57 protein-coding genes (1 of these 57 cut by a window edge) are annotated in these 57,232 nt (G+C 65.4%); 32 read left to right on the top strand and 25 right to left on the bottom strand.

The window, feature by feature from the left end; translation table 11 throughout:
• The first annotated feature begins 94 nt into the window (after window positions 1-94).
• From EV191_RS17870 to EV191_RS17880, 3 genes are all read left to right on the top strand, one after another.
• Window positions 95-592 carry an AfsR/SARP family transcriptional regulator gene (locus EV191_RS17870; RefSeq protein ID WP_165912995.1) on the top strand — a complete coding sequence of 166 codons (498 nt, stop codon included), beginning with the start codon at window positions 95-97 and terminating at the stop codon, window positions 590-592.
• 26 nt (window positions 593-618) lie between these two features.
• Complete coding sequence (locus EV191_RS17875) at window positions 619-1,182, top strand: hypothetical protein (protein WP_132878244.1); 564 nt, start codon at window positions 619-621, stop codon at window positions 1,180-1,182.
• A gap of 228 nt (window positions 1,183-1,410) precedes the next feature.
• Window positions 1,411-2,682 (top strand): MFS transporter, encoded by a 1,272-nt coding sequence (locus EV191_RS17880; RefSeq protein WP_243659038.1) that lies wholly within the window; start codon window positions 1,411-1,413, stop codon window positions 2,680-2,682.
• Here EV191_RS17880 and EV191_RS17885 read toward each other — a convergent pair.
• Window positions 2,679-4,280, bottom strand: a complete 1,602-nt coding sequence (locus tag EV191_RS17885) for a PucR family transcriptional regulator (RefSeq protein WP_165912996.1) — start codon at window positions 4,278-4,280, stop codon at window positions 2,679-2,681. The genes EV191_RS17880 and EV191_RS17885 overlap by 4 nt on opposite strands.
• Window positions 4,281-4,388: 108 nt before the next feature.
• Here EV191_RS17885 and EV191_RS17890 point away from each other — a divergent pair, with 108 nt between their 5' ends.
• The gene (locus EV191_RS17890; protein WP_132878246.1) at window positions 4,389-4,793 is read left to right on the top strand and encodes a helix-turn-helix transcriptional regulator; all 405 of its coding nucleotides are present in this window, start codon (window positions 4,389-4,391) and stop codon (window positions 4,791-4,793) included.
• Window positions 4,794-4,820: 27 nt separating this feature from the next.
• Here EV191_RS17890 and EV191_RS17895 read toward each other — a convergent pair whose 3' ends face one another.
• The 15 genes from EV191_RS17895 to EV191_RS17965 all read right to left on the bottom strand — a co-directional run bounded on the left by EV191_RS17895 (window position 4,821) and on the right by EV191_RS17965 (window position 22,439).
• Window positions 4,821-5,453 (bottom strand): response regulator, encoded by a 633-nt coding sequence (locus EV191_RS17895; RefSeq protein ID WP_132878247.1) that lies wholly within the window; start codon window positions 5,451-5,453, stop codon window positions 4,821-4,823.
• On the bottom strand, window positions 5,450-6,700 hold the full coding sequence (locus EV191_RS17900; protein WP_132878248.1) for a sensor histidine kinase: 1,251 nt from the start codon (window positions 6,698-6,700) through the stop codon (window positions 5,450-5,452). The genes EV191_RS17895 and EV191_RS17900 overlap by 4 nt, the downstream gene beginning before the upstream one ends.
• Before the next feature lie 61 nt (window positions 6,701-6,761).
• Window positions 6,762-7,502, bottom strand: coding sequence for an ABC transporter permease (locus EV191_RS17905; RefSeq protein ID WP_132878249.1), 741 nt, complete (start codon window positions 7,500-7,502; stop codon window positions 6,762-6,764).
• A gap of 10 nt (window positions 7,503-7,512) precedes the next feature.
• A complete protein-coding gene (locus EV191_RS17910) occupies window positions 7,513-8,421 on the bottom strand; it encodes an ABC transporter ATP-binding protein (RefSeq protein ID WP_132878250.1) in 909 nt (302 codons plus the stop codon).
• Window positions 8,422-8,590: 169 nt separating this feature from the next.
• Window positions 8,591-10,099: an FAD-dependent tricarballylate dehydrogenase TcuA gene (gene tcuA / locus EV191_RS17915; protein ID WP_132878251.1), complete on the bottom strand. Its 1,509-nt coding sequence runs from the start codon at window positions 10,097-10,099 to the stop codon at window positions 8,591-8,593.
• A gap of 80 nt (window positions 10,100-10,179) precedes the next feature.
• A complete protein-coding gene (locus tag EV191_RS17920) occupies window positions 10,180-11,133 on the bottom strand; it encodes an LLM class F420-dependent oxidoreductase (RefSeq protein WP_132878252.1) in 954 nt (317 codons plus the stop codon).
• A 25-nt stretch (window positions 11,134-11,158) separates the two neighbouring features.
• Entirely contained in the window at window positions 11,159-12,625 is a 1,467-nt protein-coding gene (locus EV191_RS17925; protein ID WP_132878253.1) for an aldehyde dehydrogenase family protein, read from the bottom strand.
• On the bottom strand, window positions 12,622-13,770 hold the full coding sequence (locus EV191_RS17930; protein WP_243659039.1) for a zinc-dependent alcohol dehydrogenase family protein: 1,149 nt from the start codon (window positions 13,768-13,770) through the stop codon (window positions 12,622-12,624). Before EV191_RS17930 ends, EV191_RS17925 begins: the two co-directional genes overlap by 4 nt.
• A 135-nt stretch (window positions 13,771-13,905) precedes the next feature.
• A complete protein-coding gene (locus EV191_RS17935; protein WP_132878254.1) occupies window positions 13,906-15,516 on the bottom strand; it encodes an SLC13 family permease in 1,611 nt (536 codons plus the stop codon).
• Between the two features lie 84 nt (window positions 15,517-15,600).
• A complete protein-coding gene (locus tag EV191_RS17940) occupies window positions 15,601-16,398 on the bottom strand; it encodes an N-acyl homoserine lactonase family protein (protein WP_165912997.1) in 798 nt (265 codons plus the stop codon).
• A 222-nt stretch (window positions 16,399-16,620) separates the two neighbouring features.
• Complete coding sequence (locus EV191_RS17945; protein ID WP_132878256.1) at window positions 16,621-18,030, bottom strand: APC family permease; 1,410 nt, start codon at window positions 18,028-18,030, stop codon at window positions 16,621-16,623.
• A complete protein-coding gene (locus EV191_RS17950) occupies window positions 18,027-18,824 on the bottom strand; it encodes a carbon-nitrogen hydrolase family protein (protein ID WP_132878257.1) in 798 nt (265 codons plus the stop codon). The genes EV191_RS17945 and EV191_RS17950 overlap by 4 nt, the downstream gene beginning before the upstream one ends.
• A gap of 235 nt (window positions 18,825-19,059) precedes the next feature.
• Complete coding sequence (locus EV191_RS17955) at window positions 19,060-19,710, bottom strand: GntR family transcriptional regulator (RefSeq protein ID WP_207894572.1); 651 nt, start codon at window positions 19,708-19,710, stop codon at window positions 19,060-19,062.
• Between the two features lie 133 nt (window positions 19,711-19,843).
• Window positions 19,844-20,479, bottom strand: coding sequence for an FMN-binding negative transcriptional regulator (locus tag EV191_RS17960; RefSeq protein WP_132878258.1), 636 nt, complete (start codon window positions 20,477-20,479; stop codon window positions 19,844-19,846).
• A 1-nt stretch (window position 20,480) separates the two neighbouring features.
• Window positions 20,481-22,439: a primary-amine oxidase gene (locus EV191_RS17965; RefSeq protein ID WP_132878259.1), complete on the bottom strand. Its 1,959-nt coding sequence runs from the start codon at window positions 22,437-22,439 to the stop codon at window positions 20,481-20,483.
• A gap of 209 nt (window positions 22,440-22,648) precedes the next feature.
• Here EV191_RS17965 and EV191_RS17970 point away from each other — a divergent pair, with 209 nt between their 5' ends.
• The 9 genes from EV191_RS17970 to EV191_RS18010 are packed head-to-tail and all read left to right on the top strand — an operon-like array spanning window position 22,649 to window position 31,365.
• Entirely contained in the window at window positions 22,649-23,758 is a 1,110-nt protein-coding gene (locus EV191_RS17970; protein WP_132878260.1) for an ABC transporter substrate-binding protein, read from the top strand.
• 50 nt (window positions 23,759-23,808) lie between these two features.
• On the top strand, window positions 23,809-24,255 hold the full coding sequence (locus EV191_RS17975; RefSeq protein ID WP_165912998.1) for a periplasmic substrate-binding domain-containing protein: 447 nt from the start codon (window positions 23,809-23,811) through the stop codon (window positions 24,253-24,255).
• A gap of 24 nt (window positions 24,256-24,279) precedes the next feature.
• On the top strand, window positions 24,280-25,254 hold the full coding sequence (locus EV191_RS17980; protein WP_132878262.1) for an ABC transporter permease: 975 nt from the start codon (window positions 24,280-24,282) through the stop codon (window positions 25,252-25,254).
• The gene (locus tag EV191_RS17985) at window positions 25,251-26,081 is read left to right on the top strand and encodes an ABC transporter permease (protein WP_132878263.1); all 831 of its coding nucleotides are present in this window, start codon (window positions 25,251-25,253) and stop codon (window positions 26,079-26,081) included. The genes EV191_RS17980 and EV191_RS17985 overlap by 4 nt, the downstream gene beginning before the upstream one ends.
• The gene (locus tag EV191_RS17990) at window positions 26,078-27,040 is read left to right on the top strand and encodes an ABC transporter ATP-binding protein (RefSeq protein ID WP_132878264.1); all 963 of its coding nucleotides are present in this window, start codon (window positions 26,078-26,080) and stop codon (window positions 27,038-27,040) included. Before EV191_RS17985 ends, EV191_RS17990 begins: the two co-directional genes overlap by 4 nt.
• Window positions 27,037-27,786, top strand: coding sequence for an ABC transporter ATP-binding protein (locus tag EV191_RS17995; RefSeq protein ID WP_132878265.1), 750 nt, complete (start codon window positions 27,037-27,039; stop codon window positions 27,784-27,786). Before EV191_RS17990 ends, EV191_RS17995 begins: the two co-directional genes overlap by 4 nt.
• Window positions 27,783-28,787, top strand: coding sequence for a P1 family peptidase (locus EV191_RS18000; protein WP_243659040.1), 1,005 nt, complete (start codon window positions 27,783-27,785; stop codon window positions 28,785-28,787). The genes EV191_RS17995 and EV191_RS18000 overlap by 4 nt, the downstream gene beginning before the upstream one ends.
• Window positions 28,784-29,881 carry a C45 family autoproteolytic acyltransferase/hydrolase gene (locus tag EV191_RS18005; RefSeq protein WP_132878266.1) on the top strand — a complete coding sequence of 366 codons (1,098 nt, stop codon included), beginning with the start codon at window positions 28,784-28,786 and terminating at the stop codon, window positions 29,879-29,881. Before EV191_RS18000 ends, EV191_RS18005 begins: the two co-directional genes overlap by 4 nt.
• Window positions 29,878-31,365: an aldehyde dehydrogenase family protein gene (locus EV191_RS18010; RefSeq protein WP_132878267.1), complete on the top strand. Its 1,488-nt coding sequence runs from the start codon at window positions 29,878-29,880 to the stop codon at window positions 31,363-31,365. Before EV191_RS18005 ends, EV191_RS18010 begins: the two co-directional genes overlap by 4 nt.
• On the opposite strand, the gene EV191_RS18015 is transcribed toward EV191_RS18010, so the two are convergent.
• The 3 genes from EV191_RS18015 to EV191_RS18025 all read right to left on the bottom strand — a co-directional run bounded on the left by EV191_RS18015 (window position 31,352) and on the right by EV191_RS18025 (window position 34,537).
• Window positions 31,352-32,344, bottom strand: a complete 993-nt coding sequence (locus EV191_RS18015; RefSeq protein ID WP_243659041.1) for a LacI family DNA-binding transcriptional regulator — start codon at window positions 32,342-32,344, stop codon at window positions 31,352-31,354. The two genes, EV191_RS18010 and EV191_RS18015, sit on opposite strands and share 14 nt — an antisense overlap.
• A gap of 98 nt (window positions 32,345-32,442) precedes the next feature.
• Entirely contained in the window at window positions 32,443-33,741 is a 1,299-nt protein-coding gene (locus EV191_RS18020; protein ID WP_132878268.1) for an Nramp family divalent metal transporter, read from the bottom strand.
• Between the two features lie 88 nt (window positions 33,742-33,829).
• The gene (locus EV191_RS18025) at window positions 33,830-34,537 is read right to left on the bottom strand and encodes a GntR family transcriptional regulator (protein ID WP_132878269.1); all 708 of its coding nucleotides are present in this window, start codon (window positions 34,535-34,537) and stop codon (window positions 33,830-33,832) included.
• A 217-nt stretch (window positions 34,538-34,754) separates the two neighbouring features.
• Here EV191_RS18025 and EV191_RS18030 point away from each other — a divergent pair, with 217 nt between their 5' ends.
• Window positions 34,755-36,098 carry an FAD-dependent oxidoreductase gene (locus tag EV191_RS18030; RefSeq protein ID WP_132878270.1) on the top strand — a complete coding sequence of 448 codons (1,344 nt, stop codon included), beginning with the start codon at window positions 34,755-34,757 and terminating at the stop codon, window positions 36,096-36,098.
• 94 nt (window positions 36,099-36,192) lie between these two features.
• Window positions 36,193-37,785: an acetyl-CoA acetyltransferase gene (locus EV191_RS18035; RefSeq protein ID WP_132878271.1), complete on the top strand. Its 1,593-nt coding sequence runs from the start codon at window positions 36,193-36,195 to the stop codon at window positions 37,783-37,785.
• Window positions 37,786-37,834: 49 nt separating this feature from the next.
• On the opposite strand, the gene EV191_RS18040 is transcribed toward EV191_RS18035, so the two are convergent.
• From EV191_RS18040 to EV191_RS18050, 3 genes are read right to left on the bottom strand one after another with little or no spacing between them, the layout of a single operon-like run.
• Entirely contained in the window at window positions 37,835-38,521 is a 687-nt protein-coding gene (locus EV191_RS18040; protein ID WP_132878272.1) for a PIG-L deacetylase family protein, read from the bottom strand.
• A 2-nt stretch (window positions 38,522-38,523) separates the two neighbouring features.
• Window positions 38,524-39,012 (bottom strand): MarR family winged helix-turn-helix transcriptional regulator, encoded by a 489-nt coding sequence (locus tag EV191_RS18045; RefSeq protein ID WP_132878273.1) that lies wholly within the window; start codon window positions 39,010-39,012, stop codon window positions 38,524-38,526.
• Window positions 39,013-39,041: 29 nt separating this feature from the next.
• The gene (locus tag EV191_RS18050) at window positions 39,042-39,611 is read right to left on the bottom strand and encodes a sigma-70 family RNA polymerase sigma factor (RefSeq protein ID WP_132878274.1); all 570 of its coding nucleotides are present in this window, start codon (window positions 39,609-39,611) and stop codon (window positions 39,042-39,044) included.
• A gap of 61 nt (window positions 39,612-39,672) precedes the next feature.
• Here EV191_RS18050 and EV191_RS18055 point away from each other — a divergent pair, with 61 nt between their 5' ends.
• From EV191_RS18055 to EV191_RS18080, 7 genes are all read left to right on the top strand, one after another.
• Window positions 39,673-40,422 (top strand): zf-HC2 domain-containing protein, encoded by a 750-nt coding sequence (locus tag EV191_RS18055; RefSeq protein ID WP_132878275.1) that lies wholly within the window; start codon window positions 39,673-39,675, stop codon window positions 40,420-40,422.
• Window positions 40,423-40,425: 3 nt separating this feature from the next.
• Window positions 40,426-40,572: a hypothetical protein gene (locus tag EV191_RS30120; protein ID WP_165912999.1), complete on the top strand. Its 147-nt coding sequence runs from the start codon at window positions 40,426-40,428 to the stop codon at window positions 40,570-40,572.
• Window positions 40,573-40,697: 125 nt separating this feature from the next.
• Window positions 40,698-41,324 carry a TetR/AcrR family transcriptional regulator gene (locus EV191_RS18060; RefSeq protein WP_132878276.1) on the top strand — a complete coding sequence of 209 codons (627 nt, stop codon included), beginning with the start codon at window positions 40,698-40,700 and terminating at the stop codon, window positions 41,322-41,324.
• A 116-nt stretch (window positions 41,325-41,440) separates the two neighbouring features.
• Entirely contained in the window at window positions 41,441-42,235 is a 795-nt protein-coding gene (locus tag EV191_RS18065) for an ABC transporter ATP-binding protein (protein WP_243659042.1), read from the top strand.
• Window positions 42,232-42,945: a fluoroquinolone export ABC transporter permease subunit gene (locus tag EV191_RS18070; RefSeq protein ID WP_132878277.1), complete on the top strand. Its 714-nt coding sequence runs from the start codon at window positions 42,232-42,234 to the stop codon at window positions 42,943-42,945. The genes EV191_RS18065 and EV191_RS18070 overlap by 4 nt, the downstream gene beginning before the upstream one ends.
• A complete protein-coding gene (locus EV191_RS18075; protein WP_132878278.1) occupies window positions 42,945-43,676 on the top strand; it encodes an ABC transporter permease in 732 nt (243 codons plus the stop codon). The genes EV191_RS18070 and EV191_RS18075 overlap by 1 nt, the downstream gene beginning before the upstream one ends.
• 109 nt (window positions 43,677-43,785) lie before the next feature.
• Window positions 43,786-44,211, top strand: coding sequence for a pyridoxamine 5'-phosphate oxidase family protein (locus EV191_RS18080; RefSeq protein WP_243659043.1), 426 nt, complete (start codon window positions 43,786-43,788; stop codon window positions 44,209-44,211).
• Window positions 44,212-44,229: 18 nt separating this feature from the next.
• Here the strand turns inward: EV191_RS18080 and EV191_RS18085 are convergent, their stop codons facing one another.
• Both EV191_RS18085 and EV191_RS18090 read right to left on the bottom strand, forming a co-directional pair.
• The gene (locus EV191_RS18085; RefSeq protein WP_132878279.1) at window positions 44,230-45,021 is read right to left on the bottom strand and encodes a class I SAM-dependent methyltransferase; all 792 of its coding nucleotides are present in this window, start codon (window positions 45,019-45,021) and stop codon (window positions 44,230-44,232) included.
• Window positions 45,022-45,070: 49 nt separating this feature from the next.
• Window positions 45,071-45,739 (bottom strand): class I SAM-dependent methyltransferase, encoded by a 669-nt coding sequence (locus EV191_RS18090; RefSeq protein WP_132878280.1) that lies wholly within the window; start codon window positions 45,737-45,739, stop codon window positions 45,071-45,073.
• A 66-nt stretch (window positions 45,740-45,805) separates the two neighbouring features.
• Here EV191_RS18090 and EV191_RS18095 point away from each other — a divergent pair, with 66 nt between their 5' ends.
• Complete coding sequence (locus EV191_RS18095) at window positions 45,806-46,504, top strand: DNA alkylation repair protein (RefSeq protein WP_132878281.1); 699 nt, start codon at window positions 45,806-45,808, stop codon at window positions 46,502-46,504.
• 61 nt (window positions 46,505-46,565) lie between these two features.
• The gene (locus EV191_RS18100; RefSeq protein ID WP_341539622.1) at window positions 46,566-47,582 is read left to right on the top strand and encodes an NAD(P)/FAD-dependent oxidoreductase; all 1,017 of its coding nucleotides are present in this window, start codon (window positions 46,566-46,568) and stop codon (window positions 47,580-47,582) included.
• On the opposite strand, the gene EV191_RS18105 is transcribed toward EV191_RS18100, so the two are convergent.
• Complete coding sequence (locus EV191_RS18105) at window positions 47,573-49,147, bottom strand: class I adenylate-forming enzyme family protein (protein WP_165913000.1); 1,575 nt, start codon at window positions 49,145-49,147, stop codon at window positions 47,573-47,575. The two genes, EV191_RS18100 and EV191_RS18105, sit on opposite strands and share 10 nt — an antisense overlap.
• Window positions 49,148-49,285: 138 nt before the next feature.
• On the opposite strand from EV191_RS18105, the gene EV191_RS30125 reads away from it, so the two are divergent.
• From EV191_RS30125 to EV191_RS18140, 8 genes are all read left to right on the top strand, one after another.
• Window positions 49,286-50,026 carry a TetR/AcrR family transcriptional regulator gene (locus EV191_RS30125; RefSeq protein ID WP_207894573.1) on the top strand — a complete coding sequence of 247 codons (741 nt, stop codon included), beginning with the start codon at window positions 49,286-49,288 and terminating at the stop codon, window positions 50,024-50,026.
• A 237-nt stretch (window positions 50,027-50,263) separates the two neighbouring features.
• On the top strand, window positions 50,264-51,454 hold the full coding sequence (locus EV191_RS18110; protein ID WP_132878283.1) for an acyl-CoA dehydrogenase family protein: 1,191 nt from the start codon (window positions 50,264-50,266) through the stop codon (window positions 51,452-51,454).
• Window positions 51,451-52,680 (top strand): acyl-CoA dehydrogenase family protein, encoded by a 1,230-nt coding sequence (locus EV191_RS18115; protein ID WP_132878284.1) that lies wholly within the window; start codon window positions 51,451-51,453, stop codon window positions 52,678-52,680. The genes EV191_RS18110 and EV191_RS18115 overlap by 4 nt, the downstream gene beginning before the upstream one ends.
• Window positions 52,681-52,737: 57 nt before the next feature.
• Window positions 52,738-54,123, top strand: a complete 1,386-nt coding sequence (locus EV191_RS18120; RefSeq protein ID WP_132878285.1) for a 4-hydroxyphenylacetate 3-hydroxylase N-terminal domain-containing protein — start codon at window positions 52,738-52,740, stop codon at window positions 54,121-54,123.
• A gap of 43 nt (window positions 54,124-54,166) precedes the next feature.
• Window positions 54,167-55,102 carry an AMP-binding protein gene (locus EV191_RS18125; protein ID WP_132878286.1) on the top strand — a complete coding sequence of 312 codons (936 nt, stop codon included), beginning with the start codon at window positions 54,167-54,169 and terminating at the stop codon, window positions 55,100-55,102.
• Window positions 55,083-55,763 (top strand): class I adenylate-forming enzyme family protein, encoded by a 681-nt coding sequence (locus EV191_RS30835; protein ID WP_132878287.1) that lies wholly within the window; start codon window positions 55,083-55,085, stop codon window positions 55,761-55,763. The genes EV191_RS18125 and EV191_RS30835 overlap by 20 nt, the downstream gene beginning before the upstream one ends.
• Window positions 55,764-55,781: 18 nt before the next feature.
• Window positions 55,782-56,624 (top strand): enoyl-CoA hydratase/isomerase family protein, encoded by an 843-nt coding sequence (locus tag EV191_RS18135; RefSeq protein ID WP_207894574.1) that lies wholly within the window; start codon window positions 55,782-55,784, stop codon window positions 56,622-56,624.
• A gap of 21 nt (window positions 56,625-56,645) precedes the next feature.
• A protein-coding gene (locus tag EV191_RS18140) for an enoyl-CoA hydratase (protein WP_132878288.1) crosses the window boundary here: on the top strand, window positions 56,646-57,232 show its 5' portion. The gene runs 214 nt beyond the window's last position; the window shows 587 of its 801 coding nt (coding positions 1-587); its start codon is at window positions 56,646-56,648; its stop codon lies beyond the right edge, outside the window.

The raw sequence follows: 57,232 nt of genomic DNA on the forward strand, positions 1-57,232 counted from the left end.
ACCCCCCGGATCATGGATTCGACTGGGGGACTCAGTCATGCCAAGCCCGGCGACCGCAGCTCCTGGACCAAGAGCCACGAACAAGGTAACGGGGGTGGCGCGAGCCGCGCCCGGTGGACGCGCGGTACTGGTCCGGGACGCGGCGGGGTACCGACTGGACGCGGAGGTAGTGCGGCTCGACGCTACCGAACTGCGGGAGCGGTTGGCCGCCGCCCGGTCGATCGACGAACCCGGAGACCGCGCCGCCGAGCTCGCCCCGACGCGCGCGCTCTGGCGCGGCCAGCCGTATGGCGAGTTTGGTGACGAACCGTGGGCGATCGCGGAAGTCAGCGCGCTCGTCGAAGTTCGGCTGCAGGCGGTGGAAATGGAGGCCGCCGCTCGGCTGGACGCTGGTGACGCCCCGCCCGCGTTGGCGATCGTAGCGCCGTTCCTGCCGGAGTACCCGATGCGCGAATCGCTGGTTGCCGTCGCGATGCACGCGGCATACGCGGCGCGGCGTATGCCCGAAGCGCTGCGGCTCTATGAACGGCTCCGCACGCAGCTTGCCGAGGAGCTTGGCGTCGACCCTGGCGAGGAAACCCAGCGGCTGTAAACCGGATCCTTCGTCAGGATCCCGCGTTGGCCCCAGCCGCGCGCTCGGCTGCTGGCGCGGCGAAATCGGGGCAGCCGAAATCGGCACAAGGAAATCTGCCGAGGCACGGCTCATCACTGGTCGGGCGTGCCGATGAGATCGACGAGACGCTGGGCCTTCTTGCCGACAACCGGCTGCTGACGGTCCTTGGGATCGGCGGAGTGGGCAAGACGCGATTGGCGACCGCTGTCGCGGACCGGCTTCTTGAGCCCGGCGAGGTTGCCTCGGTGTGGTTTGTCGATCTCACGGTGCTCGGCAACGGGGCAGGCGCGGGACCTGGCCAGGCGGCGATAACCCAGTTGGTCTCCAACGTGCTTGGGCTCGCGAGCAGGGGCGAGGAAGCCGATCCGATCGACCAGATAGCCACGGCCGTGCAGGGCCGAGACATCTTGTTGCCGCCCCCGCCAAACGTGGCCGGCGTAGCGCCCACTCCCATGCTGGCCGGAGCACGGGCTGAATCCTGGCTCGAGCACGTGACCAATGGGGCGACATTGCGCCTTCACCCGCACCTTCGGTGCGTCAGCGCTTCAGCTCGGTTAGCTGATACGTGATCCATGGCGTCGAAGGTTATGGCCCGTCGACCCAACTATCTCTCAACGTAACCGCCGGCTCGGGGACTACCAGCGGAAATGTTCCGCGACGCCTTTCCGCGGCGAGCGAGGTGGTCGTCTTGTGCGATTCACCGAACTCGGCTGTGGCCACTCGGACGATCGCACGAACTTGGGTGCGTTTGACTGACGAGACAATTCGTCATTGGCCGATCGCGGAAGGAGCGCCCGGTGCGACTGACTAGCAGTTCCGATGAAGCTCGAGGTACCCCATCGGAACAAGGAAGACTTTCGGTACGCGCAACCGAGTTCCGGACCATCGCGCTACTCGCCGGTGTCTACATCATCGATTACATCGACCGGGTGATGATCGCCGTCGCGTTGCCGTTGATCGGCGCTGAGTTCGGGCTCAACCGTACCGAGCAGGGCCTGATCGTGTCGGCCTTCGCGATCGCCTACCTGGTCAGCCAGCTGCCGAGTGGCCTACTGGCCGATCGAGTCGGCGCGCGCCCGCTTCTGCTGATCTCGTTGGTCGCTTGGTCGGTGTTTACCGCGGCCACGGGTCTCGCGCCGGGCCTGGTGGTGCTCCTCGTGCTGCGGGTGCTGTTCGGTATCGCGCAGGCGCTGTTTCCGCCCGCTTCGTTCAAAGCGATCGCTGAGCGCACTCGGCGCACGGCACGCAGCAGGGCGACGGGAATGTTGCTCGCCTCGAACTTCGCGGGTGCCGGGTTGGGGCCGCTCATCGTCTCGCCCCTGGTAGTGGCCGCCGGCTGGCGGCATACCTTCTGGATCGTCGCGGTCGGTGGCCTGATCATCGGCTTCGCGCTGTGGAAGCTCCTCCCCGCGCCACTGCCCAGGGAGGTAGCTGAGCCTGAGGAGCAGCAGACGGCCGATACCTCGACCGTTCCACTCAGCCATGTGCTGCGAAACGGGCTGGTGGTGCGCTGCACGCTGATGTTCGCCTGCTTCAACATGCTCTCGTACGGGATGATGACCTGGGTGCCCTCGTATCTCGTCGACGCGAAAGGCATGTCCATGGTCGCGGCAGGGGTATCCGCGGCGATCCCACAGTTGATCACCGCGGTCGCCGTGGTCATCGGAGGGTGGCTGATGAGTCGCTGGTTCGACCAGAAGCCGCAGCTACTCGTCGTCCCCGCGGTGACGATCGCGGCCGTGTTGCTCATCCCGATGCTGCTCGCCGAGGCGACCACGACGTTCACCGTCTTGCAAAGCCTCGCGATGTTCAGCGCCGGGCTGGCCATCATCGGCATCGTTGGCCTGCCAATGCGGGTGCTTCCGCGCGATCTTGTTGGTTCGGCGATGGGCTTGGTCAATACCGGCGGGCAGTTCGCCGGTGTGGTCGCGCCACTGGTGATGGGCTGGCTCGCGGATCGCTTCGGGTTTGGCTCGGCATTCGGGTTCCTGGCCGCGACTACCTTGACCGCGGCACTGATCTCGCTGACTACCCGTGTCCAACACGGCCAACTGGGCAAGTCGGTCTAGCTGTCGTTGAATGGCCGCTGTGCCGGGCCGATCGGTGCGGGCATAGTCAACCGCAGCCGGTACACCCGGAGATCGATCATGATGGCGAGGCGGACATCGGGATCACTCAGGTCCGTATCCGCGATATCGCTCAGCCTGGCCAACCGGTAGCGGAAGGTATTCGAGTGCACGTGCAGGCTCGCGGCGGCCTTGCCGATATCCCCGAAGCAGGTCAGATAGGCATCGAGGGTCGAAACCAGTTGGCTGCCGTGTTCGGCGTCGTGGCGGAGCAGTAGGGCTACGACGCCGTCGTCGGGCAACTCCGGACCACCAGTGCTCTCGGCGAGCCGGAGCAGCATCAGGTCGGTGCGCACCGACCGAAAGGAGGCGGTGGCCCGGTTGCCGCCAGCGATGATGCGCAGCACGTCGTCCGCGTCCGCGCGCGATACCGCGATCTTCGCGGGATCCTCGACGACGCGGCCGACCCCGGCGCGTAACGGTGTTTGTGAACCGGAACGCTGCACGAACTCATCGACGGCGCGGAGCGCGACCCGCTCATCGGCGACCGAGAGCAAGGCGTAGACAACGTCGTCGAGCAGCGTCACCGCCGTGGCCTGGTGTACGAGCCGCAGGTGCAGGCCGAGCGCATCGGAAACCCGGCTGAGTTCGGCCATGCGATCCGCCGCACCGATCGTCGAGCTCAGTTCGATGGCGATGACGCACACCGGCGATTCGGCAATCCCTAGCTGTCGCGCGGTTTCCGCTACGTCACCGTCCCTGGTGAGCAGGGCGGTGAGCTGTTCCGCGTGCAGCCGGGAACCGGTCGTGGTCGCGACGCGTTCGTGGAGTAGGCGCAGTGCGACGATATCGGCGCAGGCGCGAAAGGCGCGGAGCCATTCCTCGGGTGGCGATTCCCGCACGACGGCCCAGACATAGCCCAGCGTCGTGGTACCGGCGCGCACCGCGATTACCGCCCGTGGCCAGTGATCAGGGAAGACCGCAGGTACGAAAACCGGGTCGCTACTGGCCGCCAGCTGGCCGAAGACCCCGAATTCGGCCAGCCGCCCCTGGTAGCGCTCGGGCACCTGCCGGCCGAGGACGGTGCGCACCCTGCCCTCGTCGGTGTCTTCCTGGCCGCTGGAGAACGCGAGTACGCGAGAGGCCGGGTCCTCGATTGTGATCGGCGCGTTCACCAGCGCGCCGATCTCGTTCGCGAGCTGGAACAGATCGCCAGGTGCGCCGTCGTGTCCAGCCCGGAGATCCGCCGTGTCCAGCAACCGTTGCAGCAGGGACAGGAGTTGTTCCCAAGCGACCCCACGCCCCACTTCGACCACGGTCACGTCCGCGGACTCGGCCGCGGATCGCACGGTTGGGTCCGTCGCGACAGGTGCCTTGAGCAGCAGTGCGGTCGCCCCGGCCGAACCAAGTTCGGCGAGCGCGGCGCTCGCCGCGTGGGCGTCGGCAATGCCGATCCCGAGGACGATTCCGGCTGGCGGGATATCGATGGTCGCCGTGGGATCGTGGATGTGGAGATTGTCGACTGGTCGCTCAGCCGTGCCCACGACGACCTGGAGCAGCGTGCTGCCGAGGTTCTGCACGATCGCGGCGAGCTGCGGCACGGGGCTCCCTTCACCTCCGGTGTGTGCCTTGACCATAGGGGTGGGAAACCGGCACATCGTGTCGACTATCGTCGCTGAAGCATGTGATTCAGAACACCAGGAGTGCGTGTGTCGGAAGGGGCAGGGTCGGGTGAGCGCCATTCGACCGGTCGGCGACTGGATGCCGTGTTACCACTGGTCGAGCGGCAACACGCGCTCATCGAGCACCTTCGTGCCCGCGCACCACGGACTACCACGGCCGCGGAACTGGCCAGGCAACTTGGCGTCACCTCCCGAACGGTTGAGCGTGACGTGGCCCGCCTGGTCGACGCCGGGCTTCCGATCAGCGTGCGGCGGGGTCCCGGTGGGGGATACACCTTCGCCGCGCCGACCCGGCTGCCGCCCGTCGCCCTCACGCCCGCCGAGGCCGGAGCGCTGATCTCCGCCGTGGTGGCCGTCGGCCCGTACATCTCGGCCGCCGCGCGCTCGGCCATGGACAAACTGCTCACCGCGATCGGGCCAGACGGCTCCTGACACGTCGTATCGCGGGGCGGATCGCGCTCACCGATCCCGCGCGGGTAGGTAACCCTCGGCGAACGCGGTGGCTACGGCTGCTGCCCGGTCGTTGACCCCGAGCTTCGCGTACACCTGCAGCAAGTACGTTTTCACCGTCGACTCACTGATGAACAGCTGTCGTGCCGCCTCGCGGTTCGTCATACCGCCAGCGATCAACTCCAGCACTTCGAGTTCGCGTTGCGACAGCGGTTCGGCCGCTGGCTGGCGCACCTGTCCCATGAGTCTGGTCGCGACGGTCGGCGCGAGCACCGCTTCGCCGCGGGCGGCTGCCTCGACTGCCCGGAAGAGTTCGTCCCTCGGCGCGTCCTTCAGCACGTAACCGGTTGCCCCCGCCTGAATCGCGGCGAGCACGTCACTGTCCGAATCGTACGTCGTCAACACGAGCACTCTGGCCGGGACGCCACGGTCGGCCAGCTCCGTGATCGCCGTGACGCCATCGGTGCGCGGCATCCGCAGGTCCATCAGGATCACGTCCGGCTCGAGACGTTGCGCCACGGCAACGGCTTCCGCGCCGTCAGCCGCCTCGCCGAGCACGTCGAACCGCTGGTCGGCGCTGAACATCCCGCGTAACCCGTCCCGCACCACCGGGTGATCGTCCACGATCAGTAGTGAGATCACTGTCCACCTCCGACCGGAATCGCTGGCACTGAAGCAGAGATCGCGGTGCCACCACCCGGTTCTGCTTCGATATCGAGCTGACCCGCGAGCCGGCGCACGCGCTTGCGCATACCGATAAGCCCGAACCCGCCATATAGCGAGTCGTTGGCTCGCTTGGCATCGGGATCGAAACCAACCCCGTCGTCGCGCACGTCCAACAACACCCGATCCGTGAGGTACGACAGCGTCAGCCCAACGCGGTTGGCGTTCGCGTGCTTGGCGACGTTGGCGAGTGCTTCCTGCGCCGTGCGCAGCAGTGTCACCTCGACATCCGCGTGCATCGGCCGAGGATCTCCCGTGGTACTCAGCGTGGCATCGATATGGTTCACCTCCGCCCACCGCCGGACCACGTCGCCGATCGCGTCAGGTAGTCGGGACTCGGCGAGCGGTTCCGGGCCCATCGCGCGGACCGTTCGACGAGCCTCGACAAGGCTTTCCCTGGCCAGATTCATCGCGTTGGACGTATGCCGGTGGGCCGTCCTCGGCTCATCGTGTGCCTGCTCGGCCGCCTGCAGCTGGGTGACGATACCGGCCAGTCCCTGGGCAAGGGTGTCGTGGATCTCGTGGGCCATTCGCTGTCGTTCGTCCAGTACGCCCGCCGTGCGGGCCTGGGCGATCAGCTTTGCGTGCAAGCCCGCGTTTTCCGTGAGTGCGGCTTCGAGTCGCTGGTTGGCCTCGTGTAGCTCGGCGAGCGTACGGTGCTGCTCCCGGTTACGTCGATCGGTCATGTCCATGATCGAGAAGCACGCACCGCTCAGTATTGTCGAGACGAGCGCAACCAGCCCCCACTGCCACCAGTCGCCGCCGCCGATCCTCGACAGCCCGCCGAGATAGGACACCGCCATGATCATGGACGTGACGGTCGACCCGAGATATCGCCACTGGTTCCTGAGGTATTCGTAGGCATGCGTATAGCCAATGAAACCGAAGATGCCGTACCAGGGCGCGAGTGCCACCAGGCCGGCGAGTAGTCCGATCAGTCCCGTGTAGTACAGCGTCTGCCCGATGCCGCGCTCGCGCCAGCGCCGGTTCGTGTCGAAAAGGATCAGCCAGCCTGCCGCTGCCAGGGCGAGCGTGAGCATGGCCGGTACGGGCACCGCGATATCCCGCTGTAGCACGGCGAAGACCGTGCTGATGGCCAGTAGGGGATAGGGCAGGAGGATGGTGCCCCACCAGTACTCCTGCCCTTCCTCCTGCTCGACGCTCATCTCTGGCTCCCGTCGCCACCCGCCCACGCCGCGATCTCCCAGCGAGGTCTTCCTACGCCACTCATTCCCACCGGAAGTACCGCGCGGCCAGTCCGGCAGCGAGCACCGTCCACGCCAGCAGTACCGTCAGATGCAGCAATTGTGGCAGCTGGCCCGTGGTGGTGTCCTGCAACGACTGCACGGCGGCGCCGAGTGGGGTGAGATCGCTGATCGTCCGGAGCACGTCGTTCATCGACGCGCGCGGTATCCACAGGCCAGCGAAGAACATACTCGGGAACAGCAGGACGGTCCCGATGGCTCCGGCGCCCTTGCCGCTCGGCGCCCACGCGGCCACGAGCAGTCCAATCGCGAGCATCGCCAACGCGGAAAGCAGGTACGCGCCGAGGAATCCGGGCAGCTGTTCCGGCAGGGCGACGTCGAAGGCGACGCGGGCGATGGCGAGTACCGCCAACATCGTGACCGTGGACAGCAGGGCACACATCAACAGTTGCGCACCAAGCAGAATGCGGGGTTTAACCGGCGTGATTCGCATCCGCCGCAGGACACCCTTCTCGCGGTAGGTGGCGAACTGCTGTGGCAGACCGGTGAACGCGAACAATGCGATGCTCAACGCGACGATGATGGGCGTGTACACATCGATGACCCGCGAGTCCGCGAGGTTGGCTACAGGTTCCCGAAAGGACGGGATGACACCGAGGATCACAAGCAGGAGCGGGGGTATCCCGAGCGTGAAGAACACGCTCATCGGCTCACGGAAGAACAGCTTCGTCTCGACCGCGGCCAGTCGGTACAGGGCGGACATTGTGGTCTCCTCAGGATTCGATGGAACGGCCGGTGAGCGCGACGAACGCGTCGTCCAGCGAGGTTTGCTCGACACGCAGGTCCTCAGCGACGACGTGATGCTGGCTGAGCACTGTGGTCACCGCGAGCAACAGGTTGCCCACGCCGGTGACCACGAGCTGTTCTCCGGCCGACATCGCGGTGGTGACCTCGGGGGCCACCGTGAGGGCGGCGGGGTCGAGCGGTGCCGATGGCCGAAAGCGGATTCGTTGTTCCCCATCGACCCGTGCGACCAGCCCAGCGGGGGTGTCCAGTGCGACGACCCTGCCGGAATCGATGACGGCGAGGCGGTCGCAGAGACGTTCGGCCTCAGCCATGAAATGCGTGACCATCAGGATCGTGACGCCGCGATCCCGGATGCGCTCGATGAGATCCCAGGTATCGCGCCTGGCTTGCGGATCGAGACCCGTGGTGAGTTCGTCGAGCACCGCGACGCGCGGCGCGCCGAGCAAGGCGAGCGCGATCGACAGGCGCTGCTGCTGCCCACCGGATAGCCGGCGGAACTGGGCGTCTGCCTTGTCCGTGAGGCGCAGAACCTCGATCAGTTCCCGCCAGTCGGCCGGATCGCGGTAGAAGGAGCTGTACAGCTCCAGGGCCTCGCGGACCGTGAGCTTGTCCGGTAGGGCGCTAGTCTGCAGCTGTGCGCCCAGTAGCTGGCGCAGTTCATCGTCGTCCCGTCGCGGATCGATATCGCAGACCCGAACGCTGCCGGCGTCCGGGACGCGTAGTCCCTCGATGCATTCGACGGTCGTGGTTTTCCCTGCACCGTTCGGCCCCAGAATGCCGAAGATCTCGCCCTGGTCAACGGTAAAGCTGACCCCGTTCAGTACGGTGTGGTCGCCGTAATGCTTGACCAATCCGGCTACCTCAATAATCGCCATAACCGCAGCCTGCCGGGTGGGCGAGCACCACGGGACTGGTTAATCAGGCATGGCTCGTGGACGACCGGAGGAGGCGGCCATCAACCGATCGGTGGAGGGCCGCCTCCTGTCGAGCTCCGCGACATCGCAGGGCAGGTGCGGGCAATCGGTTCCCGAACGCGTCGCTCAGTCAGTTGGCGGCTGATTCGGCCGCCGCGGCTGCACCGGCGGCCCGGCCGAATACGGCCCCTGCGGTCAGGCCGGTGCCGCCAGGGTAGTTACCGGAGAACAACCCGCCGACCAGCTCACCTGCCGCGTACAGGCCAGGGATGCGCTCTCCCTCGGTGTCCAGCACCTGCGCGTTGTCCACGGCGACGCGTAGACCACCGAAGGTGAAGGTGATCCCACAGCTGACGGCGTAGCCGTAGAACGGTGGCGTGGCCAGCGCCATCGCCCAGTTCGACTTCGGCGGATCGACCTTGGCCACTCGATTGTCCTTGACCGCCGGCTCGAACGGGCGATCCTCGATCGAGCCGTTGAACTCCCGGACCGTCCGAACCAGACCGTCCGGATCGATCCCGAGTTTCGCGGCCAAGTCCTCCAGCGTGTCGGCTTCGGCCATGGTGATCGGCGAGCTGTCGTACTCCTCGGTGCGCAGCAGCGGGCGAGTTGTCGCGTCGAACAGTTGGAAAGCGATTCCTTCTGGCTGGCGCAGGATTTCCCGACCGTATTTGGCGTAGGTGTAGTTGCGGTAGTCCGCGCCTTCGTCGATGAACCGGTTTCCCCGGTTGTTGACCACGATGCCGATCGGATAGCTCTGCCTGGTCAGCTGGTTGGTCAGTTCCCGGTTGCCGCCACTTGGCGAGGCGTTGGCGTCCCATTGCACGCTGTGGCAGGAAGCCCAGTCACCGAACCGGTCCGCGCCCACCGCCAGTGCCGCGTCCAGCACCTCGCCGGTGTTGGCCGGGCTGCCGCGCACCAGCGCCCGCTCCCACCCTTCGCCGAGGTGATCTTTACGGCGCTGTGGATCGGCCTCGAAGCCACCGGCGGCGAGTACCACCGTGCCGGCGCGAATCTGGTGCCGGTTGCCCTCGGCGTCCGTGCACAGTACGCCGGTGACCCTGCCAGTATCGTCCCGCAGTAGCCCGGTAACCGCCGTACCGTATCTGATCTCCACGCCCGAGCCGAGCGCGTGTGCGGTGTGCTGGGCAATCAGGCCTTTGCCGCCATCCACCGTGCCGACCGCGAGGCCGCCGAAGAACACATCGCGACCATCTCGTTGGTATGACTGGCGTTCGTACATCAGCCGCCATGTGATGCCGTGCTCGGCGAGCCACGCCACCAGATCGGCACTGTCCGACACCAGCCGGTCGGTCATCGCATCGTCATTGTGGCCCTCGGTGAGTCGCCGCATATCCGCGATGAACGTCTCAGCTGGATAGGCGCTCAGTTCCGTGGTGTCCAGTCGAGCCACGGTGGTCTCGTTCAGGTAGGGGCGAAGACCGTGCACGCCATCGTGGGTGACCCGGAACGCCCCCGCGGTATAGAACGAGTTCCCACCAGTTTCCGCTGCCGGGGTTTTTTCGACCATGAGTACACTCGCGCCACGGTCTCGTGCCGCGTGTGCCGCGCAGAAGGCGGCGTTGCCCGCGCCGACGATCAGTACATCAACGACGCGGTCGGTCTGGTCGTTGGCCATATTCTCTGTTTCTCCTCAACTGCGCTCTCGGGTGATCCGAAAGCGCTATTGGCTTCTGGGCGTGAATGGCCGTGGAATGCTCAGCTGGTCGTGGTCGCCGGCGCGGCCAGCTCCAGCAATTCGAGCGCTACGTCGAGACAGCGTTGCGGATCGGCGTCCACGGTGGCGAACCGCTCGTCCATGTTCAGATCAAGGAACAGCTCGTCGTAGCCGGCCTCGGCGTAGGCGCGTACATCTTCGACGATCTGCCGTGGCGATCCAGTCAGCAGCTGGCGCTCGCCGTCGGGGCCGAACGCGGGGGTCAGTTTGGTGCTGCCCCTACCGATGAGCTGGATCTCGGCAGGGTCCCTGCCGGCGCTCTCGGCCAACCCGGCGAGCTTGTCCAATAGCGGAGCGATACCCGACAATGCAAGATTTCCGGTGATGTATCCCTGTCCGAACTGGACTGTCCGGCGCAGCGCCGCCGCGGAGTGGCCACCGATCAACAGGGGAGGGTGCGGGTGCTGTACCGGGCGTGGTGCCATCGACGAGCGGGGCACGTCGAAGTAGGTTCCCCGATGCTCGAACTCATCCTGACTCCATGCCGCGGTCACACATTCGAGGAACTCGTCGAACCGTTTGCCGCGGCTCTGCCAGGAGGCACCGGTGGCCAGATACTCGTCGCGTGACCAGCCGAGCCCGAGGCCAATGCTGATCCGACCCCGCGAGACCACATCGAGCGTGGCGAGTTGTTTGGCGAACAGCACCGGGTTGGTGAACGGTGCGTTGTATACCGCACAGCCCAATCGGATTCGTTCGGTGGCGCCCGCAACGTAGGCCAAACTGACCGTCGGGTCGGCCACGCTGCGGAACTGCTCCGGCCAGTGTGCTCCAGGGTTCCCGTAGTACTCATCCTGCGGATCGTGCGCGTAGAGCAGACGCTGGATCGTCCACAGTGAATGGTAGCCGAGCTGCTCTGCCGTGCGGGCTACCCGTGTTTGGATATCCGGGGTCGCCCATGAGCCGCATACCGGTAGGCCGAAGCCGAGCCGCATGACCGTTTCCTTCCTCGCGCCGGAACTAGCCCGGGTCCGCTGGATTGAGCGTGACCAGTCGTTCCTCGGTCACTTCGCGAATCGCGTACGCCGGTCCCTCGTGGCCATGGCCGCTTTCTTTGACCCCGCCGAACGGCATCGAGTCCGCCCGTGAACTGGACGGCTCGTTGAGATGTACCGTGCCGAAGCGCAGACTTCGCGCGGCACGCAGTGCTTGGTCGATGTCCTGGGTGAAGATTCCGGCGGCGAGTCCGAAGGGTGTGTCGTTGGCGCCGTCGATCGCTTCGGTCAGTTCGTCAAACGGCAGGATGGTCAGAACCGGTCCGAACACTTCCTGATCGACGACGCGCATACCGGACTGGGCTTCGACGAGCACGGTCGGCTCGACTACGGATTGGTTCCGGCCACCGCCACAGCGCACCTGAGCACCGCCGTGCCGGGCTTCGGCCAGCCAATCCGATACTCGGGTCGCGGCGGATTCCGAGATCATCGGTCCCACCCGGACGGACGGATCGCGCGGATCACCGGAGGGCATGGCCGTAGCCGCGGTGACCATCCGCTCGGTGACCTCGTCAACGATCGAGCGGGCCACGTAGAGCCGCTGGACCGAAGTGCACACCTGACCGGCCTTACGGAATCCGGCATTGGCGATGCGCGGCACCGCTCGATCGAGGTCCGCATCGGCGCAGACGATCGTGCTCGCGATCGACCCGAGCTCCAGCTGTGTCCGGCGTAGCCCCGCGCCACGCTGGATCGCCCGACCCACCTTGGTGGACCCGGTGAACGAGTAGAACGCGATGTCCGGTTCGGCGAGAAGCAGTTCGCCGACTCGCGCGTCGACCCCGTGCAGCAGGGCGAGCAGGGACGGTGGGAGTCCGGCATCCAGCAGCGTCGCGCACAGCAGCGCCGCGGTCAGTGGTGTCTGCCCGGATGGCTTGAGCACCACCGCGTTGCCGCCTGCCAACGCGGGCCCGATCTTGTGCAAGACGGTGTTCAGCGGCGAGTTGAACGGGGTAATCGCGCACACCACGCCGAGGGGTACGCGGACCGTGAACCCGAGTCGGTGGTGTTGGCCGGGGCTGCTGGCGAAACTCGCGGTCCGCCCGGTAAGGCGTGTCGCTTCCTCCGCGCACAGGCCGAGCGTGACGACGGCCCTGTCAATCTCTCCGTCTACATCGGATCGTGTGAAGCCGACCTCGTCGATCATCAACGTGGCGAACGCTTCCCTGCGTTCCTCAAGGAGTTCGGCAGTTCTGCGCAGTACGGTGGCGCGATCCGCTGGGGTCAACAACTCTGCCCGGGCGGCGCGGTCCAAAACTCGAACGGCTTCGGTCACCGTTTCCGCTGGTGCTTCCGGCAGTTCGGCGATCAGCTCGTCGGTGTACTTGTTGCGGACGTCGAATCCTTCGCCAGCGAGCCGCCACTGGCCGTCAACCAGATTGCCCAGCGGCGGCAGTCCACTTTCGTACCGGGTGTGCGCGGTCACGGTCATTTCCCGCCCTCCTCGAATGTTACGACCTCGCGCACCGCTTCGCCGGTACGTAGGCGGTCGAACCCCTCGTTGATCTGATCAAGCGCGATCGTGCGGGAGCGCAACCGCTCGATTGGTAGCCGGCCGGCCAGGTGCAACGCGACGAGCCGGGGGATATCCCTGGCTGGCACACAACTGCCCATATAGCTGCCGCGTACCACCCGCTCATCCGAAGCGTGCGCGGCAAGCGGCACCGCGAAGGTCGCGGTGGAATCGGGTAGCGCCGCGGTAATCACCTCGCCGCCCCTGCGCGTCGCGGCGTAACAAGCCGACATGGACGCCGGCACGCCGGCCATCTCGAAGGCGTAGTGCGCGCCGCCGCCAGTGGCATCGCGGATCGCCTCGACCAAGCCGGGGTCGTTTGCGTCGAAGGCATGCGTGGCGCCGAGTTCGCGCGCGAGCCGCAGCTTTGCCGGCGTGACGTCGACGGCGACGATCGTCGAAGCACCGGCGACGACGGCACCGAGCAGCGCACTCAGCCCCACGCCACCGAGACCGGATACCGCGACCGTCGCGCCGGCCGGTACATCAGCGGAATTGACCACCGCGCCGAACCCGGTGACCACGGCGCACCCGAGCACGGCCGCGTCGATCAGCGAGATCTCCTCGCTGATCTTGACCAACGAGGTTTCCGAGGTCACCGCGTACTCCGCGAAAGCCGAGATACCACTCGCGTGGTTGAGCGCCGCTCCGTGCTCGCTGAGCCGGCGCGCGCCGCTCTGCAACGTGCCGTTGGCACGTGCCTGCCAGGACGACTCGCACAGGTTCGGCCGGCCCGATACGCAGTACCCGCAGTGTCCGCAGCTGGCCACGAAGACCAGCACCACGTGATCACCGGGGCTGAACTTGGTCACTCCTGGGCCGACTTCTTCGACGACGCCCGCTGCCTCATGTCCGGCCACGGTGGGGACGGCCCGCGCCCGCTTGCCGGCGATGGCGGACAGATCGGAGTGGCACAGGCCGGCGGCGGCGATCTTGACAAGCACTTCGCCCTCGCCGGGGGCGTCGAGCTCAACCGTGGTCACATCCAGCGGTCTGGAATCGGCATAGGGCACGGCGCGGCCCTGTTCGCGCAGTACCGCCGCACGCATGCTGCGGGTCGTCATTGGCTGGGTCACCTCGTTCTCTCGTGCCCGTGTGGCGCGGACACGTCGGACTTCGGGTTGGCGGTCGCCAGGTGTCTTGTGCCGCGTCTCAGCGACTATTGTAGCCCATTGTATACAACGGCATGCATGCACGGCTCATAGGCTGAAAACGAACGGTGCCCAGACCGTGACGAACACGGTGATCAGGCCGATACCGATGAGACTCAGCCAGAAGCCCGTTTTCAACAGGCCAGACGCGGTCACTACACGGGTTGAGTACATGATCGCGTTTGGCGGGGTCGCCACCGGAAGCATGAAGGCACAGTTCACCGCGAGCGCGGCGGTGAGCATGAGGATCACGGCGTCCTGTCCGATGGACATCGCGCCTGCGCCGACGAGCGGTACGAAAACCAGGGCCGTCGCGGTCGTCGAGGTGAATTCCGTGAAGTACACCAGAATGGCCGCCGTGACGAGGACGATGACCAGGAAGGGTGCCGCGCCGAGCAAGCTGAACTTGTCGCCAACCCATTCGGACAGTCCGGTCGAGGTGAACGCGGCGGCGAGCGCGAGGCCGCCGCCGAACAGCAGCAGGATGTCCCACGGGAGCCGGGAGGTGTCGCGCCACTCCAACACTCGGGTCTTCTCCGCGTCCCCCGCGGGTACCAGGAAGAGCAGTACCGCCGCGAGGATCGCGATCATACCGTCCGAGATTCCCTCGACGAACGGATCAATGAGCCACGGCCTGGTCATCCACAGTAGAGCAGTGAGTAGTCCGATCGCCGCGATGCGCTTCTCCGGCTTGGTCATCGGGCCCATCGCCTTGAGCTCCTGGTTGATGACGGTCGCGCCAGCAGGCAAGGTGCGCATCTTTGTGCGGAAAGCGATTCGGGTCAGGTAAACCCAGAGCAGCAGCATGAAGCAGAGCACGAAGGGAATACCGAACAACGCGTACTGCGCGAACGAGACGGTTTGCCCCACGAGTGCTTCGGCCTGGGCGACCATGACTGGAATCGTGGTGCCGCCGATCAGCGTGCCCACTCCCGCGATCGTCGCGGAGTAGCCGATTCCGTAGATCAACGACTTCTCGAACTTGGCCACGTCCTCCTCGGAGGCCCGGCTGGATTCGCGCTGCATATCGCGAACCTGCGCGACGATCGCCGTCCCCATCGGAATCATCATCATCGCGGTAGCGGTATTGGTGATCCAGATGGACACCACGCCGGTGGCGAGGATGAAACCAAGGATGATTCGCTGGACCGATGTGCCGAGTACGCGGACGATCGACAGGGCGATGCGGCGGTGCAGGCCCCATTTCTCCAGTGCGATGGCGATCAGGAAGCCGCCCATGAAGAGAAAGATGATGTTGTCGCCATAGCTGGAGAAGGCTTCGCCTGTTTCCAGTGCACCCACGGTTGGGAAGATCAGGATGGGAATCAATGCCGTGACTGGCAGTGGTACGCATTCACCGATCCACCAGGTGCCCATCCACAGCGTCGCGCCGAGTACCGCGACCGCGGGCGTTTCGAGTCCGTCAACTCGCACTACCAGCATGGTGAGTACGAACAGTGCTGGGCCGAGTAGCAACGTCACCAGTTGGGAGGTGCGGTACGTTCTTGGCCGGCCCGAATCGGCTGAACCAGTTCCTGGTTGGTCCGTTGTGGACGATTCCTGGCCGGGTGCTCCTTGCGTTGCCGAGATCGGCGGGCCGCTGGTGTCCCGTGCACTGTCCCGGCTGAACCTGTCGAACCTTCGAGGAAGATGCTTCATGCCTACTCCGTGGGGAACACCTATGCCACGGCTACCGTGGCTCGTGGCATAGGTGTTAGCTGTTGCAGGGTTGGGGAGATGCCGCTACTGGCGGCTTGGTTCTGGAGCCACATCCAGGCGCGAGATCAGCTCATCGCCGTCCAATGTGGGATAACGGTGGCTTACGCTGGGATCGTGTCCCGGTATTACGTGGTCAGGGCTCGCCGCTAGATCGTCCACCGTCCGGGCAGCCGCACAGTAATCGTCCACGTGCACGACGATGGAAAACGGTACCCCGCCCGCGTCCCCACCGGAGTTGTTGTGGTGGAAGTGTCGCGAGTCGGAGGCGAGCACCACAGGGCCACGATGGGTGGGCACCCGTACGACCTGCGTCCCCGGGGTGTGCCCGCCAACCGGGTGCACCGTGAGGCCCGGGGCGATTTCCGTTGTGCCATCGGTGAACTGAACGCGTCCTTCGTGGACGAAGGACACCATGTCCCGCAGCTGTGCCGTGTCGTATGGGCGTCGCAGGTAGCGATGTTCCATGGGCGGCCCCGTCGCATAGCGCAGCTCAGCTGGGTGCAGGTGAATTTGCGCATTCGGGAAGGCGGTCAGGTTTCCCGCGTGATCCCAGTGCAGATGGCTGATCACCACGTCATCGACGTCCTTGGGATCGATGCCGAGGACGCGCAACGAGTCCATTGGGGACCGGTCCCAGGTGATGCCTCGAGCCGTGGCGGTCGGCTCATCGCAGCCGCCGTCGACCAGGACTACCTGCTCCTCGGATACGGCGACCCAGGTGTAGCAGAACAGGCGATAGTCGAGATCTTCGGCTGGTTGAAACCCGCTCGTCGGGATGTAGGTGCGCGGCGCGGTCCAGGATTGTCCGATGCCATAGCGCAACGCGTAAAGCGCGTAGTTGGCGGCGGGTGGCGCAATGCGTGAGATACAGGCCTCCTTGCACAGTTTCAGCTCACCGGCCGTCGACCCGGAGCATTCGGTATCCTAATGCATACAAAGGCATGCGACAACATACTGCGGAAGTCACACGTACAGTCACCGTACGATTCCTCAAGATTGCGCGCACGGGGCGCGGCTATTGACTCGAACCCCGTCGGTTTCTCGTCAGCTTGTCGGGCCTTGTCTTTTACCGGCGACCAGGAGCCAGCCGAAGCCGAAGGCGATGACCGGAACCATGCCGATCAACCACGCCACCGGGACCGAGCTGCCGACCACAAGTGGGAAGTTCGAGACAACCAACCACAGCGCGACAAGCAGTACGAGAACGGCCGCGACGGGCGCGACTCGGCTCGACCACACCGATGCACCGGCGATCTTGTTGCGGAAGAAGAAAACTACCGCTGCCAGGCTGGTCAACAGCATCAACAGCACGATGCCCAGGGTGGCGACCCCGGCCATCGCGGAGAAGATCTCGGTAAGTGGGTCCAGCCCGAGCATCGCGAACACCGCCACCAGAACCGCTGCCGTTGCGCTCTGCACCAGCGAGGATGTCGCGGGGGAGCTGTGTCGCGGATGCACCGAGCCCAGTACGGCGGGCAGGGTGGCACGCCTGGCGAGCGCGAACTGGTAGCGGGCGATGACATTGTGGAAGGAGAGCACGCATGCGATCAGACTGGTGATCAAGAGTACCTGCATGACATCGCCGGCCACCGCACCCAGATAGCGTTGCGCGGTGTTCAGCATCAGGTCATCTGGCGAGTTCGTGGCCGCGGCCGTGATTCCGTCCACTCCCCAGCCTTCTACCATGGCCCAGCTGGACAGTGCGTAGAACAAGCCAATCAACGTGACCGCGATATAGGTAGCCCGTGGCACGGTCCGGTCCGGATCGCGAGCCTCCTGCCGGAACACGGCAGTCGCCTCGAACCCGATGAACCCGGTGATGGAGAACAGCACCGCGATACCGAGTGGGCCGCTGAAGATCTCCGCGGGGGTGAACGACGCGCCGGAGATCCCGCTCGCACCACCGGTGACGAAGATCGCGCCATCCATCACGAGCACGATCGCCAGCTCGCACACCAGGGCGGTGCCCAGCACCCTGGAACTGAGTTCGATATGCCGGTAGCCCAGCAGCGCCACGACGATCAGCAGGACAGCGGAACATAGCCACCATGGTGGCCGTACGCCGCTGTAGACCTCCACAAAGGAGCTCGCCGCGCCACCGAGGTATCCCCAGATTCCCGCCTGAATGGCGGTGTACGCGACCAGGGCGAGGAACGCAGCACCCCCGCCGGCCAGTCGCCCGAGACCCTGCTCGATATAGGCGAAGAAAGCGCCCGCATGCTGCACATGTGGGGTCATCGCGACGAAACCGACGGAAAACAGCAATAGCACGACTGAGGCGATCAGGAAACCGACCGGCGCGCCAGCGCCGTTACCCGCCGAGATTGCCAGCGGCACGTTCCCGCCGATCACCGTCAGCGGTGCCGCCGCGGCGAGCACCATGAACACTACGGCGGTGACACCGAGCCTGCCCTGCAAGCGAGGCTGATCCAGCTCCGGCTGTGACGGGGTCATCCTGCGTCCACCGCCGACTGCGGGTGCAGATCAGTGCGGAGGTCAGCGAGGTACGGGTTGTCCCGCTGGCCTTGCTCGACTTCACGCGGATCGATCTCGGCCAGCAGCAGTGCGGGTTCCTCGTGCGCCTGTGCCAGAATGCCGCCGTTCGGCCCGACGATGCTGCTGCGCCCGACGTACACCGTGTCCCGTTCGGCGCCACTATGGTTCACATAGCACAGATACACCTGGTTTTCCCAGGCACGAACCGGAATCAGCGTCTCGGCGACCCACGCGAACGGCGTCATCTGCGCGGTGGGGACGGCGATGAGCTGCGCGCCATGCAACGCGGCTGCCCGCACGGTCTCCGGAAACTCGACGTCGTAACAGATCAGTATCGCGATCCGCAGCCCTCGATAGTCCACAATGGAGGTAGTGGAGAATCCCGGGACGAACCGGGAGCGATCCAGCTCGCCAAACAGGTGCGTCTTGGCGTGCGTACCGATCACCTCGCCGGTTTCGTCCACGAACACCGCGGCGTTGATCATGCCCTTTGCGGTCCGCAGTGGCACGCCGACCAGTAGCGCGATGTGGTTCCGCCGGGCGATCTCGGCAGCGTGGGAAACCAGTGGCTGCCGCGCGAACGCGGCGGTTCCCTCGATGTCGTATCCGGTCAGAAACAGCTCCGGGGTGACCAACAGGTCGGCCCCGGCGGCAACGGAGCGAGCGGCGGCCCTGTCGAGCTCGGCGAGATTGGCCTCGGGATCACCTGGGCTGCCGGGGGTTTGCAGGCACGCCAACCGAAACGCGCACACCGATGAGTCCTTTCGCCGGTGCGTGATCTGGTGCGCCTATTTTGGTCAGCGCCCCTGCCCGTTGGAACTGACGAAGTGTTCGCAGATTCCAGCGGAACAGGGCAGGTTGTACAGACGAAGACCAAGTCTACCCAGTCAAAACCGCAAGATCCCTAAAGGTTGCGGTCTCAGTGGACGCGGCTAGACCGCAAGATCCCTAAAGGACGCGGACGGAAGGTGCTGACACGGACGAGGACTAGGCGCTGGGATCGGCCCGGTAGAGCTCCAGACGAAGTTCACGGGCTTTCGTCATATGGTCGCGGGCAAGATCGTGCGCGCGCGCCGAATCGCGCTGCTCGATCGCGTCGATCATGGCCCAGTGTTCCTGCAGCGCTTCCGGCCAGCGGCCGGGAGTCTTCAGCGTGGTCGCCGGGTACCGAGTCAGGTGGTTGTTCAACCTGGTGAGCAGATCGACGACGGTCCCATTATGGCTGGCCGCCCAGATGGTTTCGTGCACGGCGCGGTTGGCCGCCGCCATCGCGGCCGGGTCGTCGGTAGACGTGTCATCCATCGTCTCCTGCGCGCGGCGAATCCGGATCAGGTCGAAATCACTGCGCCGCTGGGCTGCCGTCGACGCCGCCATCGCCTCCAGGTAGATGCGAACCTCGTAGATCTCCAGGATCTCTTCGGGGCTGCGAGTCCGAACCCGTAGACCACGCTCGCCGCGCTCCACAAGACCGTCCTGCTCGAGCCGCCGCAACGCCTCGCGAATCGGGGTACGGCTGGTACCGTACTTCTCCGCGAGGACAAGTTCCACCAGCTGTGCGCCGGGGTCGAACACGCCGGCAATGATCTCACTACGCAGCAGGTCGTATACCTCGGACAGAGCGCCCCTCCTTGATCTCACGAACTCCCGCGCGTGGCACGTAAACTGACCTCGGCACCGGCAGATGCCCTTGTCGCGGCCGTCAGTGTACCGCAGTATGCAACGGCGAGGTCTGGTCGGGGGAGTTGCGCCATCGGCGATAGCGCCTCGCCGATCAGCCGTCGTATCGGCGCATCAGCTCCGCCAGTGCCGGGCCAGCAGGGGCGGTTTCCCTGAGATCGTCTCTTACGCGTTCGCGTACTTCCGGCGGCATGTCCTGGCTCAGCTTGAAGACACTCTGCACTGTTCGTACCTGAACGCGAAACGCGACGACGTGCTCCACCAGCGAGGCGAACTTCTCTCGCGAGGACGCCATACTCCAGCTTGGCTCGCGGCGTGATTCCATGGCGTGCACCGTCGATTCCATCACCTCGAGCGTCGCCGCCGCGCCCTCGATCAGCTCGACCGTGCCGGTAATGTGCACGGCCGCGTAGTTCCACGTGGGTACGGCGGGCGTATAGCCATAGCTGTGCGGCGAGACGTAGCCGTCCGGCCCGGTGAACACCAGCAACACCCGCGGACTGGCGGCGAAGTCTTGCCACTGGGGATTCACACGAGCCATATGTCCGAGCAGCGTCACCTCCTGCCAGGAATCCAGCGGTTCCCGATCCGGTGGGAGAATGACCGGCACGTGCGTTCCGGCTGGCGCGCCGGCACTCGCCGAGCTCACCACCAGCGCGAAGGGATTCTGCCGCACCAACTGGATCTCATCGGCGGTTGACGATGCGGCATAGCGCGCGAACTCGTGCATCTCAGGAAACCTCGCTGCGCGGGGAGTCGTTCGGCGCCATCGGGCCGCGCCGGCAATGGTCCCCAGCGGGAGCTGGCACGTCGAGGGTCGGATTGCGGTCGAAGAAACCCGCCGGTTTCAGCGTGAAGCCACAGCTGTCCACCGGCATGACCGGCCAGTCCTCCAGCCGGGGAAAGTGGGTCAGGCCGAAGGTATGCCAGACGACCAGGTCGGTGCCGTCGATATCGCGGTCCTCCTTGACAAACTCGGGCAGACCAGCGCCGGGTGAGCTCTGGTTCACCAGATCTCCAGCGGGGTATCGCTCGCTGTCGGCATACCGGGTGACCCAGAGGTGCTTACTGGCGAACTCCGCTCGCCGATGAATGACCGAAGCCTCGTCAGCGAGCAGCGTCGGTAGGCCCTGCGGGATGAGTGCATAGCCAGGCTGCTCCCCGAGCCGGTTGCGCCGTTGCGGATTGACGATATGCCACACCCTGCCGCGATCCGGTGCGGCCATGCGCTGCGCCTGCCGCTCGCTGGTAAGCCGGTGAACGGAGCGGGTGAACGCGTTGCCATACGGGTTGTCTTGGCCCATCGGCAACCGCGTGACCTCGACTTCGTCGACCGCGTTGGGCTCGCCGTCCACGGCCATGTCGAGCCGGGCGTTGAACAGATGTTGGTGATATGGCGCGGCGAGGCCGGGCGCGACCTGCGACGCGTATGGCGCGATGCGCTCGTCGTAGTAGGCGGTAAACACGACGCCGGTCGCCTTGCACTCGAGCTCGATCGTGCCGTCCAGGTAGAGGTACCAGTAGAACCCGTAGTCGTAATTGCCCACGGTGGTGAAGAACGAGATCACCAGCCGGCGCTGGCGGCGGGTCTGCCTGCTGCCGTTGGCTGGGTCAGTGTGCTTCCACAGCACGCCGGCATCCTCCTCGTGGATGCAGATCGCGTTGGGTAGCGTGACCGGCTCGCCGTTGCCATTGGCGACGATGGCATCGACGTAAGTGATCTCGCCGAGGCAGTCGCAGCCAAGCTCCAGCGAATTGGCCAGTTTGCCCAGTAGGTACTCGCCGGTGTCGAAATAGTTCTGCCAGAACCGGATCGGCCCGGGATCGGCGTAGGGAACGACCATCTCGGCCACCGATGCGCGGTGCATGATCGGCCGCAGCGAGTCGCCGTCGGTGAAGCCGAGTTGGTGTAGCACCAATCCCTCGCGCATGTCGAAACCGAGTCGCAGCTGCCAGTTTTCCCAGCTCAACACTCCATCGGCGAGCGTGAAGCTGGGCCCATCGGGTTGGCTGATGTCGATGCGGCGTTGGGTGGTGCGCGGTGGTCCGGAAACCTCGGGGTCGTCGTAGTCGCCCGATTCGGCCGGTACTGGCATGGCGCCGGTGTCAACGATCTCCACAACCTCGCGGCCAATGAGGTCCACGATGGCCAGTAGGCCATCGACGGGATGGGCCCAGACCATTGTGGATGGATCAGGGCGCCAATGGGCGAGCACGCGGACCAATCGCCGGTTACTGTCCGGAGTGGACTCGAACCGGCCGGCGGAAAGGGCGGCTAGGAATACCAGCGACGGATCGGTAATTCCGCGGCGGCGCAGCGCGTCGAGCCAGCCCTGGTCCTCGGCCATGATCGAGCGGACCACATCGTGTTCCTCGCCGAGAACCGGAACCTGACCAGCGGCGCCGTCGATCTCGATGGTCGATCGCACGCTGCGTTCGGTGAGGTTGACCAACGCATCGTGGGCCGCGCCGGTGTCCACATCGAGTAGTAGTGCCCGGGCCAGCCGGTCGACGGTAGCGCCGTCCCGCTCGTAGCTGGCGAGCTCGGCCTTCGCGGGTTCGGCCAGTCCGAGGTAGGAGAACCGGGTGGTGGCTCGCACGGCGCCAGCGACCTCGAGGATCGCGCGTACCTCGGTGATCTCGTCGGCGGTCAACGGCGCGAGCGGATGTGGTTGCGGGCGGTTGGGCACCGGGCTCTCCCTCGCATTTGAGCGGTTGCCGGAACGTTCCGGCACAGCATTATCAGGCTAGCCGTCCGGGTTGGGCTTGGTCAACTGATCAGAATCGAGGGTTGACGGACGTAGGTAGCCCCGGGTTAACCTCGGCCGCTGTCGGAACGTTCCGGCAACCTACGGCGGTGCGGGTCGGAGTACACCTCCCGCTGGAAAGCTGAGGCCATATGCGGATCCCTGCTCTCGTCAGCGGCACCGCCGTGCTCGTCGTGCTCGCGGCCTGCTCGCCGGTCCCGCTGGACGATACGACCGCGACATCGGACGTGCCCGGCTTTCTCGCGGTCGCCGATCCGGCGGTGCCCGCTGGCGGCACCCTGAACCTGCAAGTCACCGTCGACAACGGCGCGCCAACGGGACTCGACCCACAACTGGCCGATGTGGCGACGTCCTGGCAGCTCATGTCGTTGGTCTACGAACCGCTCGTCACCGTGGGGCCGGACTTCGCCATCGAGCCGGTACTCGCCAAGCGCTGGGAAACGCCGAGTCCCACCGAGTACGTTTTCCATCTCCGCGAGGGTGTCCGGTTCAGCAACGGCAGGCTGATGACCGCCGAGGACGTGGTTGGCAGTTTCAACCGCCTACTCGAAGGCAACGGAGTGTGGAAAGCACAGATTGGACCGCTTGCCAGTGTGTCTAAAATAGACGAAAATAAGGTCTCGTTCCGACTGTCCATGCCGTACGAACCCTTTCTCGCTTCGCTGGCGAACGTGCCGGCCGCGGTGCTGCCGATGAAGGAAATCGAGAACGGTTCACTCGACCTCAGCACGAGAATGCTGGGTACCGGCCCATACGTGGTCGATGCGCACCGGCAGGATGTCTCCTGGCGGTTCAAGCGCAGGGACGATTACTGGGCACGGGGAAAGCCCGCCGCGGACACCGTCAACGTGCTGATCGCCGGCCAGGAACAGGCGAGGATGGCCGCGCTACAGAGCGGCAGCGCGGACCTGGCGATGTTGGGCAACGTGGACTCGCCCCGGTTACTCAGCGGCGCACGCGATACCAAAGTCGCCGCGCAGGCAACCACCGACTTCTACTACCTGATGCTGAACAGCAACGCGCCCGGCGGGAAGTTCGACGATCCGCGTGTGCGGGAGGCGATCAATATCGCCCTGGACCGTCCGGCAATGGCCGAATCCGCGCTCGCCGGACTCGGCGAGCCAACCGGTGCGACACCCGCCGGGCTTCCCGGCTCCTGCGATCCGGCCACGCTGCCGTCCGCCACCGCGGATCTGGACCGAGCGAAACAGTTGCTCAGGGCGGCGGGGCACAGAATCTGAGTTTCGAACTCGCGGCCTACTCCACCGCGCCCGCACCGGCCGTGGCGCAGGTGATTCAACAGAACCTGCAACGGATCGGAATCCAGGTCAGCATCGAACAACTCGATGAGGGAAGCTGGTCGGGCAAGGTGTACGGCGAAGTGCCAGCCACCTTCGACGCCGCGCTGTCGTGGTTTGCTGGATATGCCGACGCGGCGATGGTCGGCCGCTGGTGGGATCCGGAACAGGCCGGCTTCAACCTCGGTTTCATGGCACCGAATCCGAAGCTGAACGCGGCGATCGACCGGGCTATGCGGACCACGCGGGGAGCGGACCGGGAGGGCGCGCTGCGCGACCTGTGCGAAGCCGTCGATGCCGACGCCCAGATGATTCCGCTGGTGACCAAACCGGCGCTGACCGGCTATCGATCCGACGCGCTGAGTCCGACCTTGTACGAGACCGAAGGTTACGGCAACACCTTTCGTGGCGTCGCGGACTTCCGGCTGCGAACCAGGTAGCGAGCCCGGGGAGGGAAACGGACCATGCGACTGTTCTCGTGGTGGTTACGCCGGGCGTTAAGCGCGGTCGTCACCCTGTTCCTGGTGTCCATTCTGATCTTCACTGCCTCCCGGCTGATGCCGGGAGGGTTCGCCGAGGTCGTGCTCGGTCCGCTCGCCAGCCCGGAGCAGAAAGCCGAGGTGACGGCGAAGTATGGTTTGGACGAAAGCATTCTCGTGCAGTACGCGCGATGGCTCGGTACCGCACTGTCCGGCGACTTCGGTATCTCGATGATCAGTGGCGAACCAGTTACCACCGAGTTCGGGTTGCGACTTCCGGTGACGGCGCAACTGGCCCTGTTCGGGATAGGCGGTGCGATCCTGATCGGGGTGCCGCTGGGCGTGGCGACCGCGGTGCGCGCGGGTCGGCGGCGCGGCGGGGCAGCGGTGGGCAGGTTGCTGAGCGGGCTCGGGGTGAGCGTGCCCGAGTTCGTCCTCGGCAGCGTTGTGGTTTTCCTGTTCTCGCGCTTCGCGCTCGGCCTCACCGTCGGCGGGTACGTGCCTTTCGGTGCCGACCCCGCCGGCAATCTCCAGTCGATGTTACTGCCCGCGGCGGTGCTTTCGGTGTTCGTGATCGCGGTAACCGCGCGAACCACCCGGGACGCGGTGCTGACCGTACTGGTAGAGCCTTACATCACGGCCTCGATCGCGCGTGGTGATCGCCCCGCCTTCATCGTGTGCCGGCATGTGCTGCGTAATGCCTCGATCCCGATCATCACGGTACTCAGTACCGTCAGCGCGTATCTGCTCGGCGGCGCGGTGATCATCGAGTACCTGTTCAACCTGCCCGGCATGGGTACCTATCTGGTGCAGGCGGTGGGTAGACGCGACTATGCGGTAGTACAGGCAGGCGTGCTACTCGCCGCGGTGGTCTTCATCGTGCTGAACATGGTGACCGACGCGGTGGCCGGCGTGCTCGATCCGCGATTTGGCGCGGCGGCGAAAGGGCGGAAGCAATGACGTGGTGGCGCAAAGCGGATTGGCTCACCAGATCCGGGCTGCTGTGCCTTGTGCTGCTGGCGCTCGGCACCCTGGCTGGCACCGTGCTCGGCATCGGTGGTGATCCGGATGAGATGGTCGGCCCCCGGCTCGCCCCACCAAATGGCGAGTATCTACTTGGGACGGATGAGCTGGGCAGATCGATGCTGCCGAGACTCTTCGAGGGGATTGGCACCACCTTGGTCCTTTCCGCTCTCGCGGTTCTCGTCACGGCGGTGCTCGCTACGCTGCTCGGGATCGCCGCAGGCTACCGTGGCGGTTGGCTGGGGGAGATCGTACTGCGGCTGGTGGAAGTACTGCACTCCTTCCCGGTCATCGTGCTTGCTATTCTCGTCGCCGCGGTACTCGGTCCCGGTCAGACGGCCACGATCTGCAGCATCATTCTCATCACCATTCCGCTGATGACTCGGGTCGTACGCGCGGCCGCGGTCTCAGTGTCCGAACGCGACTACGTCACTTCCGCGGTGATCAGCGGAGCGCGCTGGCCCCGAATTCTCAGCCGGCACCTGCTGCCAAACCTGTCCGGAACCATCGCGGTACAGGGCACCTACGCGCTCTCGGTCGGCATTCTCGTCGAAGGTGGACTGAGCTTCCTGGGATTTGGCGTGCAACCGCCGCAATCCTCACTCGGGGCGTTGATCCAGCAGGGCAGCATCTATCTGCTCGCGGCACCATGGTTGGTAATCGGTCCCGGAATCGTGCTCGTGCTCGCGATTCTGGCCATCAACGTATTCGGCGACGGGCTGCGCGACAGCCTCGAGCCGAGGGAGGCGCGATCACTGGTATGACACATCTGGTTCGGATCGAGGATCTGGTTGTCGATTACGCCTCCGGTGACGGCAGCGTGCGCGCGCTGGATGGCGCGGAGTTGGCTATCGGGGCAGGGGAGACCGTCGGGATCGTCGGTGAATCCGGCTCAGGCAAGTCCACTCTGGGTGCGGCCGTCGGTGGTCTGCTGCCCGGCGCGGCGACGGTTGCGCGCGGTTCGGTGGTGGTCGCGGACCATGAGGTTAATACACTGCGTCCCAACGAATTACGCGCACTCCGACGCGAACGGCTGGGCTATATATTCCAGGAACCCATCGGCTCACTCGATCCGACGATGCGGATCGGCAAGCAGGTCGCCCTTGCCCTGCCCGGTTCGGGTCGCCGTGCTGATGTGTTGACGCACCTGGAACGAGTGCGACTCGCCGATCCAGCTCGGGTCGCCAAGGCGTACCCGCACCAGCTTTCCGGTGGGATGGCGCAGCGCGTCGCGATCGCGATGGCGATGGCGCGAGAGCCCGAGATCCTGATCGCCGATGAGCCCACCGCCGCGCTGGACAGCCAGATTCGTGCCGAGGTCCTCGACGTGATCTTCACCCTCGCGGCCGAGATCGGTACCACGATCCTGTGGCTCAGCCACGATCTGCCGGCCGTGGCAAAGCGGTGCCGCAGGGTCGTGGTGATGTACGGCGGGCGAGTGGTCGAATCGGGCTCGGCGCACGCGGTCCTCGACATGCCCTGGCATCCCTACACCTCGGCACTGGTTCGGGCGGTACCGGGCGCGGTCGCCGAAGGCGAGCGACTGGTATCGATCAAGGGTCAGCCACCCGTGCTTACCGGCGCCGCCGAGGGGTGCGCCTTCGCGCCGCGCTGCCCCGATGCGTTGAGCACCTGCTCGGTGGACCGGCCACCGGTGGTGTCCGTGCACGAGCGGGACGTATTGTGCCATCTGGCCGGACAGCAAGTGGGAGTGTCGCGATGATCCTGGAACTGGACAAGGTCAGCGTCACGTTCTCCGCCGGCCCGCCGTGGCGCCGCCGGCAGGTGCCCGCGATGCGCGAGGTCTCGCTGAGCCTCGCCGACGGCGAGATCCTTGGACTGGTGGGGGAGTCTGGTTCGGGCAAAACCACCACCAGCATGGTCGCGCTCGGCCTGCGGCGGCCGACCAGTGGTACCGCGCTGTTCCAGAACCAACCGTTTCCGAAGCGGCGTAAGCAACTCGCGGGCCGGATGCAAGCCGTACTTCAACATCCACAATGGTCGCTCAACCCCCGGATGCGGGTAGGTCAGTGCGTGGCCGAACCGTTGGTCGTGTTCGGTGGGGTCAGCAAAGCGGAGGTGGCTAAGCGGGTCATGGGCATCCTCGATCAAGTGGGGCTCGATCCGTCCTTTGCCGACCGCTATCCGCACCAGCTCTCCGGCGGGCAGCGCCAACGGGTGTCGATCGCACGAGCGCTGATCACCAGACCACCGTTCATTGTCTTCGATGAAGCCGTCAGTGCACTCGATGTGTCGGTGCAGGCGCAGATACTCAACCTGATCAAGGACCTTCGCGCGGAATACGCGTTTGCCGCGCTGTTCATCAGTCACGATATCGGCGCGGTCCGTTATGTCGCCGACCATGTGGCGGTGCTGCGGCACGGTGCGGTGGTGGAGACCGCGCCGGCCGCGGTGTTCTTCGGCACGCCGGAACATGAGTACTCGAGACAACTAGTGGAGGCATTGTGAACGAACCCAACGGGATGCCCGCCCGGCTGACAACGCCGTCGGCGTACCAGCCCGGTGCGGTCAGCAACGACGATATCGAGCTGACGCCGCAACCGAGCCCTGGCAGCTCCGTGGTGCCGTTCGACTTCCCAGGGGTGTTCGTGGGCACCGCCGAGTATGCCGAGGGCCCGACTGGCTGCACGGTAATTCATGTTCCACAGGGCGCACGCACCGCCGTGGACGCGCGCGGTGGTGCGGTCGGCCTTTCCGGCGGTTACAACTACCACGAGGCGATCGTGCTGGCCGGCGGCTCGGTATACGGCTTGGCCGCGGCCGCCGGCGTGAACACCGAACTGCTGCATCGCGTGCAGAACCGTACTTACTGGGCGGCCCTGCAGCACGTATCCGGCGCGGTGATCTACGACTTCTCGGTCCGTGACACCGCGATCGCACCTGACACCGAGCTCGGCAAGGCCGCCTTGCGAAACGCCGTGGCTGGCGAGTTTCCCGTCGGTCGCTGTGGCGCTGGCCGGTCCGCCTCGGTCGGCAAGATCGATCTCGCGCGAGCGGAGTTCGCCGGCCAGGGCGCGGCGTATGGCCAGTACGGCGAACTGAAGGTGCTGGTCGCTACCGTGGTGAATGCCATTGGCGTGATCGTCGACAGGAACGGCACCGTGGTACGCGGTAACTATCACGCGGACACCGGCAAACGTCAGCTGCCCACAGTGGATTTCGCCGCTGCAGCCGAGGGCGCCGACGTCGCGCGCACCGCATCCGGCAACACGACGCTCACCGTGGTGCTGACCAACGCGAAACTCTCCGATGTCGAACTGAATCAGTTCGCTACACAGGTGCACAGCTCGATGAACCGGGCTATCCAACCGTTCCACACCGAGCGCGACGGGGACACCCTGTTCGCACTGACCACCGACGAGGTGGCGCCAGCCGCGGTCGGTGGCGTCGGGCTCGGCTCCCTGGCTTCCGAACTCGCGTGGGACGCGGTATTGGCGAGTGCCCGATGAACCCGGCGATACCGCGGTACGTGTCGACCGAAACCGATCCAGCGGCACGCGGTTCGGCCCTCGGCGCCACCTACCACGCCGAAATCGCCGCTACCTACGCCACATACACGGGGCTGTTCGGCGCGCACGGTCTCCATCCCGATCAGCTACGCGACTACGGCCTTGCCGCGCTCGGCGAGATCAGGGCGTGGGCGCCGGAGCTGGCCACCGAGATCGCGGGTATCGCCGAGGGCAGCGGGTTACCCGAATGGCAGCTGGGTGTGCTGAACGCGCGTACCGAGATCCTGGCCGCGGCCACCGTCAACGGTGCAGGGGAGTGCTCCGCATCGGTCGTGTTACCCAGTGACGGCGCGGCACCCCGTACGATGCAGACCTGGGACTGGCACGATACGCACCGCGACGTGATGCTGGCGTGGCAACTCGAGCCGACGCCAGGGCACCGGGTCGCGACCTTCACCGAGTACGGCCTGCTCGGCAAGATCGGTGTCAACAGCGCTGGACTGGGACTGCATTTCAACGTATTGCGGCATCATTCGGATAGCGCGCGGATCGGTGTTCCGGTGCATATGGTCGCTCGCCGGATCTTGGACCAGGCGAGCACCGTGGCCGAGGCAGCGCGCATTGCCCGCTCGGCTCGGTTGTCGGCCTCATCGGTGCTTACGGTCGTTACCCGAACGGAGGCGCGCTGCCTCGAGCTATGCCCGGCAGGAGTGGGCGAAGTGCTCCCGGAAGATGGGTTCCTGTTGCACACCAACCACTTTCTCGCCCCCGAACTGGCCGATGGCGAGCGCACCCTGGAGACCCTGTCGAGTACCTTCGAACGTGAAGCCTGGCTGCGTTCACGGGCGGCAGCGGCGTTGTCGTCGGAAGATCGCACGGACCGTGCGCACGCGTTCCGTGCGCACCGCGCGGATGGCGCGCCAGTGTGTGCGCACCCCGACCCGGCGCTGCCCGCACATGAACGTTGGGAAACGCTGGCCACTATCTCGCTCGATGTCCTCGCGCGTCGCATGTATGTCCATCGTGGCGGGCCGTGCACCGTCGACGCGGAGTCCTGGCTCTGCTGTGCCACCGAGGAGGAAATGCCGATATGACGGCCGACGTAAGCTATGCCGTGCGTACGGGTACCGCCACGGTCGAGATACCGGTGAGCGGTCCGGACGAGGTCGACGCCGCGCTCGCCGGCGCCGCGGCCGCCGCGCCGATGATTGCCGCGACACCACCGGCCGAACGGGCCAGTTGGCTCGGTGCGATCGCCGGGGCTTTGGACGAGAATTCGGACCGGCTCATCGAGATCGCGGACCGGGAAACCGGGCTTGGTGTGGACCGGCTGCGAATGGAGGTTGGCCGAACCTCGGCGCAGCTGCGCTACTACGCGGAGGTGGCGGGGGAAGGGTCCTATCTGGACGCGACGATCGACACCGAAGGGACCGGGCTGGCGCGAGTCAGGGTGCCGCTCGGCCCGGTGGCCGTGTTCGGCGCGAGCAACTTCCCGTTCGCTTTCAGCGTGCTCGGCACCGACACCGCGTCCGCGCTCGCCGCTGGCTGCCCCGTCGTGGTCAAGGGACATCCGGCGCATCCGGAGCTGAGCCAGGAACTCGCGCGGCTAACCCAGGACGCGCTCGCCGGCACGTCGGCGCCCGCCGGCCTGTTCGCGCTCGTCACCGGGTTCGCGGCGGGCGAGCGGTTGGTGCGCGCCGAACATACCGCCGCGGTGGCGTTCACCGGCTCGCAGCAGGCGGGGCTGGCGCTGTGGCGGATCGCGAACGAGCGGGAGGTGGTCATCCCGGTATTCGCCGAGATGGGTACCGTCAACCCAGTAGTAGTGACCCCCAGTGGCGCCACGCGGATCGACGAGATCGCCGAGGGGTTCGTTGACTCGTTCTCCCGAGGGGCCGGGCAGTACTGCACCAAACCTGGACTGCTTTTCGTGCCAGCTGGCGCCGATGCCACCACGCGGATCGCGGAGGCGTTACGCCGGCTCGCCCCGAGCGCCTGGATGCTCACCCGTCCAATCGCGACCGCGGCGGCGACCGGCGTGGCGGAACTGCTCGCCGCGGGAGCCGTGGCGATCGCTGAGGTGCCGGGACCATCGGACGGCTGGAGCGTGGACACCACCCTGCTCAGGGTGCCGATCGACAAACTCCGACCCGGTTCGCGGCTGCTCGCGGAGTGTTTCGGGCCTGTGGCCATTGTGGTCGAGTACCGGGAGCCGGCCGAACTCGACCGTGCGCTGGCCAGTCTGCAGGGCACGCTGGCCGCCGCCGTGCAGACCGGCGGGGTCGATGACCCGGAGGTTCCGCGGTTGGTCGCCATGCTCGGCGGGCTCGCGGGCAGAGTAGCCGTGGACGAGTGGCCGACCGGCGTCGCGGTGAGCTGGGCTCAGCAGCACGGTGGGCCATGGCCGGCTACCACCGCGCCCGCGACGACCTCGGTAGGTGCCGGTGCGCTCGCGCGGTTCACACGCCCGGTGGCTTACCAGCACGTACCGGACGCGGCGCTGCCGCCCGCGTTGCGTGCCGGCAACCCGTGGCGGCTACCGCGCAGGGTGGACGGGGTACTGGTCAACCCCGGGTAGAGCGCCGCGCGTTGAGACCGATCGGATGTGCGCGCACGGTGCCGCGTGGGGTTTCCCCGGCGAGGATGTCGAACAGCAGCTGGGCGCAAGCCGCGCCCGCCTCGCGTGGACGCAGATCGATCGCCGTAATCGGCGGGTCGGTGTGGGTGAGCTCCGAGCTGTCTACACAGGAGGCGAGGAGCAGGTCCGCGCCAATGGTCTTGCCGGCTGCCCTGATCACCGGGAGCACGGCTGATGCCGCGCCATCCGGCGCGCACACCAGCGCGTCCACGGACGGATCGGCGTTCAGCACCGCACGTGCGTTGTCCTGAGTGACGGCGGTCGGTGAGCCGAAGGCCATCTCCCGCACTCGGGGGCGCATCTCGTGCCGTTCGCACCAGTTCTGGTAGGCGCCTTGCAACGTAGCGCCCCAGTCGGTGACGGTGCTCGAGGCGAGGAACGCGATGGCTCGTGCCCCCGAGTCAGCGAGGTGATCCAGTAGCCGGTCGAACATCGCGGTGTGCTCGGAAAGTACGATTCCGGCCGGCTCTACTTCGCCGGTGTAGCGCTCGCAGGTGACCGCCGGCAGCCCGGCGCCGAGCAGCTCGCGCACCACGGTGTCGGTCTCCAGTGGATCGCCGAGTACCACCCCATCGACCCGGTGTAGCCGCCGTGCTGGGACATGCTGAGCGGTGAGCAGGGTGACGTCGTAGTCCATTTTGGCCGCTTGGTCCACAACGCCGAAGACGAACGACATGTAGTACTCGGAGCGGGTGAGGATTTCCGGTAGGTGTAGGCCGATCGTGCCGGTACTCGCCATGCGCAACGAGCGGGCGACCGGATTCGGCGAGTAGCCGAGCCGGTTCGCGACGGCGACCACCCGTTTGCGGGTTTGCTCGGAGACTCTCCCAGAGTTGCGCAGCGCGTCGGAGGCCGTGGTCTTGGAGACTCCGGCGGCCTTCGCCACCTCGACTAGATTCACCTGCTCGCTTCCTGGCACGCTACGACGATAGCCGCCGTAGCGCGGTACGTCGTGGCAGGACATCCTGGCGTGCCTCACCGGCCACCGCGGTAACCAGCTCACCTTGGGGTGTGCGGCTACCCGAGCAGGCCGACGATCGCCTGATACGACGCCCAGACGCCGATGCCGCCGACCACGATCAGCGCCGCCGTCTCCCACCAGCGGTTGACGTAACGCCGCTGGAGGAACTTGCTACTCGTCGTCAGCACGATGATCGCGATGATGATGATCGGCGCGGCCACGGCCGCGAGCGAATTGACGATGATCGTGAGTTCCACGAAGGAGGGCATCACCGGAAGGGAAAAGGCAAGCGGCAGCACCAGGAGGAAAACTCCCTGTAGCCAACGAAACGTGGCCCGCTTCTCGAAATCCCTGGTGGCGACCGTCGTGGCCGTCGCGCCGCGTGGGGCGAAGGTGCTGGCGGCGCCGTCCATCAGGAGCTTGGTCTGTCCGTACGAATAGGACGGGAAGGTGGTGAAGGTGATGAAGAACAGACCGAGCCAGAACAGTACTTCGCCGAACTGTCCGATGGTGTTGCCCAGCAAGGCGGCAAGGTCGTTGACATCGTCCAGCACACTGCCGGAAACGTTCGTCTCCGCGGCGGTCACCCAGATCGCGAGGTTGATCACCAGGATCACGATCATGCCGACCAGCAGATCGACCAGCTGAACCTTGCGATGCCGAGGCGTGAGCCAGCCCTTGTCCTGGAGAAAGTAGTTGTACATCAGGTTGGTCGTGGAGCCACCGACCCCGCCGATGAGCGCGGCGACGATGAGCAGGCTCTCGAAACCACCGGTACTTTCCGGGACCTGAAAGGTCAGACCAGCCAGGAACGCGGCGGGATCGAAGCCCTGGATCAGCACGACCGTACCGAACGCGCCGAGCAGGATCACGGCGGCCACTCGGGCGATGAACTCGAACGTCGAATACTGCCTACGGACGAACAGCAGAATCAGGGTGATACCCACCAGCGCGGTCGCCGAGATGAACACGCCCCATTCGGTGTCGCCCGGGCGCCCGATGAGGTTGTAAAAGGCGGTACCGGCGCCCTTGATGATGTAGGTGGCATAACCGAACCCAATGGCGAAGGCACACAGCCCGATGAGCAGTGGCAGCGGTCGCCATAACCGGCGGAATCCTTCCATGATCGAGCTGCTTGAGTTGTTGTTGCACAGGATGTACTTCGCGATCGCGGAAACGAACACGTAGCGAGCGAGCAGGGAAAGGACGAGCGCCCACATCAACGCGTAGCCGTAATCCGCTCCCGATACCGAGGATGCGACGAGGTCACCGGCGCTCATCCAGGCCAATGCCATCACGATGCCAGGCCCAAGGGCGCGCAGATAGCCGGTTACGCCCTCAGGTACCGGGGCCACATTCGTTTTCGTTTCAGGGAATACCACGCTAGTTCACTACTCCTCATTGAGCATGCTCGCTGGGTTCCGCGGGACCTGAGTCGAAGTGTTAGCTCGCCGTGTTGGGGTAGGGGCGTGGACTGTCGCCGGCCAGCCGGGAGCGCAGGAACCCGGCCCAGGTCGAAACGTGCGCACGCATCGTGCGTTCGGCGAGGTCGGGATCTCCGTTGCTGATCGCCGCCGCGATCGCCAAGTGTTCCTCCGCGGCTTTGCGTGCCCAGGCGGGCGAGGCGTGTCCATAGGCCAACCGGCGGCATAGCCGCACCTGGTCGTGGATCGTCGAGAGTAGCTCGATGACTGTCGCATTGCGACTACCCTTGGCGATGGCGTTGTGGAAGTCGTTGCCGAGTTCGGAGGCTTCGGCCGGGTCCATCGTGATCGAACCGTCCACCAGTCCTTGGAACGACACGACGAAGTCCGCGAGGTAGGTCTCGTCGACTCGCTCGGCCGTCAGCCGTGCGGCCATTCCTTCCAACGCCTCGCGGGCCTGGTAGAGGCTCTGCATATTCTCCGCGCTGAACTGGCGGACATAGGCGCCACGCTGGGCGATGATGGAGACGAGGCCGTCTCGTTCGAGCTGCCGTAGTGCTTCGCGTACTGGAACGCGGCTGACGTCCAGCTCCTCGGCGATCGCGCGTTCCGGGATCGGGTCACCGGGTTCGTAGCTGCCACTCAGGATCCGAGCGCGTAGCTGCTGGCGAATCGTCTCGTACTTGCGCGTACCACCACCCTCGCCGGCGTTCTCCCTCGTTCCCATCAGAGACCTCCGTCGTGCGACTGGTGGTATACCAAGATGAACGTATGGTATACCGGTAAGTCGTTGCGTCAACCCTGAGAGCGCCGATGCCTCGGCGAGGGAGGGCGTACGAACGCGTCCGCCAGCGTTTCCGGGGTTCGCCGGCCAGTCACGGGCTGATCGTTCGGATGTGCGGCGCTGAGCAGTAATCCGTACCGGCTACCGGGGAGTGGAAACCATGGAGCATCTCGGCGATTACGACGTCATCGTGGCAGGCGCGGGAGTGACCGGAATCGTTGCCTCGGTCGCCGCGGCACGCGCGGGAGCCACCGTGCTGCTGGTGGAAAGCAGCGGGATTCTGGGCGGCCTGATCACCGGAGGTCGCCTCACCAAACCGACTGGCGTCGTGCAGCCAGGCGTGTACCTGGATCTCATTGAACGAGCGGCTGCTTACGGCGGCGCCGACCCGAATCTGCGGGAATCGCATTGGGGCGCCTATAGCGGGGTCTTCGACACCGAAGTGATGCAGCGGGTGATCATTGAAACGATCGAAGAAGCAGGTGTCGAAGTGCTGCTCTTCGCCCACGTGACCGCCGCGGTCCGCGGGGGCGATCGGGTTCGTGGGGTGGAACTGCACACCAAGGCCGGGCCGCAGCTGGCCACCGCCAGTACGGTGATCGACGCGAGCGGGGATGGCGATGTCGCCGCCCTGGCCGGGGTCGACTTCAGTTACGGGCGGCCAAGTGATGGCCATGTGCAACCCATGACCAGTTACTTTCGGATCTTGAATGTCCAGTTCGCCGAGCTGGCGAAAGACTGTCTGGAACATCCCGAGGACATCCGTGAGCTGGTGATTCCCGAGGGCGCCGGACAGGACAACGCAGATTACGTGCTGAAGTTCTACATGGCCGGATTCGAGCAGCGTATCGCCGATGCACGGCGGGAGGGATTCGAGTGGATCATCCCCAAGTCCCATCTGCATATGAAGGCGGGGCTGCTACCTGGAGAGCTCAACGTGAACGCGACGCGGGTACAGGGCAACGCCCTTGACCCACGTACCCGCACCAGCGCGGCGCTCGAGGTGCGCAAGCAGGCTTACTGCGCCTTTGATTTCCTGAAGCGCTACGTCCGCGGCGCGGAGTCGGCGATCTTTCTGGATGTCGCGCCGGTACTGGGGGTGCGGGAAACCCGACGCATGGTGGGTGACTACGTGCTGACCGAGGAGGATGTCCGGTCGCAAGCTCGGTTCGACGACGCGATCGGGTTGTCGAACGCCCCGCTTGACATTCATGAGCCGGGCGGTGAGGGCGGCGCGATGATCACCGTCAACGACGGTTACGGAGTTCCCTATCGCTGCCTGCTGCCACGCGGTGTCGAAGGTCTGCTGATCGCGGGTAGGTGTCTTTCGGTCGACTCCGGCGCGTTCGCATCGACGCGCAACACACCAGTCTGTGCCATTACCGCACAAGCGGCTGGGATCGCCGCCGCCGAATGTGCCAGCCGTCAGGTCACCCCTCGGGAACTGCCCGTGGACGCCGTACAGCGGCAGCTGACCGCGATAGGAGTGTCGCTGGGGAACTGACGTCGGAGCGACCAATAGGTGGTTGATCACAGTGACGCGGCGGCGCCAGCATCGTTGGGCAATCAGGAGACCCGATTGATTCCGTGGAGCGCCGATGACCGACCTCAGCCCGGATACGCCAGTCCTTGTCGGGGTCGGCCAGGCCTCGGAGCGCGTCGATGACGCGGGTTACCAGCGGCGTTCCGCGGTGGAACTAGCCGCCGCCGCGGCCCGCGCCGCATTGGCGGACGCGGATGCCGACGTCGGTGCCGGCGAACTGGCCACGGCGATCGACACCGTTGCCGGCGTGCGTCAGTTCGAGATATCCGCGCCGGGGATGCCGGCACTACTTGGCAAATCGGACAATTACCCACGGTCGGTTGCCAAGCGGCTCGGCGCCGAGCCACGCCGGGCGATCCTCGAGGTAGTTGGTGGTCAGGCACCGCAGCATCTGGTCACCGAGCTGGCCGGGACGATCGCGGCAGGTGCGGCCGAGGTCGCGCTCGTGTTCGGCGCGGAGGCAATCTCCACGGCTCGGCACCTGGCTACGGCGGCCGATCGTCCGGACTTCACCGAACACGTAGCCGGCGATCTGGAAGATCGTGGTTACGGTTTTCCAGGCGTGTACTCCAGCCAGTTCGCGACGCACGGCCTGCTCGAACCGGCCAGCCAGTACGCGCTGTGCGATAACGCGCGCCGCGCGCGACTGGGCATGTCCCGTGCGGACTACGCGCTGGCGATGGGCGAGTTGTTCGCCCCGTTCACGAAAGTTGCCTCGGCCAATCCGCATGCGGCCGCACCCGTCGAACGCGACACGCGCGAGCTGGCCACGCCTAGTGAGCGCAACCGGATGATCACTGACCCGTATACGCGGTTTCTGATATCGCGCGAGCAGGTGAACCAGGGAGCCGCTGCGCTACTGATGTCGGTCGGTGCGGCCAGGCGGCTCGGCGTGCCCACTGACAACTGGGTGTTCCTCCACGGCCATGCCGACGTGCACGAGCAGGAGCCGATTGACCGGGCAGACCTGTCCGCCGCGCCGGCCTCGGTGCTGGCGATCAAGCACGCGCTCGAGGTCGCGGGAATCGACCTCGACAAGGTGTCCGCACTGGACCTGTACAGCTGTTTCCCGATCGCCGTTTTCGCGATCTGCGACGGGCTAGGGCTTGCGCCGGATGATCCGCGCGGCCTCACGCTCACCGGCGGTCTGCCGTTCTTCGGCGGCGCTGGCAACAACTACTCGATGCATGCGATCGCCGAGGCCGCGGCCCGAGTGCGCGCCGAGCCAGGCAGTTATGCCCTGGTAGGCGCGAACGGCGGCGTGCTTGGCAAGTACTCCGCCGGGATCTATTCGACCACCCCGACGCCGTGGCGAGCCGATCGCAGCGATGAACTACAGGCCGAGGTCGACGCGTGGCCAGCGCCGGAGCAGGCGGAGGAAGCTGACGGCTGGGCACGGATCGAGACATATACCGTCAAGTACGCCAGGGATGGTCAGCACACCGGAATCGTGCTTGGCCGGTTGGAGCAGGACGACCGCAGGTTCGTCGCGCGGGCGGCCGACGACGACGCGGAAATGCTCGCCCTGCTCGCCGTGGATGAGCCGATTGGGCGCCGCGTGTACGTGCGCTCCTTCGGCTTCGGAAACCGTGTCACAACGGGAGAAGCGCGGATGGACGAGCTGTTTCCGGCACAGCCAGCGGGGTAGCGATGCCGATGTCGGTCCCGCTTCGTCGAGGAGGGAACGCGGCCGAGCTCTACTGGCCGGCGCGGTGTTCGCGTAGCTCGAAAGCCGCGGCGTACCGGGTGCCGAACATGCGGCCGGCCTGCCTGGCGTTGCCAAGTACATGGTCGACCGACCATTGCTCGCCGCCCAGGGCGGCCAGGTAAGCGCGATGTTCACGCAGCGCAGCCAGGCCACGGTCCATTGTGTCCGTTACGTCCACGGCGTGGTCTATTCGCGGTGAGTCCGCGATGCCGATCCACCGCAGTCGAGGGAACGAGTACTCGGCTACGCACCCCAGTACCGCTTGTCCCGCTCGCATGTGATCACTGGTGTTCGCGCCGCCATAGGCCCAGCGATCATGGTGGTTGAGCAGCACGATCAGCTCGGGCTCTCGTGGTCGGACGGCGTTGGCGATGGCCGTCCTGAGCTCCGCCGTGTCCTCAATGGCCGAGTCGGGAAAGCGCAGGAACTCCAGGTCCTCGACACCAACCTGGCGAGCGGCGGCGACCTCTTCCGCTTCCCGTAGCGCCCCGGCTGTTTCCGGTGCCGTGCCGTCGATGCCGGCCTCACCACTGGTGATGAGCACGTAGCTGAGTTGCTTTCCCTGCTGAACCCATAACGCGGCGGCTGCCGCGGGTCCGTACTCCATATCGTCCGGATGCGGCAGAACACAGACGGCCCTGGTCCATGATGTGGGGAACGGACGCAATGCTGGCATCGTCAGCTGCCACGTTTGCGGGTACTGACCGAGCGAGGAGGCTGCTCGCGCATATGGTCCCTAACCTTGGTCATCAGCTCGCCAAGCGCTACTTGGTCCTGTTTGGACAAGGGGGAGAATAGTTGCCCCTGCACGACGTCGATATGCCCCGGTAGGATCGCACTGACCCGCGTGAGCCCTGCTTCGGTGATCGCGACAAGGGTCGCGCGCTGGTCGTCCGGGCTTGGCTCACGGGCGATGAGTCCGGCCTTTTCCAGTAGCCCGGCCTGGTGGGTCAGGCCGCTACGGCTGTAGACCACGCCGTCGGCCAGCTCGGTCATGGTCAGCTGCCGGGTGGGTGCGGTTGCCAGCCTGGCGAGGAGCTGGAACTGCACGTAGCTGAGCTGACCCGCCTCGCGTACCTGCTGTTCGACGGCGTGATGCAGCATGCTCACGGACTCCATGAGCGCGAAATAGGTTTCCAGCTGCTCGGGCTCCAGCGCGTCGGCCATGTCTAAAGCTTCCTGTCCCGGTCGCGGGTTTAGCCGACGTTGTCCTGTGCTCGCAAAAACACGAACAGGTCGTCCCTGGCGCGGGCCACCCTCGAGCGGATCGTACCCACCGGACAGGCGCAGATCTCCGCCGCCTCGACGTAGCTGTAACCGAGTACCTGCGTCAGGATGAGCGCCTCTTTGCGCTCGGGCTCGATCTGGTCCAGTAGCAGCTGAGTGTCCACAGCGGCTTCGAAGTTGTGTCGCCCCGTCCTGGTTGCCGGTGCTTCCTCGGCCGCGGTTTCCCAGTCCTGGTCGCTCAGCTTGGGCCGGGCCGACTCGCGGCGAATACTGTCGACGACGACCCGGCGCGCGATCGACAACAACCAGGTGTGCGAGGACGAACGGCCACTGAACCGAGGAAGCGCGCTGACCGCGCGTAGATAGGTTTCCTGGGTCAGATCGTCCGCCGCGCTACGACCGTTCAGGTGCACGATGAAGCGCCACACGTCGCCCTGGGTTGCCTTCACCCAGCGCTCGAATGCGACTTGATCGCCACGAGCCGCGGCGAAGGCCAGCTGGGTAGCCAGCTCGTCGTCGCGATCGCCACCAACGCCCACGCCTAGGACTCTAGCCCAGGCCGGTTGGAACTTCGTAGCGCCGTCATGCGACAACTGATACGTGGATTGTTCAAGCTGGCGGGAGGCGCTCTCCGCGCGCCTGGATAACGAGGAGGGCCCGCTGTCGTCGCAGGCGGTGGACCAGCACCTGCGGACCTGTGCTTCGTGTCAGCTCTGGTGGCAGGAGGCCAACCGGCTGCGGCGCACCATGCGACTGGTGCCCGCTCCGCCAGTGCCCGATCTCAGCAGTCAGATTCTCGCCATCGCGCCACCGCCACGGCGGGAGCGCTGGGGGCTGCGGTTGACCCTCGCGGTGATCGCGCTGGTGCAGTGCGGCCTTGGATTCGCGCAGCTTTTCGGTATCAGCTCCGCGCACGGGACACACGCGGGGGTCAGCGCGCTGCATCTGAGCAACGAGAGTGCCGCATGGAATCTGGCCGTCGGGATCGGTCTGCTGGCGGCGGCGATGCGACCGAGGCTCGCCGCTGGTTTGGTGCCCGCATTGCTCGGGTTCACGGTCCTGCTTGGTTCGGTGTCCATCGTGGATCTTGTCGGCGACGCGGTCACCGTCGGTCGGGTCGTATCGCATACCGTGCTGCTTGCCGGGGTCGTGCTACTGATCTTGGTGCATCGTCAGCAGCGATCCACGCCCGGACCAAGCTCGACGCTCGGTTCCAAAATGGCGGACGACCGGTTTTCCCGCGGCGCACCGGAATCGGAATACTCCGACTACCCAGCACAACAGGATGACTCCGGTGCGTCCGCGATGGGGAGCAGCCCTGGCTGGACTCCGTTAAGCAATACGGGTTAAGCAATGCCCGCGGGGTTCTTCTTCTCGGTGATCGGTCGAGATCCGCAGCGGCCGAACGCCTGGAAAGCACTGATCTGGCTCGGCGCGCTGACGCTGACGGTCGGCCTCGCTGGTGCCGGATCTGGCCTGATCGTCGCTGGTGTCAGCTAACTGCTTCGCGGGTGCTCGTCACCCGTTAGGTGGCCGGTCGCGAACCCGCATTGCCGGCCGGCGCCGGGCGCGCTAGTCTCTGCGAACAAGAAACTAATCTGTTTTCAGAGATATAGGTAGGCCAGATGCCGCCGAAGTTCACCGAAGCCGAACGCGTGCGTATCACCGATGCGCTGCGTGCGGCCGGGTACGAGTTGTTCACCACCCAGGGAATCCGCAAGACCTCGATCGACGAGCTGGTCAGCAGCGCCGGCATCGCCAAGAGCAGCTTCTACGTCTTCTTCGAATCGAAGGAGCATCTGTATCTGGAGCTGATGATCCGGCAGGCACCGGAGATCGGTCGAAAACTGCTGCCAGCCGCGCAGGAGGCCCCGGACGCGCGTACCGGGTTGGTCAACCTGTTCACCAGGAGCTGGGAACTGACCGATGCCGATCCGCTGTACCGGCGGCTGATCAAACATCCGGAGGACCTGAAGCTGGTGCACCGTCGGGTCATGACCGACGAGGAGATCGCGCGAGTCCATCCGCACATCATGCGGCCGATGATCGAGTTCATCGAACACTGGCAGGACGAGGGTCAGCTGGTCGCGGCTGATCCTCGTGTCGTGCTCGGTGTCTTCCGAGCCGCCTCCCTGATTGCCCAGCATGCCGACGAGTTCGGCGAGCTGTACCCCCAGGTTGCCGAACTACTCAAGCATGCGGTCGCGGCCGGACTCACCGTGGCGCAGGCGGAGGGCGAGAACCAGTCATGAGCACGATGCGATCGACCACCGCGACCACATCATCGGTCCGGTCCAATGGGGACGTCATCGAGGTCTCGAACCTAACTTACCGCTATCCAGGTTCTGTTGAGCCCGCGGTACGCGGAATGGACTTTTCCGTGGGCAAGGGCGAGATCTTCGGGTTTCTCGGGCCGAGTGGAGCGGGCAAGTCGACTACCCAGAAGATCCTGATTGGACTGCTCGATGGCTATGGCGGTCAGGCGTCCGTATGGGGTTCCGGTCCGGGCGAGTTCGGGCAGGATTACTACCGCAAGATCGGGGTGTCCTTCGAGCTGCCGAACCACTACCTCAAGCTCTCCGCGCTGGAGAATCTGAATTTCTTCGCCTCGCTGTACGACGGCCCTGCCGTTGAACCGATGGAGCTACTGCGTGCGGTCGGCCTGGAAGACGACGCGCATACCAGGGTGGCGAAATTCTCCAAGGGAATGCAGATGCGACTGGTGTTCATCCGCGCCTTGCTGCACGGCCCCGAGTTGCTCTTTCTCGATGAACCAACCTCTGGTCTCGATCCCACCAACGCGCGCAAGGTCAAGGATCTTATCCTCGACCAGCGGGCGGCGGGACGAACGATATTTCTCACCACGCACGATATGGCCACCGCGGATGAGCTCTGCGATCGAGTGGCGTTCGTTGTGGATGGAACGATCTCCGCGCTGGATTCGCCCAAGGAACTCAAGGTCGCGCGCAGCCAACGCATGGTGCGTGCCGAGTACCGGGATGGTGGGGGATCGCTGCTTGGCAGTGACTTCCCGCTCGACGGGCTCGCGGACAATGCTGATTTCCTCGACGTGCTGCGTCGGCAGCGGTTGGAGACGCTGCACAGCAAGGAAGCCACTTTGGACGACGTCTTCGTCGAGACCACCGGCCGGAGTCTGCGATGAGCCGCCTCGGGATCGCGCTGCGCCTCGAGGTGACCCTGCAGTACCGGTACCGGTTTCTGCACGCGGGCATCTTCTCCGGTCTGATCTGGCTTGCTCTGCTGCTGCCGATGCCAGCCGATCTGCGCTCGGCGGCGGAGCCCTATGTGATCATCGGCGATCTGTCGATCATCGGGTTCTTCTTCATCGCCGGCGCGGTGTACTTCGACAAAGGCGAGCGGACCGTGCGTGCGCTGGTCGCTTCGCCGCTACGGTTCGGTGAGTACCTTGCCGCGAAGGTAGCGCTGCTGACGGCGCTATCGCTGCTGGTGGCGTTGGTGGTGGCCACCGTGACGCACGGACTCGACTATCACCTCGGGTACCTTGTGGCAGGCGTGCTCCTGGGTACCGTGGTGTTGCTGCTGGCCAGTTTTATCAGCGCGTTGCCGTTCAACTCGATCAGCGACTGGTTCCTGCCGTCGATGCTTCCCTTGACACTCCTGTTGGTTCCGCCCATTTTTCACTATGTCGAAGTCTGGCAGCCGGCGTGGATCTACCTGGTACCAACTTTGGGGCCGCTGAACTTTCTCGGTGCCGCCTTCGACCAGAAAACGCTTGCGGGCTGGGAGATCGCATACGGAATCGGGTATCCGATGGTGGTCGTCCTCGGCATGTACCTGGTTGCCAAGCGGATGTTTCGCAGGTACGTCGTGGCCAGGATGGGAGGAGCCTGATGGCGAGCGCACTGGCCGTGTTCGGTCGCAACGATCTACGGGGTATTCGCCGCGAGCCGTTGCTCATCGGGGTGCTGTGCGCGCCACTCGGGTGGATCGCGCTGCTGCGGCTTGGCGTACCGCCGGTCGAAGAGATGGTGCAGGAGCGCTACGGCGTCGATCTGGTTCCGTACTATCCGGTGATCCTCACCGCCTTTCTGCTACTCACCAGTCCAGTGGTCATCGGCGGCCTGGCCGCGTTGCTGATTCTCGATGAGCGGGATGGCCGAACATTGTCGGCCTTGCGGGTCTCGCCGGTTTCGCTCGGTCGTTTCGCGAGCTATCGCGCCGGGATGGCCATGGTGATCACCGTGCTCTACACGGTTGGCACCATGTACGGCAGCGGTATGCTGCCGGCGGACCAGCTTGCCGGACTGAGCGTGGTCGGCATCAGCAACGGCTGGTGCGCCGTGCTGTTCGCGCTGTTGATCGTGTCCATCGCGAGCAACAAGGTCGAAGGACTGGCGGTACTGCGCGGTTTCGCGATCGTGCTCGCCGGGTTACCGCTCGTGGCCTACTTCGTGCCGGCCCATTACGATCTCTTCTTTGGTGTTATCCCCACCTACTGGCCAGCGAAGGCGTACTGGTTGGTCGCCGAAGGCGGGCCGTGGTGGTGGTACGTCATTGCCGGACTGGCGTACAACGGTGTGCTTGCCATCCCGCTGTACCGCAGATTCCGGCGCGGCGTGTGACCGACCAACGGCGTCGCCGCGAAACACCGACGGATCCCTCAGCCGGAATACCCGGACGAGTCTTCGGGTTGTGCCGTTCCGTAACGACGGCAGACGGACGGAGCAATGAATGTCCTTCGTGATGACGGCCGATGAGCGGGAATCGTTTCTCGCCGGGGTGCATATCGGTGTGCTGGCTATCGAGCGGGATGACCGAGCGCCGCTGGCTGTCCCGGTGTGGTACGGCTACGAGGCGGGTGGCGAGCTGGTCATCTGGATGCATCGCGATTCGGTCAAGGACAGGGCTATCCGCAAGGCGGGGCGACTGAGCTTCGTAGTGCAGTCGGAGACGCCGCCGTACAAGTACGTGACCGTCGAGGGTCCGGTCATCGCCAACGATGAGCCGCCGACTCGTGAGCAAGCGCTCGTGATCACCCGTCGCTACCTACCAGAGGAAGCCGCTGTCTCCTATGTGGACAATGGGCTGGATGCCGCGTCGGTCCTGGTCCGGATCCGCCCGGAGAAGTGGCTGAGCAACGATCAGAGCAAGTCGTGAACAGGCTGCGTGGTCCACTCAGGTACCGGTGTTGCGCCCAACCAGGTGAAAGACTCGGCTGAGTTGGCGGTAGGGGTCTCGTTTGCTTGCTCCGAGTTCCACTTTCGCCGCCGCCGCGGCCTGCGTCCTGTCCTCGGGATCCAGCGCGGTGCCACCGAACTCGAGCAAGTCAACGAACAGCCATACCCCGTACCAGTCCACCGGCTGGACACCGCGAGCACGGATGAGTTCGCTGATCTCCTCGACCGTATCGGCGCGCCCTGGCAGGCCAAGCACGCCAATCTCGGTTCGTGAATCGAACGATGCCAGTGCGTCCGTCCAGCGTCGCTCCAGCGCTGGGCGGATCGCTGAGGCGTGGGCATTGCCCGTCATGATCGACAGGAGTCCGCCGTCGTCGGTACACCGGCAGAGTTGATCGATCAGCGGTTCTGGCTGGGTCAGATAGCCAAGCACCCCATGACAGAGCACGGCTCCAAAGCGCTGGCCGTGCGTGGCCTCAGTGGCGTGCTCGCCGTCGGCGTGTACCAAGGTAATTCGTGGCGTGGCGCTCTCGGGCAGTTCCCGCAGCCGGTGGCTTGCCTTGTCCAGCATGGTCTTGGACGGGTCGAGCAGTGTCACCTCGTAGCCGGCCATGGCGAGTGGGAACGACTGATGGCCCGCGCCGCCACCGACGTCGAGCACGCGCAGCGGGGGCGGCGGTAGGTGGTCGAGCAGGTGGTGATGGAGCACATAGGTCCGTACGTACCCCTTCACCGAGGTATAGGCATCCGTGAACTGGTCGGCCACCCTGGCGAAGGCATCGTCATCCATCACGCCACCATAGGTCGGATGACCGCGAAGCGGGCTCGTTGCGCGGCGCTCAGGCGCGCCGAAACACCGCACGCCACCGCTCGGCGCCAGGCTGGTCAGGTACCGCGAATCGCGCGATGTCGATACCGCGCAGCCCGTCGGCCGCGAACGAGTCCACCTCGGCACGGCTCAGTGGCCATGGCGGACCGGCCGGATCGGTGCCCTCCGGGCGAGCTCCGGCGATCACCAGCAGCTCGCCGCCGGGCGCGACCAACCGTCGTATACCGCCGATCGCGGTGGCGCGCAGGGAAAGCGGCATGGACTGCACGGTGATCGACTCGACCACGAGACCGAACGCGGCCGTCCACTCGGCGGGTGGGTCGAGGATATCCGCTACGACATAGTCCACTGTAGAGTCTGGAAAACGCTTGCGTGCGCCCTCGATAGCGGTCGGGGAGATATCGAAGGCGACCGTGCGAAACCCACTGGACGCGACGTATTCGGCGTCCCGGCCGAATCCGCAACCAATGACCAGCGCTCGCTGATCCGCATCGGGTTGGATGTCGTTCTGTTCGACCCAGTCCACCAGCAGTGGATTGGGTGCGGCGCTGTCCCATGGCACGATCGAGTCGCCCTTCGCGGCTTCTCGGTACAGCCGTTCGAACCAGCCGGTCGGGTCGTCGTTCGCGAGTGCTTCGGCGGCAAGCCGACTGGCATCGGCATCACGATCAGTGGGCATGAAGCGAGTCTGACAGTTCTCGCCCCGTCATGCTCGTATTGTCGTACCAAACGGATGGAGGATTTCATGGCCGAATTGACCGCCAAGGCCTTTGTCGAATCGCTGCGCGCTCAGCAGTCCGCCGCTGAACGCGCGAAGATCGAGCGGTACTTCAAGGGCGATGACGGTTCAGTGGTGATCGGGGTGCGGATGAAGCACGTCTTTGATACGGCCAAGGCTTGTCAGGCAATGCCGTTGGACGAAGTAGAAGCACTGCTGGAGAGTCCGTACTACGAGGCGCGGCTGGGTGCCGTGAGTATCCTCGATTTCCAGGTTCGGCGCAAGACGATCACCGAGATGGATCGGCGGGCGCGCTACGAGCTGTACCTGCGCCGGCACGATCGGATCAACAACTGGGACCTGGTCGATCGCGCCGCACCGCGCGTCATCGGGTGGTACCTGCTCGACAAACCCCGGCGTCCGCTGTTCGAGTTGGCCGAGTCCAGCAGCATCTGGGAACGACGTACGGCGATCACCGCGTCGTTCTGGCTGATCCGGCAGGGTGATATCGACGACGCGCTGGCTCTTGCTGACAAGCTGCTTGCCGACCCCGAGGAGTTGATCAACAAGTCGGTGGGTACCGCGCTCCGGGAGATAGGCAAGATCGACCCCGCGCGGCTGGTCGCATTCCTCCACGAGCATGCCGCGCGAATTCCTCGAGTGACGCTGCGCTACGCGATCGAGCGGTTTTCCCCGGCGGAACGGTCCGCATTGCTCGGCCGATAAGCCGCGTCATTCCGCGGGTTTGGCGCCGGAATTTTTTGCTGCTTCAGCAAGGAATTTTGCCGTGTCGTCGCTGGCGCGCGCATGGTGGATCGCGGAGGTGGTCTCGATGACCGAAATGCTGGACAACCGTTATGACGTAGTGGTGATCGGCGGTGGCGCCGCTGGTCTGAATGGTGCGCTGATGTTGGCGCGGGCCCGACGTTCCGTGCTGGTGTTGGATTCGGGAACGCCGCGGAACGCGCCGGCGGATGGCGTGCACGGGTTGCTCGGTGTGGAGGGGACGCCGCCGAGGGTGTTACTCGAGCGGGGGCAAAGCGAGGTGCGGCAGTACGGCGGGCGGGTGGTCAACACCGTGGTCGACGCCGTTCGGCGCGGTGCCGACGGGGTGTTCGAGGTACCCCTTGCGGATGGTCGGGTGGTCGGCGCGCGTCGCCTGTTGGTGACCAGTGGCGTGATCGACGAGCTACCGGACATTCCCGGGCTGCGCGAGCGGTGGGGCCGTGATGTGGTGCATTGCCCGTATTGCCACGGCTGGGAGGTGCGTGACCTGGCGATCGGAGTACTCGCCAACGGGCCGCTCGCGGTGCACCAGGCGCTGTTGTTTCGCCAGTGGAGCCAGAACATCGTGTTCTTCGCCCGAGGCGCGGTGTTGACCGACGAGCAGGCGGAGCAGTTCGCCGCGCGGGGGATCGACGTCGTGAGCGACGAGGTGGCTGCCGTGGAGGTCATCGACGACAGGTTGGCCGGAGTGCGGCTGGCGGATGGCACGGTTGTCGAGCGAGCGGTGCTCGCGGTGGGCTCCCGCACCGTGGCGCGGGCGGATTTCCTGACCGGCTTGGGATTGCGGGCCGAGGAACATCCGTCCGGGGTCGGCGACTACATCCGGACCGACGAAGCTGGCCGTACCGACGTGCCGGGAGTGTGGGCGGCTGGCAATCTCACCAATCCGGTCGCGCAGGTCGGCGCGGCAGCGGTGGCGGGTGCCGTCGCGGCGGCACAGATCAACCTCGACCTACTGCATGAGGACACCCAGATCGCGGTCACTGGCTATCGTGCTCGGCTCGCGGTTCAGCGCTGAGCCGCACGATCCTGCTGGCGCAGCCGGCGTTTGAGGATCTTGCCGCTGGCGTTGAGCGGCATTTCCGGTACGACCTCCAGGTGTTCTGGCACCTTGTACGCGGCCAGCCGTTCCCGGCAGTGCCGTCGCAGTTCGTCGGGATCGAGTGTGGCGTCGTCCGCGGTCAGGTACGCGACGACGATCTCGCCCCAGTGCGGGTCAGGTCGGCCGATCACCGCGACCTGGGCAACGCCGGGAAAGCTCGCCAGCACCGTCTCGATCTCGACCGGGTAGATGTTCTCGCCGCCTCGGATGATCATGTCCGTACGCCGGCCAGCGAGGTAGAGGTATCCCTCATCGTCCATTCTGGCCAGATCGCCGCCCCAGAACCATCCGTCCCGCAACGCGCGAGCAGTTTGTTCCGGCATGCCGAGATAGCCACTCATCACCGGATCACTACGTGTGATCACTTCGCCAGTGACTCCACGGGCTACCTCGGCACCCGTCTCGTCGACGATCTTCAGATCTACCCCAAAGGCTGGTTTTCCGAGCGAGCCCAGTAGGTGTGGCGCTTCCCGGAGGGCGCGCCGATGGTCCGCTGAGGAAAGTACACTTTGCAGTCCACCCTCGGTTGCCGCACCGAACGCGTTGATGAAGCCACAGTCGAACCGTTCCATAGCTTCGGATAACAGCGAAGGCGACATCGGCGAACCACCGTAGATGATGGACCGCAGCGCGGTGTAGTCGCCGTTGGTCACGTCCGGGTGGTCGAGCAGTGTGCTGATCATCGTGGGCACTAGGAAGCAGCCCGTCAGCCGCCCGCCCTGCATCCACCGAAGCACCTCGTCCGGCTGAAACTGCGGCAGAATCAACGTCGGGAACCCACGCCAGACATGCATGAAGATCATGCCCTGCCCGGCAATGTGAAACGTCGGGGACGCGGTGTAGCGGAACTCGTCCGGCATGATCTCGTAGTCGATCGACATGTTCACGATCAGCGACTTGATCATCCGCTGTGGCTGCTGCACGCCTTTCGGCAGACCGGTCGTCCCGCTCGTGAACGCGAGCCCAAGAATGTCGTCGGGCTCGACGAGTACCTGTGGTTCGATATCGCTACCCTCGGCGACCAACTCCTCGAAGGCGCCGATCCCGTCGCGACCGCCGTCGAAGCAGCGGGTCAACCGCACCGAGGGCGTACGTGGCGTCAACGCGCGGGCGGAGTCCACGTAGCGATCACTCACGAACAGCGCTTTCGGCTCGGCGCGGTCCAGCAGCGTATGCACCTCGGACTCGGTCAGCCGGTTGTTCAGCGGCACATAGGTGGCGCCGAGTTTCATGCAGCTCAGTAGCAGCTCGGCATAGCCACCGCAGTCAGTCGCGAGGATCGCGACTCGGTCACCCTTACCGATCCCGTGCGCGCGCAGCGCGTCGGCAAGCCGGTTCACCCGGCTGTTGGTCGCGGCGAAACTCTGTTCGCTCCCGTCGGCGAATACGAAACACGGTCGATCGGGGTAGCGCTGGGCGCTGAGACGCAGATAATCCCCGACCTGAGTATGCGGCGCGAACCAAGTTGAGGTAGATGTCACATTCACATCATTTGGCCCAACTTCCCGCGATGTCAAGGGGTAGCGTCGGTCGTGCGCGGCGCTGGTCGGTGGTCCATTCTTGGGTGGTGGCAGACTCGGATGGCGCAAGTGGCGACACGGCGAGAAATGTAGGTCCAGTTGGCTAAGCAGGCGAATGGCCGCCCACAACCCGGCGTCATCACGAGCGGGAGCGCGGCGCAGCAGGCACGGCGGTCCACCGGGCCCATCACGGGCAGGGGGCAGGCGCGCAGGGCCGCGTTGTTGAAGGCCGCCCGCAGCGTGTTCGAACGCATGGGGTTCCTGGACGCCCGAGTCGCGGACATCGTTGCCGAAGCGCGGGTAGCCCAGGGCACCTTCTACACCTATTTCGACTCCAAGGACGCCATCTTCCGCGAGGTCGTCGGCGAAGCAATCGACGAGATGCTGGAAGCATTGCGGATACCGGTGCGCGCCACCGACCCGTATGCCCGGGTTTACGAGGCGCTGCGGCGGTATGTGGACACCTATCGGGAGCATGCGCGGATCATCGGTCTGATGGAACAGACCGCTACCGTGACCGACGAGCTGCGGGAACTTCGCCTCCAGCTGCGCGATGGCTTCGTGGAGCGCTCGGAGCGCGGGTTTCGCCGGATGCGCGACGAGGGCTTGGTGCCCCATGACATCGACCTCAAACTCACCGCCGAGTTGCTCGGCGCCATGGTGGACCAGACCTGTCATCTGTGGTTTACGCTGGGCAAGGAGTTCGACGAGGCCAAGCTGATGGCCGCGCTCACCGATACCTGGGTAGGCGCGCTCCGTATCGACCTTGGCGCGGCGTCGACGAAACGCCCCGCATCCGGCGCCGCCCGTGCCCGCAGGAAGCCCAACCCGCGTCCGTAGCCGCGCGCCTTCCGGCTCGTCCGCGAAATCGCAAGATCCCTAAAGAAACGCGGTTCTGTCTTGGCGCAGGGTAACCGGCGTCACAGTGTGCGCCTAGCCGGCAAGACGAGCGAAACAGGCGAGTCGACAAGAACTCAGACTTGACGTTGAGGTCACCTTCGCATCAGCATCGTGGTCAGCAACGGCGCTCTCCGGCCGAAACCCCCGACCCGGTGGCGCCACGGTTACGGAGGCGTCATGGAGTTCGTCTTCAGCCAGGAACAGCAGGAACTACGCGAAGCCGTTCGGCGAATGCTGACCGAGTTGGCTCCTATCGCACGCAACCGGGCGCTCGCCGAGACCGGTGAGCGGTACGACGCGCGTTGCTACCGCGCGATGGCCGAGCAAATCGGCGTGCAGGGACTGGCGCTGCCGGAGAACCTCGGCGGCGGTGGCGGTTCGCTGATCGATCTTGCCCTGGTCTGCGAAGAGCAGGGCGCCGTGCTGCTCGGCGGGCCGTTTTTCGGCACGGTGGTGCTCGCCGCCCAAGCGCTGCTCGTATGCCAAGACGACCCGTTGAGCCAGGAACTCCTAGCGGCCATCGGCGAAGGTGAGCGCACCGCCGCGCTGGCCGTGCTGGAGGCTGACGGGCGCTGGGATCTCGCGAGTCTCACGACCCACGCGGAGCGGGTTCGGGGTGGGTACCTGTTGCGCGGCACCAAAGAGCTGGTTCTGGATGGTGCGGACGCTGATGAACTTCTGGTCGTGGCGCGTACCGACGCGGCGGCGGCGTTATTCCGGCTACCCCCCGGCGAGCACGGGGTACATCGGGAACGGCTGGACGTACTCGACGCGACGAGGCCACTCGCTCGGCTGCGGCTCGATGGCGCACCGGCGCAGCTGATCGGCACCGCGGACGCCGGCGAGCAGGTGTTACGCCACGTTCATCGTGCGGGAACGACGATGCTCGCCGCCGAACAGGTCGGCGCGTCCCGTCAGTGCGTCGAGTTGACCACGCGGTACGCGCGGGAGCGGAAACAGTTCGGCCGACCGATCGGCGCCTTCCAAGCCGTCAAGCACCGCCTCGCGGACATGGCAAGCAGACTCGAACTTGCCAGCGCCGCCGCGTACTGGGCGGCCTGGCGGTGTGCCGGAGCCACCTCGCTCGCCGGGTTCACCTCGACTGATGCCGCTGACCCGATGGTTGGGGCGACCGCCGACCACGCCATCGACGAAGCCGTCGCGGTGGCCGGCGCGTACTGCGGGGACGCGTTCCTGCGCACCGCCTCGGACACCATCCAACTGCACGGCGGTATCGGCTTCACCTGGGAGCATGACGCGCATCTGTTCTTGCGCCGCGCCAGGGCCGATCGCAACGTGCTCGGGTCACCGCGTCAGCACTGGGTGCGGCTGGGCGAGTTGATCGGCGCGGAAGGGGGCTCGCGATGACCGTCGAGGAGCGCGACGACCATGTTTCCGCCACGGTGCGCGAACTGCGGCACTGGTTGGCTGGCAACCTACCGGAAGATTGGCAACAGGCTGTTCGGGCAGGCGACGGGGAAGCACTGGCCGCGATTACCGCTGATCCCGCTCGGCTGTCGGCGTGGTTCGAGACGCTGGGTGCGGCTGGCTGGGCTACGCCCCAGTGGCCAAGCACCTGGGGCGGCTTCGACTGCGGCACCGATGTGGCCGCGGCCATCCGCGACGAACTCGACCACTGGGCGGCGGGACGGCCGATGGCGGACTTCGTCGGACTCACGCTCGGCGGCCCGACGATTCTGGAATGGGGCAGCGAAGCACAGAAGCAGCGCTACCTGCCACCGCTCGCGAGGGGGCAGGAACGGTGGTGCCAGCTCTTCAGCGAGCCAGGAGCTGGCTCGGACCTTGCCGCTCTGTCCACAGATGCCACCAGAAAGGCCAACGGCGACTGGGTCGTCACAGGGCAGAAGGTGTGGAGTTCCTTCGCGCACGAGTCCCAGTTCGGGTTGCTGATGGCCCGCACCGATTCATCCGCGCCCAAACACCACGGGATCACGTACTTCCTGCTCGATATGCACAGCAGGGGAGTGCGACCACGTCCACTGCGGCAGCTGACTGGCGAGGCCGAGTTCAACGAAGTCTTTCTGGACGAGGTTCAGGTCCCGGACAGTGCCCGGCTCGGTCCGGTCAACGAAGGTTGGCGGGTCGCGCTCACCACGCTCATGGCCGAGCGCAGCGGATTGTCCGGCCGGCCGGTCGTCGGACCGGGGGCGACCGACCAGTTGGCCCGGCGGGCCAGGCAAACCGGCGCCTGGGAATCTCCGGTGCTGCGGGAAAAGATCCTGGAACTCGCGGTGCGGGAACGGGCCCTGCAGATGGCGACGGTTCGGGCATTCGTTCAAGCGAGCAGCCGGCAACCCGGCGCCGAAGGCTCGATTCGCAAACTCGTCCACGGTGAGCTCACCGAGGAGATCGGTCTGCTGGGTACCGAACTGGAACCGCTCGGCGCCATCGCCTGGACTCCGGGCGCACGACAACCGGAGGCGACGAGCCGGTTCCTGGCCGGCAAAACGTACTGCATCGCGGGCGGTACCTCGGAAATCCAACGCAACATCATCGGCGAGCGAGTTCTCGGGCTGCCCAAGGACGCCGACCCGGAACGGGACAGGCCGTTCGCCGACCGCGAGCGAGGTTGAGCGAGCAACGGAATCACGAAACGCGGTCGCCGGAACCGACGTAGGGAAGGGAATCGCATGCTGACCGGAGAACAGTACAAACAATCGTTGCTCGACGGGCGGAACGTGTACTTCGAAGGGCGTCGCGTCGAGAACCAAGCCGAGGAGCCAGCGCATGTCGCGCCACTCGAGGCGGTCGCGGCTGGCTACGACAAGTACTACTCCGCGGATGAGGACGCGGTGAACCCGATGCTCACCGCACCACGCAGCCCCGAGGAGTTGCGTGACCGGATACCCAGCCTGATGGAGCTGGATCTCGCACTGAACGTGACCTACCAGTCGCTGATGACACTGATCGTCGCGCGCAACCGGCTGACCGTGGACTCCGGCGAGTTCGGACAGCGGATCACGAACTATGTGGCGCAAGCGCATCGCCGGGATATCCGGGTGGTGGAATGTATCACCGACGCCAAGGGAAATCGTAGCCTCGCGCCGTCCGCGCAGGATGATCCGGACGCCTATGTACGGGTCGTCGACCGCACACCCGAAGGCGTAGTAATCCGTGGGGCGAAGTTGCACATCAGTGCGGCCTCCCTGGCACACGACATGCTGGTGATGCCGACGAAACGGATGAAACCAGGGGAGGAGCAGTATTCGATCGCCTGTGCTGTTCCGGTGAACGCGCCAGGTGTCAAGATCGTCAACACCACCTTCGACCCGGCCCATCGGGAACGTCGTGACTATCCGATCAGCAGCCGGCTGAGCATGCCGGACAGTTTCGTGATCCTGGAAGATGTCTTCGTGCCGCACGAGCGCGTCTTTCTGGACGGCCAAGCCGACCAGGCGGCGGTGTTCGCGCATTCGCTTGGTTTATGGGAGCGGCTGGGCGGAACGTCGTTCATGGTGCAACAGGCCGATGAGCTCGTTGGGCTGGCCGTGCTGATCGCGGAGGCCAATGGCCTGCAGAAGGTGGCCCACGTCCGGGAAAAGATCGACGAGATGATGATTCACGCGACGACGTTGCGTGCGGGCTTGGAGGCGGCGCTGCTGCACGCGCACGCGACCTCGGACGGCTACTACTACCCGGACGAGCTGTACACCAACGCCACGAAGTATCAGGGCGCAACCAGATTCAACGAGATGGTGCGACATCTGCATGACATCGCCGGTGGCTCGGTGCTCACCGCTCCTTCGATGGCTGACTTCGACAATCCGGAGACAGGCAAGGCCGTGGAGAAGTACATGTCCACGTCTTCATCGATCAGCGGCGAGTATCGGGCAAGGCTGTTCCACGCGATCCGTGATCTCACCGCGGATGCTTTTGGTGGCTGGCATGCCGTGACAAATCTGCAATCCGGCGGTGGACTGTATGCCCAGCGACTGGTGACTCGAAAGCACTACGACGTGGCACGGGCCAAGGCATACGCCATGGACGTCGCCGGTATCAGCGAAGCCGACCGGTGACCGTAGTCGTGGCAATGGCCGGCCCCGCGGCGCGGGAGGTGCGATGACGAGGACTGGTAGCGACAGCTCGCCGACGGATATTTCGCTCGGCGAGATGCTTCCACTCAGTGCGCGTCGAGCGCCGGAGCGGCCATGTTTCCTTTTCCCGGACGGCAGTTGGCATTCTTTCGCGCGCACCAACAGCCGAGTGAACAAACTCGCCTCCGCGCTACGACGCTTGGGCGTGGTGCGGGGTGACCGGATCGCGGTGTTCGGTCTGGACAGTCATGGCCATACGGAGATCGTCCTCGCCGCGCTGAAGCTAGGCGCGGTGTATGTTCCGTTGAACTACCGACTAACGCGCTCCGAAGTGGACGTGCTGCTGAAAAGGTCCCGTCCGGTAGCGCTGTTTCACGATCAGCGCTACGCCGAATTGCTCGCCGGCGTCACTGAACAGCATCCGGGTATCCGGCATTCGGTCACCATCGACGCCACGCACGGCGAGCAAGCCGCTGAGTTCGAACGTCTGCTCGCGACCGGCGACGATGTTGAACCACCGGTGGTTTCGACCGATCGGGACCCGTTCGCACTCGCCTTCACCTCGGGTACCACCGGGTTGCCCAAGGGCGTTGTGCAGTCGCAGCGCATGATCAAGAACATTGTCTACGCGTCGATCATCGAGTATCGGATGCATCGCGACGACGTACGGTACTGCGCGGCGCCGACCTTCCACGTCTCCGGTGTCTGTGGCCTGCTCTGTGGGGTCTCCTTCGGCTTCACGTCGTTGATCCTGCCCCAGTTCGATGCCGCCACCGCACAGCGGTTCATGGCCAGTGACGAGCTGACCGCGGTGTTCCTGGTACCAACGATGATCAGCAGCATGTTGCAACTGCCGGGGGTGGCCGATGCTGACTACGCGCGGCTTCGGTTGATTACCTACGGCGCCTCGGCGATGTCGCCAGCACTGTTGCGGCGCGCGGATGGACACCTTCGGCTGTGAGTTCCTGCAAGCGTTCGGTGCCGGTACCGAAGCCGGCTTGCAGGCCGTACTGACCCCCGAGGATCACCAGCGCGCGCTTGCCGGCGAGCCGCATATTCTCGGTTCGGTCGGCAAGCCGTCCTATGGCGTGACCATGCGGTTGGTGGACGAGGAAATGCGTGACGTGCCAACGGGAACAGTTGGCGAGGTCGCGACGCGCAGTGATCAGGTGATGGACGGGTACCTGGACATGCCCACCGAAACGGCTCGCGCACTGCGAGATGGCTGGTTCCGTGCCGGTGACATGGGCTACCAGGACGAGCAGGGTTATCTGTACCTGCACGGGCGGAACAAGGACATGATCGTTCGCGGCGGTGAGAACGTGTATCCGATCGAGATCGAGACGGTTCTCGCGGAGCATCCTGCGGTGGCGCAAAGCGCGGTCGTTGGCGTGCCAGACGAACATTGGGGCGAGACGGTACGGGCATTCGTCAGCAGGCGGGCAGGTCGCGATACCAGCGTCGCGGAACTGGCTGACCATTGCGCGCAGCGGTTGGCCAAGTACAAGGTTCCCGCCGAGTTCGTGCTTGTTGACGAGCTACCCATGAATGCGAGTGGAAAGGTACTCAAACGCGAGCTGCGCCGGTGGCCAGAGAACATGCCCGCGGATCCCGCGCGTTGATTCACTTCAGGAGGGCCCGTGACTACTCCCGACAACCCACCGGTCAGCGATCAGCCGGCCGTGCGGGTGAGCACGCCGGAAGAGGGGATCGCACTTGTGCAGTTGGATCGCCCGGAGCGGCTGAACGCGATGTCGGCCGGATTGCTTCGCGAGTTACACGCCGCGCTCGATCACCTTGCCGAGGACACCTCCTGCCGGGTAGTCGTGCTGACCGGGAGCGGGCGCGGCTTCTGCGCGGGGCTCGACCTCACCGCGTTCGATCTCGGTAGCCGCAATGGCGCGGAGCGGAAGGAATCGCCGCAGTGGCGGTTCCGCCGGCAGCAGTACATCGCCAGCCTGGTGCCGAAACTGCGCGGACTGCCGCAACCGGTGATCTCCGCCGTGAACGGACCCGCCGCGGGCGGCGGGCTTTCACTCGCGCTCGCCTCGGATATTCGGATCGCGGCCGAGTCAGCCAGCTTCAACGTGGCCTATGTTCGACTCGGCCTGTCCGGTTGCGATATTGGCACGAGCTGGCTACTGCCGCGGCTGATTGGTTCTTCCCGCGCGTTCGAGCTGTTACTTACCGGGCGGATCATCGACTCCGCGGAAGCCGACCGCCTCGGTCTGGTGAGCCGGGTTGTGCCAGACGACTCAGTCGTGTCGACCGCCCTTCACGTGGCCAGGGAGATCCTGGCCAACAGCCCGATGGGGGTGCGTATGACAAAAGAGGTCATGTGGAGCCAGCTGGAGATCGGCAGTCTGCAGGCGGGGATTGACCTGGAGAACCGCACCCAGATCGTCACCACGCATACGCGTGATCACGATGAGGCGGCGAGTGCCTTTCGGGAACGCCGCCAGCCACGGTTCTACGATCACTGACCCGTACATCAAGGAGGATGTATGGAAGACGCCACCGTAGTCGTCAGCACGGTCGGCCGGATCAGTACCGTGACACTGAACCGGCCAGGCGCGCGAAACGCGATCAGCTCCGCCCTGCTGCGCGAGCTACGCGCAGCGTTCGCGGATGCCGACGCGAACCCCGAGGTCGGCGCGATCGTGCTTACCGGTGCCGACCCGGCCTTCTGTGCCGGGCTGGATCTGAACGAGCTGGGGAATTCCGGCACGAATCTGCGGGTGGCTGATCGGGATGTTCCGGTCGGGCAGCCGTGGCGCACGCTGTCCACTCCGATCATTGGTGCGATCAATGGCGCCGCCGTTACTGGCGGGCTGGAGTTCGCGCTGCACTGCGACATTCTCGTAGCCTCGGAACGGGCACGGTTCGCCGATACACATGCGCGGATCGGAGTGCTCCCGGGTTGGGGGCTTTCCGTGCTGCTGCCGCTTGCCGTCGGCAGGGGGATGGCCAGAAGGATGAGCCTTACCGGTGATTATGTGCCGGCAGACGTCGCACTGCGCGCGGGGCTGGTCACCGAGGTCGTGGCACATCAAGAGTTGCTGCCCGCCGCCCGACGGGTCGCCGAGTCCGT

The sequence above is a fragment of the Tamaricihabitans halophyticus genome (assembly GCF_004340875.1).
GTDB classification, from domain to species: domain Bacteria; phylum Actinomycetota; class Actinomycetes; order Mycobacteriales; family Pseudonocardiaceae; genus Tamaricihabitans; species Tamaricihabitans halophyticus.

Coding starts and splice junctions, on each gene's coding strand:
- EV191_RS17900 (WP_132878248.1), bottom strand. CDS start 6,700: ATGAGCGTCGAGCAGGAGGAAGGGCAGGAGTACTGGTGGGGCACCATC.
- EV191_RS17905 (WP_132878249.1), bottom strand. CDS start 7,502: ATGTCCGCCCTGTACCGACTGGCCGCGGTCGAGACGAAGCTGTTCTTC.
- EV191_RS17910 (WP_132878250.1), bottom strand. CDS start 8,421: ATGGCGATTATTGAGGTAGCCGGATTGGTCAAGCATTACGGCGACCAC.
- tcuA (WP_132878251.1), bottom strand. CDS start 10,099: ATGGCCAACGACCAGACCGACCGCGTCGTTGATGTACTGATCGTCGGC.
- EV191_RS17920 (WP_132878252.1), bottom strand. CDS start 11,133: ATGCGGCTCGGCTTCGGCCTACCGGTATGCGGCTCATGGGCGACCCCG.
- EV191_RS17925 (WP_132878253.1), bottom strand. CDS start 12,625: ATGACCGTGACCGCGCACACCCGGTACGAAAGTGGACTGCCGCCGCTG.
- EV191_RS17930 (WP_243659039.1), bottom strand. CDS start 13,770: ATGACGACCCGCAGCATGCGTGCGGCGGTACTGCGCGAACAGGGCCGC.
- EV191_RS17935 (WP_132878254.1), bottom strand. CDS start 15,516: ATGAAGCATCTTCCTCGAAGGTTCGACAGGTTCAGCCGGGACAGTGCA.
- EV191_RS17945 (WP_132878256.1), bottom strand. CDS start 18,030: ATGACCCCGTCACAGCCGGAGCTGGATCAGCCTCGCTTGCAGGGCAGG.
- EV191_RS17960 (WP_132878258.1), bottom strand. CDS start 20,479: ATGCACGAGTTCGCGCGCTATGCCGCATCGTCAACCGCCGATGAGATC.
- EV191_RS17970 (WP_132878260.1), top strand. CDS start 22,649: ATGCGGATCCCTGCTCTCGTCAGCGGCACCGCCGTGCTCGTCGTGCTC.
- EV191_RS17980 (WP_132878262.1), top strand. CDS start 24,280: ATGCGACTGTTCTCGTGGTGGTTACGCCGGGCGTTAAGCGCGGTCGTC.
- EV191_RS17985 (WP_132878263.1), top strand. CDS start 25,251: ATGACGTGGTGGCGCAAAGCGGATTGGCTCACCAGATCCGGGCTGCTG.
- EV191_RS17990 (WP_132878264.1), top strand. CDS start 26,078: ATGACACATCTGGTTCGGATCGAGGATCTGGTTGTCGATTACGCCTCC.
- EV191_RS17995 (WP_132878265.1), top strand. CDS start 27,037: ATGATCCTGGAACTGGACAAGGTCAGCGTCACGTTCTCCGCCGGCCCG.
- EV191_RS18005 (WP_132878266.1), top strand. CDS start 28,784: ATGAACCCGGCGATACCGCGGTACGTGTCGACCGAAACCGATCCAGCG.
- EV191_RS18010 (WP_132878267.1), top strand. CDS start 29,878: ATGACGGCCGACGTAAGCTATGCCGTGCGTACGGGTACCGCCACGGTC.
- EV191_RS18025 (WP_132878269.1), bottom strand. CDS start 34,537: ATGGGAACGAGGGAGAACGCCGGCGAGGGTGGTGGTACGCGCAAGTAC.
- EV191_RS18030 (WP_132878270.1), top strand. CDS start 34,755: ATGGAGCATCTCGGCGATTACGACGTCATCGTGGCAGGCGCGGGAGTG.
- EV191_RS18035 (WP_132878271.1), top strand. CDS start 36,193: ATGACCGACCTCAGCCCGGATACGCCAGTCCTTGTCGGGGTCGGCCAG.
- EV191_RS18040 (WP_132878272.1), bottom strand. CDS start 38,521: ATGCCAGCATTGCGTCCGTTCCCCACATCATGGACCAGGGCCGTCTGT.
- EV191_RS18045 (WP_132878273.1), bottom strand. CDS start 39,012: ATGGCCGACGCGCTGGAGCCCGAGCAGCTGGAAACCTATTTCGCGCTC.
- EV191_RS30120 (WP_165912999.1), top strand. CDS start 40,426: ATGCCCGCGGGGTTCTTCTTCTCGGTGATCGGTCGAGATCCGCAGCGG.
- EV191_RS18060 (WP_132878276.1), top strand. CDS start 40,698: ATGCCGCCGAAGTTCACCGAAGCCGAACGCGTGCGTATCACCGATGCG.
- EV191_RS18065 (WP_243659042.1), top strand. CDS start 41,441: ATGGACTTTTCCGTGGGCAAGGGCGAGATCTTCGGGTTTCTCGGGCCG.
- EV191_RS18070 (WP_132878277.1), top strand. CDS start 42,232: ATGAGCCGCCTCGGGATCGCGCTGCGCCTCGAGGTGACCCTGCAGTAC.
- EV191_RS18075 (WP_132878278.1), top strand. CDS start 42,945: ATGGCGAGCGCACTGGCCGTGTTCGGTCGCAACGATCTACGGGGTATT.
- EV191_RS18080 (WP_243659043.1), top strand. CDS start 43,786: ATGTCCTTCGTGATGACGGCCGATGAGCGGGAATCGTTTCTCGCCGGG.
- EV191_RS18085 (WP_132878279.1), bottom strand. CDS start 45,021: ATGGATGACGATGCCTTCGCCAGGGTGGCCGACCAGTTCACGGATGCC.
- EV191_RS18090 (WP_132878280.1), bottom strand. CDS start 45,739: ATGCCCACTGATCGTGATGCCGATGCCAGTCGGCTTGCCGCCGAAGCA.
- EV191_RS18095 (WP_132878281.1), top strand. CDS start 45,806: ATGGCCGAATTGACCGCCAAGGCCTTTGTCGAATCGCTGCGCGCTCAG.
- EV191_RS18110 (WP_132878283.1), top strand. CDS start 50,264: ATGGAGTTCGTCTTCAGCCAGGAACAGCAGGAACTACGCGAAGCCGTT.
- EV191_RS18115 (WP_132878284.1), top strand. CDS start 51,451: ATGACCGTCGAGGAGCGCGACGACCATGTTTCCGCCACGGTGCGCGAA.
- EV191_RS18120 (WP_132878285.1), top strand. CDS start 52,738: ATGCTGACCGGAGAACAGTACAAACAATCGTTGCTCGACGGGCGGAAC.
- EV191_RS18125 (WP_132878286.1), top strand. CDS start 54,167: ATGACGAGGACTGGTAGCGACAGCTCGCCGACGGATATTTCGCTCGGC.
- EV191_RS30835 (WP_132878287.1), top strand. CDS start 55,083: ATGGACACCTTCGGCTGTGAGTTCCTGCAAGCGTTCGGTGCCGGTACC.